A 57,671-nucleotide genomic window follows, 5' to 3' on the forward strand; every position below is an offset into this window, starting at 1 on the left:
ACAATCGTTGCAGATGCAATTGCAGACGTATGTGATAAGCTTGAAAAAGTTGAAGGTGGAGCAGATGCTGTTGCAATGGAAGCTCATGAATTAACAAAACAGATGCTGACAGATCATCAGAGAGTTATCTTCAATGGAAATGGTTATTCTGATGAATGGGTTGAAGAAGCTGAAAGAAGAGGTCTTCCAAACTTAAAATCCATGGTAGATGCAATTCCTACATTAGTAACAGATAAATCAGTTGAAATGTTCGAAAAATTTGGAGTATTTACAAAGGACGAACTGGAATCCCGTGCAGAAATCTTATTTGAACAGTACGCACAGACAATTAATATTGAAGCTTTAGCAACTTTAGATATTGCTAAGAAACAGATTGTTCCAGCAGTTATGAAATACCAGAAGAAACTGGCAGATTCTGTTTCAGTATTAAAAGAAACAGGTGTAGATACTTCTGTACAGGAAGATTTACTTGCTGATATTACAGAAAATCTGAAAGCTATGTTTGCAGCAATCGGAGTACTGGAAGCAGATACTGCAAAAGCACAGACAATAGATGAAGCACAGGCACAGGCAAGATTCTATCATGATACAATCTTTACAGAAATGAATGCCGTTCGTGAACCAGCTGATAAACTGGAGATGTTAGTTGCAAAAGAAGACTGGCCATTCCCAAGCTATGGAGATTTAATTTTTGAAGTATAAAAAATATATAAATTTTTGAAAAAGATACCGGATTTTACCGGTATCTTTTTTTTTATTTTTCACATGCTACTTTTAATACATTAACTATGATAAAGTGAGGGAAAAACATGAAGAGAAGAACAGCTGGATTTGTTATGGTTTTATTGTTTGCATTAGGATTTTTCAGTCAGATTTGTTCTTATGAAAAAGTGAATCCATTGGGAATTGCGGGACAGGAAGATGGAGAAAGCGGAATGCTGGCTAATAATTCTATCTATTCAAAGAAAGTATATCTTACCTTTGATGATGGACCATCTGATCACACCGATGAGATTCTGGATATATTAAAAAAAAATCAGGTTAAAGCAACATTTTTTGTTGTGGGAAAGAAAACAAAAAAGGCTCAGAAACAATATCAGAGAATTGTTCTAGAAGGGCATACGCTGGCAATGCATTCTTATAGCCATAATTATGATCAGATTTATTCTTCAGTTGAAGCATTTGGAAAAGATTTAAAAATGCTCCAGGACTATTTATATCATGTTACGGAAATTAAGCCGTTTATTTATAGATTTCCTGGAGGAAGCAGCAATACTTGTGCCAAGAATATTAAACCATTCATTCAGTATGTCAACAGCCACGGATTGTTATATTTTGACTGGAATGCATTAAGTGGAGATGCGTTGGATTTTAGTATTAGTTCTGAAAAGTTAAATGAGAATATCTTAAAAGATGTTCGAAAACAAAAAAACAGTATTGTTTTAATGCATGATCTCCATGAAACAAAAAATACTGTTGCAGGCCTTGATAATCTGATTAAAATTTTAAAGAAAGAGGGATATCAGATTTTGCCCATTACCCGGAATACAAAGCAGATACATCATGTATCCGTTGACAAATAAAGGCATGTAACGTAGAATATTTTTTATTAATATAAAAAAGAATAGAAATGGGGAATTATATGGAAATATTATTACAGCTAGTATTTTTGATTGTGGGATTTGTACTGCTGATGAAAGGTGCAGATTATTTTGTAGAAGGAGCATCGATGATAGCCAGTAAATTTGGAATTCCGCAGATTGTAATCGGACTGACGATTGTAGCATGTGGTACAAGTGCTCCAGAGGCTGCAGTTAGTATTTCAGCAGCTTTTAAGGGAACTGTTGGAATTACCATAGGAAATATTGTAGGAAGTAATATTATGAATATATTACTGATTCTTGGACTAACAGCTTTTCTTACAAAAGTACCAATAAAAGAAGGAACAGTAAAAGTTGAGATGCCTTTTGTTATTGTCATAACATGCTTATTGCTTGGATTGGGAATTATAGGTGGTGATTTGTCAAGAATCGATGGGGGAATCTTCTGGATCTTTTTTATTGGATTTTTCGGTTATCTGATCTATCTAACAAAAAAAGATAATGTTCCAGATGAAGAACCTCTTCATCAGATGGGTATTTTTCAAATGCTGCTATACACAGCCGGAGGCTTGGCGGCAATCGTATATGGAAGCAATCTTACAGTTGATGCGGCTACTGCTATTGCAAAAGTATTAAGTGTATCAGATCGTATTATTGGATTAACTGTAGTGGCTTTCGGAACTTCTCTTCCAGAACTGGTTACATCTGTAACAGCAGCATTAAAAGGAAAAGCAGATCTGGCAGTGGGAAATATTGTAGGAAGCAATATTTTTAATATTTTATTTGTTGTGGGCTCTGTTTCGGTAATTCACCCAATCCCATTTTCTGTCAATTTTATTCCGGATATTGTTGTGGCAATTGGTTCAGCAATTATCTTATGGCTTTGTTCCGTTAAAGACAGACAATTGGGAAGAGGTGCCGGAATTATCATGCTTGTATGCTATGGGGTATATCTGACACAGCTGATTTTTAGATAGGAGATTATTATGATAATAAAAAGTGTAAATTTGGAAACTGTTTGTGGTATTACCAGCAAGCTCCCTGAAAATACTCTTCCTGAAGTTGCTTTTGCTGGAAAATCCAATGTTGGAAAATCATCGCTGATCAATGCGCTGATGAATCGAAAAGCTTATGCAAGAATTTCTGCACAGCCTGGGAAAACTCAGACTATCAATTATTATAATATAAATGATGAGCTGTATTATGTGGATCTTCCAGGTTATGGTTATGCAAAAGTAACAGAAGCCGTAAAGGAAAAATGGGGAAACATGATTGAAAATTATCTCCAGACATCAAAACAGCTTCGATTGGTATTTTTATTAATAGATATTCGTCACAAACCTTCAAAAAATGATGTTATGATGTATGACTGGATTTTACATAATGGATACCATCCTGTGATCATTGCCACAAAATTGGATAAATTAAAGAGAAGCCAGGTGGCAAAACACGTAAAAGAAATCAGAGAAGAACTTCAAATGAATAAAGAAACACCGGTATTTCCTTTTTCTGCATTGACAAAACAAGGCAGAGAAGAAATCTGGAATTTTATAGAAGAAAAAATCCTAAACTCTGAAGAAGTTTAGGATTGAGGATCATCAAATAATAATTTTTGAATCAGAGTTGAATAGATTTCTGAATGCATCTGATTCCAGTGATCACAAATATGGACAGCTTGTTCTCTTGAGACAACATTCAAGTTTAGCTCAAGAAGCAGGCTGTCTTTTTCTTTAATACTTAAATGAACAGTATATTCGTCTCGTTTTGCAGGAAAAAAGTCTGCCTCAAGATCCGTTTCTTTTCTCAGTTCGTATTCTTTTTCGTCTAGAAATTGATCAATGTCTTCTTTAATGGAATTTGGAATCTGGTATTCAAACATATCAATAGCTTCTTTTCCTTCTTCTGTTAAAGAATAATGGCTCATATTCCGAATTGTTTTTATTCGAAGCATTTCCTCTTCCTCAAGTTCATGAAAGGCACGTTGAACATTGAAATAGTTTGTATAGCCTTTTTCAATAATAAATTCTGAGACTTGAGAATTACTTAATGGGAAATCAACTTTACCGATTAAATATAATATCATCAATTTATATAAAGTTAACTGATTTTGTTCCATATATAACTCCTTTTCTAATAGAAACAGGTGTTTCGTTTTCTGTTAAATATCTTTTAAATCATAACATTTACAGCCTTTTCTTGCAACTTATGAATGAAATAGAAAAAAATACAGATAATAATTCCGAGGTGATGATAATGAAACATAATATTCAATGGTTTATCTGTATTTTTTTGATTGTATTTGTAATTTTAGCACTATGGATATTGGATGGACAGAAAAAAGACCGGCTGGAAGATGGAACATTAGTATTGGAAAGGACATGGAAGGATGACGGTTTATATCAAGGCGGAAGACAGTGTCTGTTTGAATCAGCCCAGCGTACAGCTTAAGGATGTAATATCTTTGTATTGTTCAGACAATGATCTGACATATAAAATGAAACATGCAAAATTATATCGTTTTTCCAGCAAAGGGAATCAAAGAAAGATATTTTCTGTTCTGAAGATTGTAGAAGTAATAAAAGAAGTTGATAAAAATGCTGAAATAGTTAATATGGGGCCAGAAGACTTTATTGTTTACTTTAAACAAAAAAGAACAGAAAAAACGTGGATGAATAAATTGAAAATTGCGGCAGTTGCACTGACTGCCTTTCTTGGTGCAAGTTTTTCAATCATGTCCTATAACACAGACGTCGGTATTGATGACTTGTTTTTTAAGGTATATCAGCTTGTAATGGGAGAGCCGCCTCAGGGACCTAATCTTTTGCATTTATCTTATACTATTGGACTAGCCATAGGCATTATCGTATTTTTCAATCATGCAGGAAAGATTAAATTGTCAGATGACCCAACTCCGTTTGAGGTACAAATGCGTTTATATGAAAGAGATGTAAATGATACTTTAATGATGGATGCAGACCGGAAAAAGGAGGAAGAGGATGTTGATTCGTAGTGTGATTCTTATGGTTTATGGATTAGCAGCAGGTGCATTGATTGCAGCCAGTTTCTTAGCATTTCTAAGTATGATAGGTGTGATACCGCGATTGGCAGGTCTTACAAAAACTATAAAATATGCCAGAACTTATGAAAATTGTATTGCTTTAGGAGGAATTCTTGGAACTGCAGTTTATATTTATCGATGGCATATTCCTTTAGGATGGCCGATCCTGATAATTTATGGATTATTTGGAGGAATTTTTGTCGGGTGTCTCGTAGGCGCACTGGCAGAAATGTTAAAAAGTTTACCTATATTTTCAAGGAGACTGATTATTAGGGATGGGATTCCTTATATAGTTTATGCAATTGCATTAGGTAAAATATTTGGATGCTATATTCAATTTTATCTGGAAAGGAAATAATCATGAAAAATGAACCTAGCAAACAGGAATATTGTCAGATGGTAGAAGACATAACACCAAAACATAATTGCTTTTTAAATTGTGTGAAAGCTTTTTTGGTAGGTGGTGGATTTTGTCTTTTAGGAGAAATAATGAAAAAAACTATGATGAAATATTGGGGAATTGGGAAAAAGGATGCTTTACTGTATGTGACCATTGAACTGATTTTATTAAGTATTATTCTGACAGGATTCAATCTGTATGGTAAAATTACAAAGTTTGGTGGAGCAGGAGGTTTGGTTCCTATTACCGGATTTGCAAATTCTGTTGCATCACCAGCAATTGAATATCAAAAAGAAGGTCAGATTTTTGGAATCGGAGTTAAAATCTTTACCATTGCAGGTCCAGTTATCCTATTTGGTATTTTTTCATCTTTTGTCATTGGAGTTATATATTTTCTTGCAAAACAATGGGGGTGGATGTGATGAAAGTTATCAAGGGAAAGCAAAGTATTGAATTTGAACAGCCGCCATATCTTCTTTCCTGGGCATCTGTAACAGCTGAAAAAGAAGGAGAGGGACCATTGGGAGATTCTTTTGATCAGGTGATAGATGATCCTTTCTTTGGTGAAGATACGTGGGAAATGGCGGAAGGAAGATTTATGAAACAGGCCGCTTTACTTGCAATTCAGAAAGCAGGTTTAACCAAAAAGGATATTCGATATGCTTTTGCAGGAGATTTACTGGAGCAAAATACAGCTACATCCTATGGTTTAAAAGATCTGGAGCTTCCATTGTTTGGGCTGTTTGGAGCATGTTCTACAGCTGGAGAAGCTTTATCTCTGGCATCTATTACAGTGGCAGGAGGCTTTGCAGAACACGTTTTGGCAGTGGCATCCAGTCATATTGGAAGTGCGGAGAAACAATTCCGTTTTCCATTGGAATATGGAAATCAGAGACCTTTGTCAGCAACATGGACTGTTACCGGTTCCGGTGGGTTTATTGTATCAAAAAAGAAAAGTCCTATAAAGATTAGGGGGATTACCACAGGAAAGATTGTTGATTATGGAATGAAAGATCCAATGAATATGGGAGCATGTATGGCACCGGCAGCGGCACAGGTCATATATCAGCATTTTCAAGATTATTCATTGTTACCAAAAGATTACGATGCCATTTATACAGGCGATTTGGGCCAGGTTGGAAAAGACATTTTGATTAAATTGCTTAAGGATAATGGATACGATATTTCAAAGGTTCATGGAGACTGTGGACTGGAGGTTTATCATAATGAAGCTCAGGATACCCATTCAGGTGGCTCAGGATGTGCCTGCAGTGCTGTAGTGCTGGCGGCAAAGCTGGTTAGAAATTTTATAAATGGAAACTGGAAGAGATTGCTGTTTGTTCCAACAGGGGCATTGATGTCCAAAACCAGTTTTAATGAGGGAGAAAGCGTGACAGGAATTGCTCATGCAATTTTACTGGAGAAGGAGGAGCAGTGCTGATGGAATATTTAAGAGCATTTTTAGTAGGAGGTTTTATTTGTATTCTGGTACAGATTCTAATGGATAACACAAAACTCCAGCCGGGACGAATTATGGTAATTCTGGTAATTTCCGGAGTAGTCCTTGGGGCTTTGGGAGTATATGAGAAAATAGAACGATTTGCAGGATGTGGTGCAACAGTTCCTTTATCAGGTTTTGGATTCAGCTTGTGGAAAGGAATGAAGGAGGCAATCGATCAGCATGGATTTCTTGGATTATTTGAAGGTGGATTTACGGCAGCAGCAGTAGGAACATCAGCAGCATTAATTTTTTCTTATATCGCTTCATTGATTTTTCAGCCAAAGATGAAAAAGTAGCGGCAAAGAAATACTTTGTCATTGCTTTTCATATAGCAGAAGTCATGTGCATATTGCACATGACTTCTTTATAGTGAATATTTTATTTATGGGCCTTGCAAACCTGGTTACGATATTTTTCAGGGAGCAGATATGGTGTGTCTGCCGTTATTCCGGGACTGTTTTTCTGTCGTACAATATAAACCTTTTGTTTGCGATATTTTTCTGGACAGTGTTTATTGGCAAGGCTGTCGGATTTTTTACATATTTCTACAGCAACATGAGTGTCACAGGTCTGAGTCGGAACAGTACCTTTTTCAAAATATTCGGTTACGATCATGTTTCCACGAGGGTCGTGATCACAGACGCCGTCAATAGCAAGTTTACCTGATTTTTTACATACATTTGCTGTCACAATAGAAGAAGGTTTCTTAAAAGAGATTTTCTTCTCATTTTTGGTAGTGCTGATTTTATCCATAATCTTACTCCATATCTTTTTGTGGAGATCATTTGAGTCAAAATCTGTATTTCGATCATATCCCATCCAGACAGATGCAGTATGATAAGGAGTATATCCGCTGAACCAGTAATCATAATTATTGGTTGTAGTACCCGATTTTCCGGCAGCAGTCATACCAGAAGCAAGACTTGCTGATGTACCGGTTCCTTTAGTAATAACATCTTCCATTGCATCTGTCAGAAGAAAAGCGGTACTACGCTTCATTACTCGCTGGCTTTTAGAATCTGACTGTAGAAGTATATTACCATTTTGATCAACTACTTTTGTATAAAGAGATGGTTCGTGGTATGTTCCACCGTTGGCAATAGCTGCAAAAGCATTGGTAAGTTCCAGATTTGTAACACCATAAGTCAATCCTCCCAAAGAAAGAGATTGATTAATATCTGTATAGGTTTTTCCATTGGAAGTAATCTTGTTGGCAACGATAGTAGAAAAACCAAGGTCCTTTAAATATTTATAGGATATATTTGGTGTAACATCGGCCATTGTTTTGGCGGCAACAATATTCATGGAGTCTGTAATAGCATCACGAATAGTTGAAAAACCTCGATAACCACTGTAATAATTATTAACAGGCCGATTTGAATCCAGATAGTGATAAGGAGCATCGTCATAAACAGTAGCCAGAGTCATTTTACTATAATCCAATGCCGGTAAAAAGGTAGATAAAACCTTAAATGTAGAACCAGGCTGTCTGGTAGTGCGTGTAGCACGATTCAGACTTAAATTACTTGTTTTTGCACCTCGTCCTCCAACTAATGCTTCAACTTCTCCAGTTGACTGATTGATAATCGTTATGGAAATCTGAGGTTGTATAGGAGTTGAAATAAATTCATTTAAAATAGTAGCACCAGTTCGCTGGATGCTTTTCCGGAATTTTTTTGAAACTGCTTTCGCTTTTTTTGAACTGGAAAAAATCAGACTGTTTCCCAGGTTATGTTTTTTCATATAATTTAAAACATTATTCTCTGTGTATGTGACATCTGTACCATTTATATCCTTTACAGAAAGTGTATAAGTTAATGATACTTTAGTGCCAGCAGGGTAGTTTTCCGGATTGTTTGATATCTCATTGGCAATCTTTTGAATCTGACTGTCCTGTGTAGAATAGATCTTAAGACCACCGCTGTAAATGGCATTGTAAGCTTTAGTAGCGTCATATCCAAGCTGAGATTTTAAATCATTTACCACCTGGAGAATAAGAGCATCTTCAAAATAGGTATTAGGTTTATTCTCGTTTGATGGATTGCTTGCATTTTTTTTGATGCGCTGGTATACATCATCACTGACAGCTTTTCGATATTCTTCTTTTGTGATATAATGATGTTCAAGCATTTTTTTTAAAACAAGTAATCTTCGGGAAGCATTGTTTTCCGGATGGGTGATTGGGTTATAACGAGTAGGGTTTTTTGTTATGCTGGCAAGGACTGCACATTCTGATAATGTAAGATCAGATACATTCTTGTTGAAGTATTTCTGAGAGGCAGTCTGCACACCCAAGGTACCTTCCCCAAGATTGATTGCATTTAAATATTCTTCCAGGATATATTGTTTGGAAGCAATCTTTTCCAATTCAAGAGCCAGTGATTGTTCTTTGATCTTTCGCTCTATTCGTTCAATCGTCGTTTTTTCCGGCTGAATACCTAAAATATTATTTTTAATTAATTGTTGCGTTAAAGTACTTCCCCCTTGACTTAAAGATTGAGTTTTTATACCGAGGAAGGTTGCACGGATAATACCGTATAAATCAATTCCATTGTGTGTATAGAATCTTTCGTCTTCAATAGAAATAAAGGCATTCTGAAGATTCTGTGGAATCTTTGATAAAGGTATATAAATTCTGTTTGAATCATGATTTGATAAAGTCTTTATCTTAGTTCCTTTATTGTCATAAATTGTGGTGATATAACCTTTTGAATGAACCGATTCCTTGGATATCTGTGGAGTGGTTTTTAATATCCCACGAACGAAACCAGCTCCTAAACCGAGAACAGTCACGATTAACACAATAGAGATGATTAAAATATACTTAAATAGAAAAAGAGAAATCTTGGCGTGTCTGCGGACTTTGGCTGAAGATAACTCAGTTCTTTTTTTCTCAATATTATTTTTTGTATATTTCATAAGACACCTCCTAGCGCTATTTATTATATCAGATAACAATATTTAAGTAAACTAAAGGAAAATAACAAAAGAGGAAGGAGTATAAAAATGAAAAAGAAATTAAAAGGGAAAAACCAGATAACAGGTGACAGAATGCAGGAATTTATAGTATCCTATTATTTAATGGAAGATAACAATGAAGAAGTTTATGGAATATCTTTGGAAAAATCTCAAGAAGGAACAGATTATATTGAGGTGGAGGAAATACCAAAGATTTCATATTCTTTGCAGCTTGTGGAAAAAGTGGTTGTATTGCTGATGAAATATCAGGTTACTCCGATTTCACTGGCTGAAGCTGTAGATACTATATTGTTAATGGAGGAGATGGATGGAAAAACAGTCCTATAAAGCCGTATATGAAGGCGGTGAAGCAGAAATTGTAGAAAAAAAATCGCGATTTATCGCACATGTTGCGCCAGCAAAAACAGAAGAAGAGGCTCTGGAATTTATTGAAAAAATAAAAAAGCAGTACTGGGATGCCAGACATAATTGTACGGCATATTGCATAGGGGTTAAACAGCCTGTACTTCGATGCAGTGATGATGGAGAACCTAGCGGGACTGCCGGAAAGCCTATATTGGAAGTAATACAGGGAGAGGAACTTCACAATGTGGTAATCGTTGTTACAAGATATTTTGGGGGAACATTACTTGGAACAGGAGGACTGATTCGTGCATATACAAAAAGTACACAGGAGGGAATCAGGAACAGTAAGATTATCACAAAAAAACTGGGACAGAAAATGCAAATACAATGTGATTATACAATGTCTGGGAAGATTCAGTATCTGATATCCACTGAGCAGATACCTCTTCTTGGAACGGATTATACAGAAGTTGTTGATTTTGAATTGATGATTCCTGTGGAACAGATAGAAAGAATAAAAAAACAGTTTATTGAAGTATCCAGCGGGAAAATAACAATCATTGAAAAGGAAAAAGAATTTTTTGCAGAAATTGATGGGCAGGTAAAAATTTTAGAATAATAGTTTTTTGCGGGCTTTCGTTATTTCATTGGGAAAAACCTTTTTTTTAAGAAAAAGGGAAGAAAAAAACTACTAAAATTTCAATCAGATATTTGTTAAAAAATACTAGAAAATACAATCTGGAAAAAAATAGAAAAAGGAAGTGAAATCAGAATGAATTCACTTCCTTTTGTTTTACTGTAATAATTTTTATCAAATAATTGTATTAGTTGCTTAACCTGTTTACAGCACTGATCAAAGCGAGAACAGAGGCTGTGATGATATCTTCATGAATTCCTGCACCCCAGGTAATAGTTCCGTTTGGTTCCTGGATGGCAACATAAGCACATGCCTGGGAGTTGGATCCAACATTTAAAGCATGTTCCTGATATGTGACGATAGAATAATTCATATCACTATGGCGTTTTAATGCATTGCTGACAGCATCAAGGCGGCCATTACCCTTTCCATGGTAAAGTTTTGGAATTCCAGCTTTATCAAGTGAGATTTCTGTTTCAATACCTCCATCTTTTTGAACAAAATGAACTTCTTTCAGTTTGCATGGAGAATCGACATTTACATATACATTTTTAAAGACTTTTAAGATATCTCGAGGAACCAGTTCCTGATGACGTTTGTCTGATACATCTTTTACGGTGTAACCTACATCTTCCCGCATCTTTCCAGGAATATGGAAGCCAAAGTTTTCTTCCAGAACATAACTGATTCCACCTTTTCCAGACTGACTGTTAATGCGAATAACATCACTTTCGTATTCACGACCGATATCTTTTGGATCGATTGGAAGATATGGAATATCCCAGTGATCAGGATGCTGTTCATCTCTCCAGTGCATACCTTTGGCAATAGCATCCTGATGTGAACCGGAAAATGCTGCAAATACAAGCTGTCCTGAATATGGCTGACGTTCATATACATTCATTCGTGTTAAACGTTCATAAGCTTTTGTTAATTCTGGAAGATTAGAGAAATCCAGCTCTGGATCAACGCCATGTGTGTACATGTTTAATGCAACTGTGATAATATCTACATTTCCAGTACGTTCACCATTTCCAAATAATGTTCCTTCCACACGGTCTGCACCAGCAAGTAATGCCAGCTCGGTATCTGCTACACCACATCCGCGATCGTTATGTGGATGTAAGGATAATACAACATTCTCGCGGTATTTCATATGTTTGCTCATATATTCAATCTGGCTTGCGTATACGTGAGGCATAGATAACTGAACAGTAACAGGAAGGTTAATGATAACTTTCCAGTCTGGACGAGGTTGCCAGATATCCAAAACAGCATTACATACATCCAGTGCATAATCAATTTCTGTTCCTGTAAAGCTTTCTGGAGAATATTCAAATAAGAAGTTACCTTCTGTTTCATCAGCCAGACGTTTTAATAATTTTGCTCCATCGGTAGCAATCTTAAGGATTTCATCTTTGGATTTTTTAAAAACCTGTTCCCTCTGGGCAACAGAAGTTGAATTGTATACGTGAACAATAGCCTTTTTTGCACCTTCCAGTGCTTTGAAGGTCTTCTTGATAATGTGTTCTCGTGCCTGGGTTAAAACCTGGATAGTTACATCATCAGGAATCAGATCCTGTTCGATCAATGTTCTTAAAAATGTATATTCAGTTTCAGAAGCGGCAGGAAAACCAACTTCTATTTCTTTGAAACCGATTTTTACAAGATATTTAAAAAATTCGATTTTCTCATCCAGGCTCATTGGAATGATCAGTGCCTGGTTTCCATCTCGTAAATCAACACTGCACCAGGTAGGGGCTTTTGTAATATATTCTTTGGATGCCCACTCCATAGATGGTTCTGGTGGCATAAAATATTGTCTCTGATATTTCTTTGGGTTCATATGAATGAATCTCCTTTCTTATAATAAAATCTCATAAAAGATGGATAAAGGAATTACACAGATGATTTATGTAAAGTTATAAAATCCTGTGATGCAAAAAAAAACTTCGAATCTAATCCCCACAGGGATAGAGACGAAGAAAATTCCGTGGTACCACTCTATTTCACACAATCTTAGTGTGCACTCATTACCGATACGGGTTCTAAGACCGATATCTCTCCAATGTAACGGTTGGGACCGGCAATACCTACTGTCAGTTCAGCATGCTACTCAAAGGCGAGTTCAAATATCTTCTGCAACTGCTTTACACCAGCCAGCAGCTCTCTGTATACTTAGGATATTCTACTATTCCTTATCCATGTATTTAATATTATTTCGTTAATGACAATCTAACACAATTCAATGTATGTGTCAACATACAAAATTATACTTTCAAGGCTTTTTTTCTATGGGATATTTGTGATACAGTAAAAATACAAAAATTGATGAAAAGAAATAATGAAGGGGGATAATGATGCATTTCTGGGAATATCTGAAAAAACAAGAATCTTCAGAAGAATATGAAAAGGCAAAGAATAGAATATCAGAGATTCACAATGGAAGGGATAGTCTCTCCTATATAAATCAGATGTATCCAATAAAAGATGATACCGGAGAAATGCTGGTTGAATTTGTGAAAGGAAAACATTTAGTAAATCAAGAGGGAAAAATATATGATTGTAATGGAGAAATTTCTGGTAAAATCATAATAAAAGAAATATTGGTTGGAGAGAATGAGGATAGGGTAAAATGGTCAGAAACAGGGGAAAATGGAAAAATTATCTTCTGTTATGAGGAACCTGTAAACGCGAATTTCTGGAGAGCTCAATATCTTTTGACTAAAAAAATAAAAAAAATTGAAAAAAACTGTTGACATATATCATATTGTCATGGTAATATAAACGAGCTGTCAAGTTAATGGGGTATCGCCAAGTGGTAAGGCCCAGGATTCTGACTCCTGTACCGCTGGTTCGAATCCAGCTACCCCAGTTTCTCGGGTGTGTAGCTCAGGTGGTAGAGCACTTGACTTTTAATCAAGTTGTCCGGGGTTCGAATCCCCGCACGCTCACTTTTGACAGCATAATATAATGGGGTATCGCCAAGTGGTAAGGCCCAGGATTCTGACTCCTGTACCGCTGGTTCGAATCCAGCTACCCCAGTTTCTCGGGTGTGTAGCTCAGGTGGTAGAGCACTTGACTTTTAATCAAGTTGTCCGGGGTTCGAATCCCCGCACGCTCATTTTTTTATAAAGCTATAGTACTGATATGAATCGGTATTATAGCTTTTTTTGTTATATAGGAAGTTCAAAGGAATTTCCTATGTAACAAAAAAGTTCCGTGTGGATGTGCAATGAAATATAATTAAATTATCAGGTATTGAAAAAAACTATAGCCTGTTAAAGATTACATGTATTATACAAAAACCTAGTAGTCTGATATGATTTAGGAAGTCTAAAAACGGACTTCCTTTTTTCGTGAGGAATGATGGAATACAGATATTCCGGAATTATTTTGTGAAACAAGGAAAGTTTATTGTAAAAGATATGGGAAGGAAAGAGGAGGAAGTTATATGCAACAGCTTAGTAAATCACTGGATGGTTTTGGAGAATCTGTAATTCGGAAGATGACAAGAATATCAACAGAAGATACCATCAACCTGGCACAGGGATTTCCGGATTTTGACCCGCCAAAAGAACTTCTGGATGCTTTGAAAGAAACTGCAGACTATGGACCGCATCAGTATGAAATCACATGGGGATCTAAATTATTCCGAAATAATCTGGCAAAGAAACAGTCCAGACGGATGGGATTTGATATTAATCCGGAAGAAGAAATTGTAGTAACCTGTGGTTCTACAGAAGCAATGATGGTGGCCATGGAGACGGTCTGTGAACCTGGAGATGAAGTTATTATTTTTTCTCCGTTTTATGAAAACTATACAGCTGATACAATTTTATGTGGTGCAAAACCCATTTATGTACCTTTAAATCCACCGGATTTTTGCTTTGACAAGGATGTACTCAGAGAAGCATTTGAAAGAAGACCGAAGGCACTGATTCTTTGTCATCCATCAAATCCTACAGGAAAAGTGTTTAATAGAGAAGAACTTAATTATATGGCACAATTATCCGAAGAATTTGATACATATGTGATTACTGATGAAGTGTATGAGCATATTGTATATGAGCCAAATGAATATATTTATTTTGCCAGTCTTCCGCGAATGCGCCAGCGAACAATCTGTTGCAGTTCGCTTTCGAAAACTTATTCCATTACAGGATGGAGACTTGGTTATGTTATTGCACCAAAGGAGATTATTGATGTGTGTAAAAAGGTACATGACTTTCTGACGGTTGGAGCAGCAGCACCTCTTCAAAAGGCGGCAGCCGTAGGATTGGAATTTGATGATTCCTATTATACACGGTTTCGAGAAATGTACACACAAAAGAGAGATTTATTTTTAAATGGACTAAAGGAGATTGGTTTAAGATATTATGAACCGCAAGGTGCTTATTATGTTTTAGTTGATATTTCAAAATTTGGATTTGACAGCGATATGGAATTTTGTGAATGGATGATTAGAGAAATCGGCGTTGCCGCAGTTCCAGGATCCAGTTTCTTTAAAGAAAATGTAAATAACTATGTGCGGTTCCATTTTGCAAAAAAAGAGGAAACACTAAAAGAGGCAATCAGAAGATTGAAAAAATTGAAAGATTATGAGGTGAAATAAAATGAAAAAATTATGGAAAAAAGCGTTAGCGATTGTATTATCAGGAACATTTATTACTGGAGCATTGACAGGATGTGGAGTGAAAAAAGAAGACAGTTCAGAAAAAGAAACAAAAAGGATTGTAGTTGGAGCTAGTCCATCTCCCCATGCAGATATTTTAAAGGTTGCAAAAAAACAGCTGAAAAAAGAAGGATACGAACTGGTAATTAAAGAATATTCTGATTATGTTCAGCCAAATACTGCATTGGAAGCAGGGGATTTAGATGCAAACTATTTTCAGCATAAACCATATTTAGATGATTTCAATAAACAAAAGAAAACACACATTGTATCTGCAGGTGTTATCCACTATGAACCGTTTGGCATTTTTCCTGGAAAGATAAAATCATTAAAAGATTTAAAAGAAGGATCAGTTGTAGCGGTACCAAATGATACAACCAATGAGGCAAGGGCATTATTGCTTTTAGAGGCACAGGGACTGATTAAATTAAAGGATGGTGCTGCATTAACTGCAACGAAAAAAGATATTGTAGAAAATAAAAAAAATCTGGAAATCAAAGAACTGGAAGCAGCACAGATACCAAGATCCTTAAAAGATGTTGATATTGCTGTTGTAAATGGAAACTATGCATTAGAGGCTGATCTGGAAGTAAATAAAGATGCTTTGGCAGTGGAAGATGCGGATTCACTTGGAGCAAAAACTTATGGAAATATTGTTGCTGTTAAAAAGGGAAATGAGAAAAGTGATGCAACAAAAGCATTAGTAAAAGCTTTAAAAAGTGATGAAGTAAAAGATTACATTGAAAAAAATTATAATGGTGCAGTTGTTCCATTATTCTAAGGAAAAAGGAGGAAAATAAAATGAAATCATTGAAAAAAATATTGGGAGTTGTTATTATTGGGATATTGGCAATTAGTGCATTAACCGGGTGTGGAAATAAAAAAGAAACAAAGGATATCACTATTGGAGTTTGCGCCGGACCTTATGGAGAAATGGTAAAACAGGCAATATCACCAATTCTTGAGGAAAAAGGCTATAAAGTGAAAGTAACAGAATTTAGTGATTATGTTCTTCCGGATAAAGCATTGGCAAATGGAGAAATTGATGCTAACTTAATGCAGCATACAGTTTATCTGGAAAAATTTGCATCAGACAATAAACTTGATATCAAAAAAGTTATCAGTGTTCCTACAGCTGGAGCAGGAATTTTCTCAAATAGTATTAAATCTTTAAAAGATCTGAAAAATGGAGATACAGTAGGAATTCCTAATGATCCATCAAATCTGGCAAGAGCTTTAGGTATTCTTGCAAAAGAGAATGTGATAACATTAAAGAGTGGAATTGATGACACAAAGGCTACAGAAAATGATATAGCATCCAATCCAAAGAATTTGAAGTTTAAAACACTGGATGCAGCACAGATTTCAAGAAATCTGGATAGTCTTGCAATTGGAGTAATTCCTGGAAATTATGCATATGCAGCCAATCTTGATTTTGGAGATGCACTGGCAGTTGAGACACTGGCAGAAGGATATAAAAATGTAATTGCAGTAAAAGGTGATGATATTGACAGTCAGCTTGGAAAAGATTTGAAATCAGCAGTTGAGTCCAAAGAATTTTATGAGGCAATTACAAAAAAGGACAGTAAATTTAAAGACTTTCAGAAACCGGAATGGTGGATTGAAAAATATGGAAAATAGTTGACAAGAAAGGGTGGAAAGACGTGATTGAATTAAAGAATATTGATGTAACTTTTCAACAAAATAAACACGATTTTAAAGCGGTAAAGGATGTTAGCCTTACAATCGAAAAGGGAGAAATCTTTGGGATTGTTGGACCAAGTGGGGCTGGGAAAAGTACATTGGTGCGTGTGATCAATCTTTTGCAGCAGCCTTCAAAAGGACAGGTATTTATAGAAGGAAAAGAAATTACAAATTTAAATCGTAAAGAGCTAAGGAAAGTCAGATTAAATATAGGTATGATTTTTCAGCACTTTAATTTAATCAGTGGTTCTACCATTGCAGAAAATGTTGCTTTTTCACTTTATGCCAATAATTATCCAAAGGATAAAATTCCAGAAAGAGTGAAAGAACTTCTGGAGATGGTACATTTACCAGAAAAAGCAAATGCATATCCTGCAAATTTAAGTGGAGGACAAAAACAGAGAGTTGCAATTGCCAGAGCACTGGCAAATAATCCGGAGATTCTTCTCTGTGATGAAGCAACTTCTGCATTGGACCTTGAAAACACAGAAGAAATTGTAGATTTATTAAAAGAAATTAATGAAAAAACAAAAATTACCATTGTATTTATTACCCATGAAATGGAAGTTGCGAAAAAATTATTTGATCGTATTGCATTTATGGAACAGGGTGAGCTGAAAGAAGTAACAGATATATATTCAGCATTTACAGAGCCTAAATCATCAATTGCAAAAAGTCTTGTAGAAAGAGTTCTTAATGTAAATGTTCCAGAGGCATTATCAATAAGTGATAATGAAACTTTGATTCGTTTAAGCTATACAGGTGATGATTCTTATGATCCTGTCATAAGTATGGCATCAAAGAATTATGATATTACAGTGGATATTATCAATGGAAAAGTAGATTATATTCATGATAAGCCATTTGGTGTGTTAATCGTTATTTTAAGAGGATCTGGCAAAGAACGGAAAAAAGCGTTGGAATATATTCAGAAAAATGTTTACAGACTTGAAATTTTAGGAGGAAATTAAGATGAATGAGACAATTGAAATAATTGAATCTGAGTTTGCTCAGGCAGCACTGGAAACTTTTCAGATGGTGCTGATTTCTATGATCGCTGCTGCAATTGTTGGAACTATCATAGGGCTGGTACTTCATTTAACATCAAACCCATTGTTCTTTAAAAATAAAATCATAAATGGAATTGCAGGAACCATTATTAATATCATTCGTTCTATGCCATTTATTATTTTGATTATTGTGTTGATTCCTGTAACAAGGATTCTTGTTGGAACATCCATTGGAGCGCTTGCGGCATCAGTATCATTATCTATTGCGTCTATTGCATTTTTTGCAAGACTGGTTGAAGGTGCCTTTAGTGAAGTGGATAAAGGAGTTATTGAGGCAGCTGTTTCCACAGGTGCAAGTACATGGCTGATTATCCGTAAAGTTTTGTTTGTAGAGGCAAAACCAGCATTGATCCGTGCTCTGACAGTTACCTTTGTCAGCATTATAGGATATTCTGCTATGGCGGGTGCTGTCGGTGGAGGAGGAATCGGTAATCTGGCAATTATGTATGGATATAACCGTTACCAGACAGGTGTTTTACTATTTACGGTTATTGTATTAATAATTATCGTTCAGCTCGGACAGTGGATTGGGGATAAAATTGCATTGGCATTTACCAGAAAATAAAGGATGATGACAATGAACCGATTATATGACATTATAAAAGACCCTAAACGTGTTATTTTAGAAAATATTGAAGAAAAGTATTTGACAGATACTCTTGGAAGAGTCGCCGGAACTGCACAGGCATTGGTTTTTCCGAAGACTACAGATGAAGTAAGCAAAATTATGAAATATGCATATGAAAATGATATACCTGTTACACCAAGAGGAGCGGGAACAAATTTGGTTGGCTCTACAGTACCATTGGAAGGTGGAATTGTACTGGATGTATCTCAAATGGATCAGATTCTGGAAATTGATAAAGAAACATTTACGGCAACTGTTGAACCAGGAGTCGTCTTAAAAGATTTTCAGGCTGCTGTTGAAAAAGAAGGATTATTTTACCCTCCGGATCCAGGAGAAAAGACAGCAACTATTGGTGGAAATATCAGCACAAACGCAGGAGGAATGCGTGCGGTAAAATATGGAGTTACCAGAGATTATGTTCGAAGTCTTGAAATCGTACTGCCAGATGGACAGGTAATGACAGCAGGTACAAAAACAGTAAAGGATAGTTCCGGTCTGCCATTAAAGCATTTGATTATCGGATCAGAAGGAACTTTGGGGATTATCACAAAAGCAGTGGTAAAACTTATTGTAAAACCACAGATTTCTATAGGAGTTCTTTTGCCTTTTGCAGATCTGAAGACAGGAATCCATGCAGTATTAAATGTAATTCGTGGAAATGTAGATCCTACGGCAATAGAATTTGTAGAGAAAAAAGTAATTGCATTGGGGGAAGAATATACAGGATTGTCATTTCCTTATCCAAAGGCGAAAGCTTATATTATTTTAACATTGGATGGAGATGACAAAGGCGAGATTCTAAAAAGAATTGATAAAATAAGAGATATTGCAAAAAATAACGGGGCACTGGATACATTAGTTCTGGAGGATCCCCGAATTCAAGATACTGTATGGCAGATTCGTGGATGTCTGGTAAAAGCAGTAGAAGCAAAATCAGAGCAGATTCCTGTAGACATTGTAGTTCCTATTGATAAATCAGCAGAATTTATTGATTATGTAAATCATTTGGAAGAGCAAACCGGTGTTACAATGGTAAGTTTTGGACATGCCGGTGATGGAAATGTTCATTTATGTGTTGTCCGTGGTAATCGCAACGATGAGGAATGGGAACAGATAAGCAGCAAGGTTATGGAAAAAATTTATGATAAAAGTCATGAATTAGGTGGACTGACATCGGGAGAACATGGGATAGGTATCAGTAAAAAAACGTATTTTCTGAAGGCAACACCATCTGTAAATCTTCAAATAATGAAACAGATCAAATCAGCAATAGATCCTAAAAATTTATTAAATCCAAAAAAAGTTTTCCAATAGCTTATATTTTCTATTTCTTTGGAAACAATAGTTTTATAAATTATTGTTGAGAAGAAAAGGAGAATCTACATGAAAAAGAATATTTGGACTTTATGTATGGCGGCGGTCATGATTTTGGGAACTTCTATTTTGTTCACTGGATGTGGAAATAATAATAATAATACCACAACGGGAAATGTATCAGGAAATGCATCTGCAGATGCTACTGATAATGACAGTTTGGCAGATGACGTTGGAGATGCTGCAGATGATATTGCAGATGGAGCCCAGGATGCGGTTGATGACGTTGCAAATGGTTTTAGTGACTACGGTGATGCCAGAGACTATCTGTTAAATCGATTGGGAAGAGATAATACAGATGGACAGTATGAAGTCCGGAATGAATCACAGGATGTAACAGAGTATAAAAGCGGTGCAAAAGGATATCATTTTGAAATATATGATACTTCTGATGATTCTGGGAAAAAATATGGAGATTTCTATATAGATAAGGATACTGGGAAAATTTATAAGAAAAACACAGATACAAATAAGGTTGAAGAATACAAATAAGAAATTAATAAACAAGCGCAGGATTAGTTATTCCTGCGCTTGTTTTAATGCGTTTTTGATGGCCTGTTTTAATATGGTATTTGTATACTGGTTTTGTTTTTCAAATTTAATATTATCAATATTTTTTATTTTTGGAAGCTGTTTGTTAATTTCTTCCAGGGATGGTTCCACTAAAGGATACATGGTTTTAATGGATTTATTTAAATGTTTCAGAGTAACAGATTGTGGTTTTTGGTTTTTAACAGTAACTCGTAATTCCAGTTCATTTTCCCCTAGTTTTAGTGGCGAGGTATAGGTTCCATCTATGTAGCCGGAAGTTTGTTTGGTCTTTTTTTGTTCTTTTGATGGTATAAACATAAAAATCAGTAAAAGAATCAGCAGGATTCCCAGAACGACGAAAATCCCTGTATAAATCAGTTCTCTTGCCTTAAATACGACAATTTTCGTTTTTGATGACATAATTTCCTCCCAAAAAGATTCTTCTATAATATATGAGGTATTTTTTTTTCTTAGAACACATTGTTGAGGAAATGTAGTATAATTGTCAAAAGCAAAGAACCGGAGGAAAATATGTCATTACAATTTATTCTTGGATCTGCAAGATCTGGAAAAACAAATTATATATATGAAAAGATGATCAGAGAATCGATAGAACATCCGGAACAGGAATTCTTTTTTATTGTACCTGATCAGTCTACGTTAAATGCCCAAAAAGAACTGGTAACACGACATCCTGCTCATGGAACAATGAATATTGATGTGGTAGGTTTTTTTCGTCTTGCATATAGAATATTTGAGGAATTATCCTATGTGCCTGAGCAGTTGTTAGAAGACGAAGGAAAATCTATGGTCATCCGAAAGGTAATGGAGAAACATAAAAAGGAGTTGAAAGTATTTGGTTCCAGTATGGGAAAACAGGGATTTATTGATGAATTAAAATCTTTTTTCTCTGAAATGTACCAGTATGATATTGAAAAAAAAGAGCTGGAGCAGGCGATGGATATAATACAAAAGCCAGGACTTCAGGCAAAAATGGATGATATTCTTTTGATAATGGATTCTTTTGAAAATTATATAGGAGAGAGATATCTCATATCTGAACAGCTGTTAGATGTGCTTGCAAAAAAAATGAAGGAATCCAAAAAGCTCAGGAATGCAATTTTCTATCTTGATGGATTTACAGGGTTTACACCAATTCAGCGAAAAGTTATCAGACAGTTAATGGAGCTGGGTAAGCAGGTGAATATTTCATTTACAATAGACGCTAAAGATGTATCAACTCCATATAGGGAATATGAGCTATTTGCTATGTCTAAATATGAAAAGCAACAGCTGATTGAGATTGCGAGACAGACTCGGACAATTGTAAAACCAGATATACTGTGTTACCCAGACAAACAGGGTTCACCTGAATTACGTTTTATGGAACAGAATCTGTTTCGATATCCATATGGGGTATTTCCGGAGCAAACAAAAGATATTCAGATTCAAAGAGCTGTGAATCCAAGAGCAGAGAGCAGGATGGTTGCCCATCAGCTTGAACGGCTGATACGGGAAGAAAATTATCAATATAAAGATATCATAGTTTTGACAGCAGATCTGGAAAATTATCAAAGTGAACTGGAAAGAAGTTTTCAGGATTTGAAGATACCGTATTTTGTGGATGTGAATAGAAAGTTACAAAATAATCCATGTATTGAGACAATTTTATCTGCATTGAAAATGATACAGATGGATTTTTCTTATGAAATGGTATTTCGTTATTTAAAATCCGGCTTTTCATGTTTGTCCATGGAAGATGCAGATTTGCTTGAAAATTATGTAATTGCCACAGGGATCCGAGGATATACAAAATGGAACCGGCCATTTAAGTCAAAAGCTTTTGAAGAAGATGAGTTACAGAGGATTGAAGCCTGCCGGCAGGAATTTATAAAGGAAATTAAACCGTTAAAAGAAGGAGTTAAGAAAAGAGGGAGTACGGTACTTGATAAACTGACATGTCTGTATGAATTTTTTGAAAGACTTCAGCTGGAAGAGAAAATGAAAGAACAGAAGAAAATTTTTGAAGAAAGGGGAGAAATTGCCCAGGCAAAAACCAGCGAGAAGATTTTTGGTCAGATACTGGATCTTATGGATCAGATGGCAGACATTTTGGGAGAAGAAAAACTTTCTTATGATGATTTCTTAAGTGTGCTGGAAAGTGGAATGGAAGAAATGACGGTTGGGGTTATTCCGCCAAGCCTGGATCAGGTTTTAATTGGAGATATGGAACGAACAAGGGCAGAGGGAGTTAAAGTTCTGTTTTTCCTTGGAATCAATGATGGAATCATTCCTAAGCAGTCTCAAGGCGGAGGAGTTGTCAGCGATGATCAGAGAGAAATTCTTAGAAATCAAGGCATTATGCTGGCCCCTACTGCGAAAATGTCAGCATATACGGAACAGTTCTATTTATATCTGGCATTGTCTAAACCATCAGAAAAATTGTATTTATCTTATTGTATGATGAATGCTTCAGGAGAGAATCGACAGCCTTCTTATGTACTGGAACGTGTTCGCAAAATTTTCCCTGAAATTTCACTCTATGAGGATGAGAGTGTTCCAGAAGAAAGTTTTTCAGTGGAAGAAGCAACGGATCATTTGGTTTGGCTGTTACAGCAGGATACCGATGATGAAACATTTCAGGAGTTACAGACACTTTACTTTGCATTGGATGATTTTGCCCCTGCAGTTTCTTATATTGACGCAAAGTTCTACCAGAATGAGGCATTACCGATCAGCCAGGAACTTGTAAAGAAACTTTATGGAGATACACTTTCTGGAAGTGTTACCCGAATGGAAAAATTTGCTGGATGTGCCTTTTCTCATTTTATGCAGTATGGGTTGAGATTAAAAGAACGGTTAAAGCATGAAATATTACCGGTGGATATGGGTCAGGTATTTCACAAAACCATGGAACTGGTTGGGAAACGGACGGATTGGAAATTTGCAGATGATGCATCAAGAGATTCATTTGTAGATAAGATAGTAGAAGAAGCCGTATCAGATGTTCAAGGGGAAATTCTTCACAGTACCAGTCGAAATGAATATTTGCTGGATCGAATGAAAAGAATATCAAGAAGAGCAGTCTGGGTTATGGAAACCTATATCCAAAGAGGGGAATTTACACCAGAGGAATATGAGATAGCATTTTCTGAGCAAAATCATCTCGAATCTATGCGGTTTACACTGGATGATGGAGGAAAAATGACCTTCTCTGGAGTGGTAGACCGGATGGACAGCATTGAGGACAGTGAAAATAAATATATAAAGATTATTGATTATAAGTCTGGAAAAATGAAATTTGACTTTGCAAAAATATTTCATGGACTTCAAATGCAGCTGATTATTTATATGAATGCCATGCTAGAGCTGGAAGAGAAGAAAAATAATAAAAGGATTTTACCGGCAGGAATGTTTTATTTTCATCTGGATGATCCTATTGTGGAAGAAAAAGATCCTGAAGAAGCAAAAGTGCAGTTATTAAAATCAATGAAGATGAGCGGAATTGTCAATGAAGATTATAATCTGATTCCTCAGATGGAAAATCCAGGAGAGGAAGGATTTCTTTCATTACCTGTAACTGCCACAAAAAATGGATATAGTAAAAATTCTTCTGTTTTAAATACTAATCAGATGATAACCCTGGGAGGTATTGTTGAAAATAAAATGAAAGAACTTGGGAATTCTCTGATGAAAGGAGAAGTATCCATCCGACCTTATGAATATAATGGAACTATGCCGTGTACCTATTGCAGTTTTCGAAATATTTGCGCATATGAATCAGGTGTAGATCCTGTAAATAAAATTGATAAAATGTCACTGGAGGAGGGAAAGTATGCCTTGGACAAAGGAACAACAAAAGGTTATTGATCAGAGGGATGCCGATATTTTAGTGTCCGCGGCAGCAGGATCAGGAAAAACAGCGGTTCTTGTTGAGAGAATCATACAAAAAATTACAGATGAGGCTCATCCGTTGGATGTGGATAAGCTTCTTGTAGTGACATTTACGAAAGCTGCAGCAGGTGAAATGAGGGAAAGAATTGCCAGAGCATTGGAGTTAAAGGTGCAGGAACATCCTGAAAATGCTCATTATATCAGACAGCTTTCTTTAATACATAAAGCACAGATAACCACGATTCACAGCTTTTGCATGGAATTGATCCGTGATTATTTTTATGTGATTGGAATGGATCCGGGAATGTCTCCTGGGGACGAAGGCCAGTTATCTCTTTTGCGGGAGCAGGTATTGGATGAAATACTGGAAGAAGCTTATGGAAAACGTGAAGATGGATTTATCAAGCTGATAGAGTCTTATTCTCCAGGAAAAAAAGATGATGTGATCAGTCAGTATATCTGGAAATTATATTTAAATGCAAGGAGTCATGTACAGCCTGAAAAATGGCTGGATGAAGCAAGACGCAATATTTCGGTGAAAACATTGGAGGAATTTAGGGAAGCCCCTTTTGTGAAGATTATTTTGACAGATGCAAAGAATATTATAGAAAGTGCAGGAAGAATGATCAGGGAAGCAAAAGAGCTTGCATTACAGGAAGGAGGACCATACTTTTATTTAAAAACACTGGATCAGGATTCAGAAATTATAGAAAATATGACAGAGGCAGAAGGGATTTCTGATTTATGCAATCAGTTTATGAATATGAAAAAACCTCGTTTAAGTGGCAGAAAGAAAAAAACAGATCAGATTATTCCAGAGCTTCAGGAACAATGTAAAGAACTTAGAAATAGGGCATATAAATTAATTGTAGATATACAGGCTTCTTACTTTTATCAGGAAGAAAAAGAACTTTTTAGAGAACTGCGTGTTTTAAGAGAACCTTTAGAAGCATTAATTGATTTAACGGAGCGGTTTTTGGAAAGATATTCTCAGCGAAAGTCCGATGAGAATTTAATGGATTTTGATGATATGGAACATTTTGCTCTGCAACTATTAATTGATCATTTTGACGAAGATGGACAACCTGTACCAAGTCAGATAGCAAGGGAGAAAGCCGAATCATATGAAGAAATATATATAGATGAATATCAGGACAGTAATTTTATTCAGGATGCCATTCTTCGAAGTGTTTCAAAGGAATTCTCCGGTGGACACAATATGTTTATGGTTGGAGATGTAAAGCAGAGTATTTACAGTTTTCGTCTGGCCAGACCAGATTTATTTTTGGGGAAATATTATAATTATCAGAGATGGGATGAACAGTATCAGCTGATTGAGTTGCAAAATAATTTTCGAAGCCGCAAGGAAGTTCTTAATTTTGTAAATAGTATTTTTTATCAGATTATGCATGAAAGTCTTGGGAATATTGAATATACCAAAGAGGTATCACTGGTACCTACCATGTCTTTCCCGGAAACAGAAAATATTTTGCCGGAAATTCTTTTGGTGGATTCAAAAGAGGTAAAAGAAGCGGAAGATGATGCTGTAACCATTGAAGCTAAGATGATCGGAGCCAAAATTAAAGAGATGGTAGATGGAGAGCATCCTTATATGGTGACTTGTGAAGATGAAGAAGGAAATCGTGTACTCCGTAAAGCTGAATATGGTGATATAGTAATTCTTCTTCGATCCATGAAAGGAAATGCAGAAATTATTCAGAAAGAATTAATGAATGCAGGAGTTCCGGCGTTTTGTAATAGTGAAAAAGGTTATTTTGACACAGTTGAAATTCGAACTTTACTGAGTTTGCTGTCTGTTGTAGATAATATTTATTTGGATATTGATCTGGCAGCAGTACTTCGTTCACCAATGATCGGCATGTCGGAAGAAGAACTGGGATTGGTCAAGGCAGATGGAGGAGAAAAGTATTTATATGATTCTCTGGTAAATGTACGAACATCCATGAAGAAGGCTGAGAAAACATTGGAACTGCTGGATAAACTAAGAGATGCAAAAACATATTTAAGATTAACAGAACTGATATGGATGGCACTGGATGAGACAGGATATTATCATTATGCCGGGGCTATGCCTCAAGGAAAAAAACGTCAGGGAAATATTTTAATGTTAATTGAGCAGGCAAAAGGATTTGAAACCAATCAGATGAAAGGATTGTTTCATTTTATACGATTTATGGAACAATGCCAGGAATATGATATGGATTTTGGAGAAGCCAATACTCTGGGAGAAGAACAAAATCTAGTGCATATTTCCAGTATTCATAAAAGTAAAGGATTGGAGTATCCTATTGTTTTTGTATCAAAAATTCATCAGAAATTTAATCTAAGAGACAGCAGTGGAAGTTTGATTTTTCATCCTGATTATTATATTGGTGCAGATATAATAGATCCAGTGTTAAGAACAAAAGGAACTACCGTTTTAAAAAGCATGATTCGACGGCAAATGTTAAAAGACTCACTGGGAGAAGAGTTAAGGGTACTTTATGTAGCTATGACCAGAGCAAAGGAAAAACTCATTTTAACCGGAATAAAAAAGAGAGATATTGACTGGTCAAAAAATGGGATGGTTTCTTATGTTGATTTGTTCACAGGCAGTTCATACATGGATTGGATTTTCTGCGCTCTTCCATATATTTCTGAAGATGATTTTGAGATTAAGATATATTCAATGGAAGCACTGACCTGGATGCATGAAATGAAGGAAATTGATAAAAAAATAGAAAAACAAAAGTTTATGGAAAACCTTTTATCTGATAAACCTGAACAAGCTATCCGGAAAATGAAACAGAATTTTTTATATGAATATGAGAATAATCCGGAAACAACAGGACAGTTGAAATATTCTGTGTCTGAAATAAAAAGGATGAGCCAGCAGGCAGACCAGGAAGAACGGATATTTAAAAGAATCTGTGAAGATGAAAAAAAGGTTCCTAAATTTATAAAAAAAGACCAAAAGGTTTCTTCGGCATCCAGAGGGACAGTGATTCATAAAGTCTTTGAATTGCTAGACTTTGCTAAAAAATATACAAAAGAAGAATTGGATGTGCAGATTAGTCAATGGATTCATAAAAAGATAATAGATCAAAATTATGACTCTGTGATTGATCGTAATGAAATTATGGCATTTTTAGACTCGGATTTGGGAAGAAGAGTCAGAGAAGCGGCAAAAAGAAATCATGTATTTAAAGAGAAACAATTTGTTATGGGAATTCCTTTTTCTAAAATGAATCCTGAAAGTACGGGTGATTCCTATGTAGTAGTTCAGGGAATAATAGACCTTTATTTTGAAGAAGACGATGAACTGGTTTTGGTAGACTATAAAACCGATAGGATTCCAAAAGGACAGGAAAAGATTTTGGTTGACAGATATCAAAGCCAATTGGATTACTATAAAAGGGCACTGGAGCAGACTACAGGCAAAACGGTGAAAGAATGTTGTATTTATGCAGTAGGGCTGAAAAAAATCATTAATTTATAATTTTAGGGTCATCAGAGGATTGTGATTAGGCAGATGAATGGATAGGTCTGTTTTGGAGATGCTATGGATGTTACATGTTTTTATCTCGTCGGAGAAGACTCCCACTTCTATAAGTGGTGAGTAAAGGATAAATTTCATCAAGTGGGATTATCAATCTCCGACTTCAATAAAAGCCTCCGGCGGATTGCAGAGATGCGCATTAGAATTATGTCATGCTAACGCATGATGCGCATCTCGCAGCAAGAACGCCGAGGCATTCTTGAATTACAGCATACAGAAAGGATGGTTTTATGTCAAAAGAAAAAGATTTTACCCAAAAGTCATTTGAAGAGATGACAGAAAATGAAAGATTAAAGTTTGAGACAGCTAAAGAGCTTGGATTGGCAGACCGGTTAATGGAAAAAGGATGGAAGTCCTTATCTGCCAGTGAAACTGGTAAAATCGGCGGAATTATGAATCGAAAAATGAAAGAACATGAAAAATAGCAGAAAAGAGAATCGGATAATTGTGTCCGATTCTTTTTTCATTTATAATAAATTGGATAAAGGAGGGTTTTAATGATAACAAAAGACGAATTTGAAAAGAGCCTGGAAGAACGCCAGACAAAGGCTATAAGGGATCGTTTAAAAAAAGGGAAGGTGGCAATAGCGGGACTGGGGGGATTAGGTTCTAATATTGCTTTAATGCTTGCAAGAACAGGTATTCAGAAGATGATGCTGGCAGATTTTGACACAGTAGATATATCTAATCTTAATCGTCAGGCATATACAATAGAACATATTGGAATGAAGAAGACAGAAGCCATGGAACGTCTGATCAGACAAGTGAATCCGTGGATAGAACTGGAATTTTATCAAGGGAAAATTACAGGAGAAAATGCAGCCGGATTATTTCAAAATTATCCTATTGTCTGTGAAGCATTTGATGATCCTCAGGCAAAGGCTGAACTTGTTACAGCTGTTTTGGAAAAGCTTCCTAAGACATATATTTTGTCTGGAAATGGGATGGCGGGGACATATAGTTCTAATCTGATTCAGACGAAGAAGATGATGAAACGTTTATATATATGCGGAGATGAAAAACATGGAATCTCTAAAGAAGAATCATTGACATCCGCCAGAGTATCAATTTGCGCAGGGCATGAGGCGAATATGGCAGTTAGACTGATTCTTGGAGAAACAGAGGTGTAGGAGGATTTATATGGAAAATAGAAATTTGATTGCAGTGACAAGCAGGGTGTTATGCAAGAGACCGTTTCTGGAAGTAATGGAGGATTTGGCTAAAAAAGATGTGAAAACCATTGTCTTAAGAGAAAAAGATCTGACAGAAGAAGAATATGAGCAGCTGGCAAGGAAATGTCTGGAAATTTGTCAGGAAGAAGGTGCTGTTCTCACATTGCATAATTTTATTAATGTTGCAAGGAATCTGGGGGTAAAAAGGATTCATCTTCCTTATCCTGTATTTCAAAAAGAGGCAGAAAATTTAACAGATTTTGAATCAGTCAGCACATCCATACATAAGCCGGAGGAAGCCAAAACTGCGGAAAGATTAGGAGCAGATTTTGTATTTGCCGGACATATTTTCCAGACAGATTGCAAAAAAGGCTTGGAACCAAGGGGCCTGGACTTTCTTAAAAGTGTAGTTGAAGCAGTGGATATTCCGGTTTATGGAATTGGAGGAATAAATAAAGATAATATTGATATGATCATGGAAACAGGGGCAGCTGGAGGATGTATCATGTCTGGTTTTATGAAATAGGAGGGTTTGAATAAGATTAAACTTTATGCTATGATACTAAGATACCTTAACATGTATAAGAAATGATAGTTGGAAATTAGGGAGAGGGTTATGAAACTTACCAAAAATATGGCGAAATTGATTTCTAAGATTTTAAAATTTTTATTAAGGCGTCTTGTAATTGTTGTGGTTTTGATTGTACTTCAGCTTATATGGATGACATATGTTTTTATTGTTCTTGGAGAATATTCTAAGGTTATCCAGGTGGTTTTCCAGATTTTCAGTCTGGTGGTGGCAATCTATATCGTAAACAAAGAAGAAAATCCGGCATATAAACTGGCATGGATTATACCGATTCTTTTATTTCCGGTATTTGGAGGGTTATTGTATCTGATTCTTGGAGATAAGCAGCCGGCAAAAAAATTGAGGATTTGTCTGGAAGAATCAATTTCAGAGACTCAGTTTCTTCTGGGACAGGATTACGGAGTCATGGAGCATTTGGAAAAGGCAAATTATCAGGTTGCCACCCAGGCAAAGTATATTACTCATTATGGAGGATATCCTATTTATGAGAATTCCAATGCCAAATATTATCCATCTGGTGAGGCAATGTTTGATGATCTTTTGGATGCTTTAAAATCTGCAAAACATTATATTTTCATGGAGTTTTTCATAGTTTCCCAAGGATATATGTGGGATACCATATTGGAAATTTTAAAAGAACGGGTCAATCAGGGTGTTGAAGTTCGTTTTATGTATGATGATGTGGGATGCGTTGATCTGCTTCCGTATAAATATTATAAAGAACTTGAACGTTATGGTATTAATGCAGTAGCATTTAATCCAATCAAACCGCTGGTTTCTACAGCATGGAATAATCGTGATCATCGCAAGGTTGTAGTTATAGATGGACATATCGCATTTACTGGCGGATTGAATCTGGCAGATGAATATATTAATCGTATTGAACGATTTGGTTATTGGAAAGATGCCGGTTTGAAAGTAACCGGAGATGCTGTATGGAATTTTACAGTAATGTTTCTTCAGGTGTGGAATGCGATAGGTAAAACAGATGAAGGATATGGTGCATTTGTTCCTCATAAACATCATATGGAACAGTTTACTGGGAAAGGATTTATTCAACCTTATGCAGATAATCCCCTTGACAGAGAAACTGTTGGTGAAAATGTATATCTGAATATCATTAATGCATCAAATCATTATGTTTATATGTATACGCCATATCTGATCGTTGATAATGAGATGATAACAGCTCTCTGTCTTGCAGCAAAACGGGGTGTTGATGTTCGAATCGTTACACCGGCTATTCCTGATAAAAAAGCAGTATTTCTGCTGACACAGTCTTATTACAGCCAGCTGGTTGATGCAGGAATTAAGATATATCAGTACTCACCAGGCTTTATTCATGCAAAGTGCTTTTTGAGTGATGACAAAGTGGCAACAGTGGGAACCATCAACATGGATTTTAGAAGTTTATATCTTCATTTTGAAAATGGTGTTTTTATGTATGACAGCGAAGTAATTGGGGAGATGAAGTATGATATGATCAGAACATTTTCTGAAAGTCAGTTGATTTCAAAAGAAATGTGTGCAGGAAGCCTTCCGAAGAGACTGGCACAAAGTATGTTAAGGCTTTTGGCACCATTGGTATAGGAGTTGTTATGGAAAGTTATACAAGTTTTGCACAGGTTTATGATGAATTTATGGATCAGACTCCTTATGATCAGTGGCTTTGTAATATTTTAGGGACATTTAAAAAGTATGGAATTGAAGAAGGAAGTCATGTTCTGGAACTTGGTTGTGGTACAGGAAAAATGACAAGAAGACTCCGGGAGTCAGGATATCGGTTAACGGCTGTAGATAATGCGATAGAAATGCTGGAGATCGCAAAAAATACCCATTTGGATGATATTCTTTATATATTACAGGATATGACACAATTAAATCTCCCTGAAAAAGCTGATGCTGTAGTCAGTATTTGTGATTGCATGAATTATATTTTGGAATCAGAGGATATGCTGGAAATTTTTTTAAAGGTTAGAAAATATCTAAATGTGGCGGGTGTATTTATGTTTGATATGAACAGCCGTTATAAATATGAAAAGATTTTAGCTCAAAATACATTTGCTGAAGACAGAGAAGAAGCCAGTTTCATCTGGGATAATTTTTATGATCCCGGCGATAGGATTAATGAATATCAGCTGAGTCTGTTTATCAAAAATAAAATGGGAACATATGATAAATTTGAAGAAATTCATTATCAGAAAGCTTATGAGGCAGATGAAATATATGATCTGCTAAAAGAAGCAGGTTTTGAAGAAATACAGGTTTTAGATACTGAGACAATGGAAAAACCAAAGAAGGATACAGAAAGATTGTATTTCATTGCCCGGTAAAAATAAAAAAACAGAAAGGTTATGAGAATGAAAGATTATATTGTTAGAGGAACTGCTGCAGATGATCAGATTCGTTTTTTTGCAGCATATACAAAAGAGGTTGTGGAGACAGCCAGACAAAAACATGATACCAGTCCGGTTGCAACAGCAGCTTTAGGACGTTTGCTGACAGCAGGAGCCATGATGGGAAGCATGTGTAAAAATGACAGTGATGTATTAACATTACAGATCCAGTGCAGTGGACCAATTGGCGGACTTACTGTAACAGCTGATTCAAAAGCCAATGTAAAAGGATATGCTATTCATCCTGATGTTATGCTGCCTCCAAGTAAAGAAGGAAAACTTGATGTTGGGAAGGCTCTGGATCTTGGAGTATTGACTGTAATAAAGGATATTGGATTAAAAGAACCATATTCAGGACAGACACATCTGGTTTCTGGAGAAATTGCAGAAGATTTGACATATTATTTTGCAACAAGTGAACAGATTCCAACATCTGTTGCATTGGGAGTATTGATGAATAAAGATAATACAGTTCGTCATGCTGGAGGATTTATTATTCAGCTGATGCCATTTGCAACAGAAGAAACCATCAGTGCACTTGAAAAGAAAATTGTTGAATTTAAATCTGTTACGGCATGTCTGGATGAAGGTCATACACCAGAAGAAATGATGGAATTACTGCTGGGTGATCTTGGAATGAAGGTTTATGGAACCATGCCAACCAGATTTTATTGTAATTGTTCAAAAGAACGGGTAGAGCAGGCTGTTATAAGTATTGGAAAAGATGAGATTCAGTCAATGATTGATGACGGAAAAGATATAGAGGTAAATTGTCATTTCTGCAATACACATTATAATTATTCGGTGGATGAATTAAAAGAAATGTTAAAAGAAGCAACAAGATAACCCGGATCTTTAAAATAAGGGAGGGCTTATGAAAAAAATCCTTATTATGATGATGACCGTGATTTTAATGTTATCTATTGCTGTTCCGGTAACTGCATCTGAGGATACTGCTACAGATGATATTGAAATTACAGACTATACAGGTGATCCGCCTTTTGAGAGAAATGGAGAAAAAGTATATTCTATTACAGCAAAAGAAAGAGCTGTTGATGGAAGTTTTGAGAGAATCGAAGATAAGACTTTTTTATTACAGTCAAGCGAGACGGATTTGCATGGCATTTTTGCTGAGATGGAATCGGAAACAGGGAAAAAAGATATCAGTGTAAAGGTGGATTCAGATAAAATATCAGAAGATGGTAAGAAGGCAGAAGTATCTGTTAATTTCACCAGCCGGTATGTTGCAACTTCAATCAATATGAATGAGGCAATTTTAATAAAGAAAAAAGTGGTGTCAGGCAATGAAGAAAGAACGATACTGTTAAAAAGAATCCCTTTTGCATATAGTACGCCATATTATCAGGATGAACATTATGAAGGATTTAATTCTCTCGAAGCGTGGTCTGGAACATGGGAATATGATTATGAATCTGGAGTAACCTGTAAGACTTCAGGAACTGTAGATGTATATCAGAAAAATCCGATTTTAGTCTATAAATATACTGCACAGGGAAAACAGGGAGTAAAAGCTTTTCATCTGAATCCGGATGGAAAATTTACATTTGCAGATGGAACGACAACTCTTACAAAAATTAATCATCAGCCTAAAGCGGTAAATCAAATATCACTAAAGTGTAAGGATGAGTATCTGAAGACATTAAAATCCGATTTGCTAAAGCAGATGGCATATGATGAGGATGGCTGGCAGATGAAGGTAGTCTTTGATGATCTTGTTGTGGAATATGAAGATGGATGCTATATTGGAGGAAGTATAGACCCGATATATCTGGGGCATACTGCGTCTTTTAAACCTTATGGGAAAACTTCAGTGACAACATCTAAAAGAAGTACTTCATCTATCAAAATACAATGGAAAAAAATATCTGACATTAGCGGATATTGTATATATAGATCTTCAAAGAAAACGACAGGATATAAAAAAATAAAGACAGTGTCTGCAAGAACTTGTAGCTGGATAGATAAAAAAAGAAAGTCAGGAACAATTTATTATTATCGTGTGCGTCCATACCGTACGGTAACATATAAGAACTATAACGGATCCACAAGGACTAAAAATATATATGGAACCTACTCTGATCCCCACAAATCCGGAACAAGGCCTGGAAAAGCGTATGCTTCTGTAAAAGAGACTGGACGGAGGGTTAAAATTACAAATAAAGTGGTTCCAAGAGCAACAGGTTATTGTTTCTATATAAAGCAGGGAAAGAAAGGGAAATATCAAAAAGTTAAAGAATATATTGGAAGCAGAAGTCGTACTTATACGTCAAAAAAGTTGAAAAAGGGAAAAACCTATTATATTAGAATCAGAGCCTATCAGCAGATTAGTGGAAAAAAATATTTTGGTGAGGCATCAAAAACTAAAAAGATAAAGATATAAAAAAGTTGTACTATTAAAGTACAACTTTTTTATATCTTTAAAAATTTCAACAAGATTCCGTAAATTGATGGGGAAAGAGTTGAAGCAGACTTATTGAACTGTATCAGATGCCTCTTCTTCAGATGCCTCAGACTCATCATCTGTATCAGATGTTTCTTCCTCAGATTCGTCATTAGTAATATTGATGGAAACATAGTCGCGGTCATCTTCAGATGGCTCAGGGAAAATATCATCATCATCAAAAGGTTCATCAAAATCATCATTTTCTGGTTCACTGGAAGCAGTGACTTCTTTAATTTTATCAATGATATCTTTGATCTGATCCCGAGCGATATAGAGGATTCCGCCTATAGTAGCGATTGCTGTTACAAGTTTGCATAAAGTCTTGAATTGTTTTTTCATAATGGACTCCTTTCGCTTTTTCTAGTAATATTTTAATATGAAATAAATGAAAAAGCAATGTAGGATTGACAAAATAAAATTTCGTGATAAAATAATTAAAAGAAACTAAGTTTTACAACATAAAGGAGGAATCAAGTGAAACGTTTATGTGCCAAAGAAGCACTCCAACTGGTGCCGGATCACGGAATGATTGGTCTTGGAGGGGGAGAAACCATTCGTTATCTTGCAGAATATGTAAAGGAGGCAGGAAAAGAAGTTACTGTTGTAACTCCATCAGAGGCAACTAAAAAAGTCTGTGAGGAACTGGGAATTATGGTTGTTCCAACAGAGGAAGTATCATCTGTGGAGATTGCTTTTGACGGTTGTGACCAGGTGGATTCGGATTTAAATGCTTATAAAAGTGGAGGAGGCATTCATACTCTGGAGAAAATCATTGCCCGCATGTCAAAAGAATATGTATTACTGGTGGATGAATCTAAAGTGGTAGATAAATTAGGTTTTGATATACCGATTGTATTAGAAATTGTTCCAGAAGCTATTCACTATGTGACACAGCAGGTAGAGAAATTGGGCGGAAGTGTAAAAATCAGAGATTTACATTTGCTGGAAACTTATTTTAGAGAAGGCAGAAATTTGGAAACATTGGATAATGAATTAAAAGAAATTACCGGAGTTATTGAAACATCACTGTTTTATCAGGTAGCTACAAAAGCTGTTGTTGCAGGAAGTAATGGAATCAGAATAATATAAAAAGGAGAAACGAAGAAATGAGTACATGGGGAATCTTAGGTTGTGGAACAATTGCAAATGAAATGGCAGAGACATTTCAGAAAATGGGACATGAAATCTATGGAGTAAGTAATCGTACTGTTGAGAAAGCAGAAAAATTTGCAGAAAAATATGGAGTAAAACATGTGTTTACAACATATGAAGAAATGCTTGCAGATGAAAATATTGATATTGTTTATATTGCAACTCCACATAGTATGCATTATGAAAATATGAAGGCAGCGGTTGCAGCAGGAAAACATATTCTGTGTGAAAAGGCGATTACAGTAAATGCAGGTCAGTTAAAAGAAGTCCTGGAAATGGCAGAAAAAAAAGGAGTCGTTGTGAGAGAAGCAATGACAATTTCACATATGCCTTTATATAAAAAATTGAAAGAACGAATTGCAGAAGGTGCTATTGGAAGGACCAAGATGGTTCAGGTAAACTTCGGAAGTAACAAAGGATATGATTCTACCAATCGTTTCTTTGCATTGGAAGCAGCAGGAGGAGCCTTACTGGATATTGGGGTATATGCTACAACTTTTGCAAGAACATTTTTGGACGAGGCGCCAAATACCATTTTAACAACAGTAGAATATCTTGAAACCGGTGCAGATGAACAGTCTGGTGTTATTATGAAGAATACAAAAGGACAAATGGTTGTTATGTGTCTGACTCTGCGTGCAAAACAGCCAAAACGAGGAGTTGTAACTGGTGATGAGGGCTATATAGAAGTTTATGAATATCCAAGAGCATGTAAGGCAACCATTACAAACACAGCAACAGGTGAAGTAGAAACAGTGGAAGCAGGAAAAACAGAAGAAGCACTTCAATATGAGGTGGAAGCTATGGAAGCAGCTGTGGCAGGAGAATGTGATGATGATTGTCAGGAAATCACCAATGATGTAATGAATATTCTTACAAGTATTAAAACCCAGTGGGGAATGAATTATCCATTTGAATAAGTGATAAAAAATTTTAAATGTCTATATATCCTTCAGACTGGACGAAAAACCTGTGATAAGGTATACTAGGGAGCAGGAGGAAGTAGATATGATTCGGATTTTTAAAAATTATGAAGGACAAAAAGAGTTACAGGAATTAAATTCCATTGAATTGGAGTCCTGGGTGGCATTAACGAATCCGACACCAGAAGAATTGAGAAATATTTCAGATAGTTATCAAATAGATTTGGATGATTTAAAGGCAGCACTGGATACGGAAGAAAGATCACGTTTGGAAAATGAAGATAATTATACTATGATTCTGGTGAATATTCCGGTAGTACGTGAAGAAGATGAAAAAAAGTGGTATGAAACAATACCTTTAGGAATTTTTATTACCAGAAAAGTAGTTTTTACTGTATGTCTGGAAGAAACCAATATTCTAAAGCAGTTTATCGATGGTCTGGTTCCTAATTTTTATACATATATGAAAACCAGATTTGTTTATCAGATTTTATATAACAATGCAACATTATTCCTGTATTATCTGAGAGTTATTGATCAGCGGGCAAATCAGGTTGAAGAAATACTTCATGAAACATCCAGAAACAGTGATCTGATACAGTTGTATGATCTTGAAAAATGTCTGGTATATTTTACCACTTCTCTTAAATCCAATGAAGTAGTTCTTGAGAAGCTGCGAAAGCATATAGGTTTAAAACATTATGAGGAAGATCAGGAACTGTTGGAAGATGTTATTATAGAAAATAAGCAGGCAATGGAGATGACTTATATTTATCATAATATTTTGAGGAGTACCATGTCCCTGTTTGGATCGATTATTGATAATAACCTGAATCAGGTGATGAAATTTCTGGCAGCCATAACCATTGTTGTAGAACTTCCTACCATGATTTCCGGATTCTATGGTATGAATGTAAATGGAGCAGGAATGCCTTTTTCACAGAGTCCTTTTGGATTTGCAATTATATCTGTTTTTTCTTTGATTGTATGTCTGATTGCAGTATATATTCTTAAGAAGAAGAATTTGTTATAAATAACAAAAGCCGTTTGTACCAGGTAATAAATCTGTACAACGGCTTTTTCTATTTCATGAGAAAAGTATTTTTTTCTATTTAATTTAGATAATTTCTCATATGCTTTAATGCATTTTTTTCCAGGCGGCTGACCTGTGCCTGTGAAATACTGATTTCATCAGCAACTTCAGTCTGGGTTTTTCCATCGAAAAAGCGTAGTTTTATAATGTTATATTCTCTGTCAGACAAGTGATCCATGGCTTCTCGCAATGCGATAGATTCAATCCATAAATCTTCTCGATTTTTTTTATCTTTTACCTGATCCATTAAGTACAATGTATCGCCGCCATCCTGGTATACAGGTTCATACAGGGAAAGAGGGGTTGCGATTGCATCCAGTGCAAAAAGAATATCTTCCTTTTTTATATGGATTTCTTCTGCAATGGCTTCAATGGAAGGCTCCTTGTTCATTTTTTTTGTAAGAGCCTCTCTTGCGTTTATGGCTTTGTATGCAGTGTCCCGGAGTGAACGACTGACCCGCATGGTGTTATTATCCCGGAGATAGCGTTTAACTTCTCCAATGATCATTGGGACGGCATAAGTTGAAAATTTAACGTTGAGACTTCGATCAAAATTGTCAATTGCTTTCATTAATCCGATGCATCCGACCTGAAAAAGATCATCTGCATTTTCACTGCTATTGGAAAAACGTTGAATGACACTTAATACCAGGCGTAAATTGCCTTTGATATATTGTTCCCGTGCAGACTCATCACCTTGTTCAATTCGTTCAAACAGGATTTCTTTTTCCTCATTAGTTAATAGTGGTAGTGCGGAAGTATTTACACCGCATATTTCAACTTTATTCAGTGCCATAATGATTCCTCCATTTGTAAATTGTTCTAGTAAAATCATTTACAAATGACCAAAGGTTTATACAATGAAAAAATTGCCAGGGAAATTGACTTATATTTTTTGTGGTGATATGATAAATGAATCAAAGAATGTAAAAAGGAGATTTCTATGAAAAAAATAATAGCATCCTTAATGATGATAACTCTTGTATTAAGTTTAAGTGGATGTAATATGCCATGGAAGAAACAGGAGACACAAAAAGAAGAAAAAAAACAGGTAATTGAAGCTTCAAAGGTTGAAGGAACTATGAAAGGAATGAAATTAAAGATTGCTGTATCCGATGAGATGCCACCGTTTTCATTTTATAATACCGAAAAAAAAGAAATTACAGGGTTTGATATTGATTTGATTGAAAAAGTCAGTGAATATCTTGGGTTTGAATATGAACTTTATCCAATGCATATTGGAGAGATGATGCAGAAAATACAAGATGGAGATGTTGAACTGGCAATCGGAGCTGTTTCTATAACAGATGACCGGCAAAAAGATTTTTCATTTACAGATGCATATTATGAAAATTCATTAAAGATTATGGTAAATAGAAATACCGGAATTAAAGACCGAAAGGAAATCGAAGGAAAAGTCATAGGTGTGGAAAAGGGAATGACTAATGCACAATATGTACAGGATTATATGTCTGAGAATAATAAAATCAAGTATTATGATTCTATGGAACAGGTTTTTAAAGACTTGGAAAAAGGCAAGATCGATGTTACACTTTATGACTCAACCGGTGTAGATTATTATCTTGTGAATAATGAAAAAACCAATCTGGAAGCTTTGGATGAGAAATTAAATTCTGAGGAAAGCAATTATGGTATTATGTTTAAGAAAGGGTATGAATACCTGGATCAGTTCAATGTAGCGCTTCAGGTGCTTAATACCAATGGAGAATATCAGAAGCTTAAAGAAAACTGGTTAAAAGATGAATAGGAGTTTGCTTTGAATATTGTACTAATTGTATTTCGTCAGATTCTGATGATGTTTATTATGATGAGTATCGGAGCCTTTTGTTATAAAATAAAATTTATTTCAAGAGATGGCAGTAAAACATTATCAGATGTGGCATTATTTATTGTTTTACCTTGTGTGGTTTTTACATCCTTTCAGATACAATATGATCGGAAAATTTTATATGATATTTTAATTTCTTTTTCTTTAGCATTTGCGGCTCACCTGATTGCAATGGGAGTCGCTTATCTTTTGGTAAAAAACAGAAATGAAGAACATAAGATTATTGAAAGGTTTCATGTTATTTATCCTAATTGTGGATTTATGGGTGTTCCTATTGCGCAGGCTATGTTTGGCGATAAAGGAGTTATATACATTACAGCATTTATGTGTGCACAAAATTTTCTCATCTGGTCACATGGAGTATCTTCTATGCAAGGCGGTTTTAAAAAAGAATCTCTGCTAAGTATTTTAAAAGCACCAGTTATTATTGCACTTATTATTGGAATTCTATGCTTTGTTTTTGGGATAACTTTGCCGCCTGTTGTTGTAGATTCATTAAAAGCGGTGGGAAATATGAATACACCACTGGCCATGATCGTCTCAGGAACAGCCATTGCTCAGACAAATATAATAAAGGCACTTGCCAAAAGGAGAATATACTGGATGTTATTTCTGCGGCTTCTGGCAGTGCCTGTAATTACTGTATATTTTCTTTCGATTGTATCCGTATCTGAAACAATACGTCTGATTACAGTTTTAGGAATTTCTGCTCCAACAGCTGCAATTTCAACGATGTTTGCGGTAAAATATCAGAAAGATGTAGGTTATGCGGCAGAACTGTTTGCGATTTCAACACTTTGTGCGATTATAACAATGCCCTTGATGATATCTTTAGCAAAGCTGCTTTTTTAACCAGGCAGATTCATCTTCGTTAAGGTAAGGAGAGATTGTGTCGAATACCAATTGCTGGTATTGAGATAACAATCTCTTTTCTTTTTCATTAAATAAAGAGAAATCTATTCCATCCAAATCAATAGGAACCAGAGTCAAATGCTCAAACTCAAGAAATGCCCCATATTCATTTTGAAGTTTCTTTTTGCACAAGAGCATATTTTCTGTTCGAATACCGTATTTTCCAGGAATATAAACTCCAGGTTCATCTGTTGTTACCATGCCAGGTTGCAAAACCGCATCCAAGCGATCTGGGCTGGTTCTCCATCGAAAAGCGTTTGGACCTTCATGTACACCTAGAAAATATCCTACTCCGTGGCCGGTTCCGCAGCGATAATCCAGACCGCATTCCCAAAGAGGCTCCCGGGCAATGACATCAAGGTTACTTCCACGGCATCCAGAAAGAAATTTTGCATCTGCCAAAAGAAGCATGGATTTACATACAAGAGTAAAATTTTGACGCTCTTCATCAGAAATCGGTCCCAGGATGAATGTTCTGGTAACATCAGTTGTACCACCAGAATATTGTCCACCGGAATCAATCAGAAGCATACCTTCAGGATGGAGAGTCACATCTGACTCTTCTGTGGACTGATAATGCATCATTGCTGCATGTTCCTTATAGGCACATATAGTCTCAAAGCTTGGTCCGTTGTAATCTGGCAGTTTTTTTCTTTCAGATTCCAGATAATCACTTACAGATCTTTCAGTCATTGGGATCTGTCCAATATTTGTTTTTAGCCAGTACATAAATTTTGTCATGGCAACTCCATCGTGGAGGTGACATTTTTTTAAATGTTCAATTTGTACAGTGTTCTTCACTGCTTTTAATAATTCTGTCGGATTATCTCTGCAAATGATTTTACATTTAAAAAGCAGCTGATAATGAAAGTAATTAACATAGTCAGGGTCCAGCATAACCGGAAGATGCTGAAGTCTTAAAAAAGAGACAATTTCAGAATATTCCATCAGTTTAATATGCTGTTTTTGCAGATTCTGAAATACTGTAGCAGAAAGATAACCTTTTCGTATAAACAGATAACATTCATCTAACGTAATCCATGCATAGCTATAAAAGAGAGGGGTGCATTTGATATCATCTCCGCGCAGATTAAAAAGCCATGCGATGTCTGGAAGAGAAGATAAAAACAAAGCCTGAGCACCCTCTTTTATAAGAATTTCTCGAATAGTTTTCAGTTTGGAAGATGTATCTTCTCCGGAATAAATAAGTTCGTGTTCATAAATCGGGTTTTTAGTAAGGGAAGGACGGTCTTCCCAGATTTCTTCTACATAATTTAAATCTGTGTGGAGTTTGGTTTTGTGCTTTTTTGTAAGCTGACTGAGCTTTTTTCCGTAAGCAGCGGAAATCATCAGGCCATTCAAACCAAGAGTGTCTTCATCGGTCAGGTGCTGGTCTAAAAACTCGAGAATTGTTGGTGTACCTGAAACACCTTGTTTCATTAGATGAATTTTTAAGGGAGCAATCTGTTCTTCTGCCTGTGTAAAGTATCTTCCGTCAGTCCAAAGCCAGCATTCTCTTTGTCCAACAAGAAGCGTTCCTGCTGATCCGGTAAAGCCGGAAATAAATTCTCTGCATTTGAAATAGTCGTCAACGTATTCGGATTGATGAGGGTCTTCACTGGGAATCAGATAGTAGGTAATTTTTCTTTCGCGCATTAAAGATTGCAATTTTTTCAAATTTGTTTTCATAGGGAACCCTCCGTTTTAAAAATTCGATGGGATATCCCATCATTCATTATTTGATATAATTCATTATAACTTGTATATGAAAAAAAAACGAGTCCTTTTATGGTAAAAGTCATTGAGCAATATTAGACTAAATTATTTAAAAAAAAGAATAAAATAGTGTATAATAAAACACAAACAATATTGAAAAGTAATTTTTGAAGGAGGAAATACATGAAAAATATTTTGGTTGCACAGTCCGGAGGCCCTTCTGCGGCAATTAATGCTACGATTACCGGGGTTATTGATGCAGGTATTGAAAGTGATCAAATTGAACATGTTTATGGAGCACTGAATGGAATAAAGGGAGTATTAAATGAAAATCTTGTAATGCTGGATAAAGTGTGTGCCAGTAAGGAAAAGAGGGATCTTCTTGCTATCACACCAGCTGCTGCACTTGGTTCCTGCCGCTGGAAATTAGAAGATCCAAAGAAAAATGTAAAAGAATTTGAAGAGATTATTCGAATTTTAAGAAAAAATAATATCGGGTATTTTGTTTATACCGGTGGAAATGATTCCATGGATACAGTTTATAAACTTTCAGTTTATTGTAAAGAGCACGGGATTGAAGACATTAAAATTATGGGAGCACCAAAAACCATAGATAACGATCTTGGGGAAACAGATCATTCTCCGGGATTTGGATCCGCTGCTAAATTTATTGCAACTGCATTTACAGAGATTGCCTGTGATTGTTTTGTATATGATGTTCCTTCAGTTACCATTGTGGAGGTCATGGGAAGAAATGCAGGATGGCTTACTGCCAGTGCTGCATTGGCAAGAAATGGAAAAAGACGGGTTCCTCAGCTGATATACCTTTGTGAAAAGGTTTTTGATGAAGAAAGATTTATTGATGATGTAAATAAAGCCTTGGAAGTGGATCAAAATGTTATTGTTGCAGTCAGTGAAGGAGTCAAAGATGCTTCTGGAAATTATGTAGGAGAAGAAACCAAATCAGGAAAAGAGGATGCATTTGGTCATAAATATCTTTCAGGAATCGGAAAGTACCTGGAAGGTCTGGTGGGAGAAAAAATCGGATGTAAGGTTCGTTCAGTGGAACTGAATATTCTTCAGAGATGTGCAGGATATATGCTAAGTGAAACAGATATTATTGAATCAAGAAATCTGGGAGCTTATGCAGCAATCAGTGCAATTCGTGGTGAAAGCGGAAAAATGTCAGCTATTGAAAGAGTATCCAATGATCCATATCAGGTAAAAATAAAATTAGCTGATCTGTCTAAAATAGCCAATTTTGAAAAGACTGTTCCAGAGGAATGGATTACAGAAGATGGAAAAGATATTAAAGAGGAGCTGATAGAGTATCTGAAACCATTGATTCATGGAGAAGTAAATATTCCATATGAAAACGGTGTACCGAAACATTTTATTTTATAATCTGTGATAATTTAAAAGGTCTGAAGAATTAATCCTTCAGACCTTTTTTTGCACGTTGCTGCATGAAATAGAAGTTTATTTCTGCACCGATAAAAAGAATCATCATACACAAGTATAACCACATTAATGTCATTAAGATACTGGTTAGTCCTCCATACATAATGTTAAACATTGTAAAATTATCAAAATAAATTGAAAAAAAGAATGATAATATGATCCAGCCAAGGGAAGTAAGGAAAGCTCCTGGAAATATGTGTTTTATCCTAAAAGTATCACTTGGCAGAAATTTAAACATAACGATAAATACGATTAAAAAGGTAAAAAATGCCAAGAAAAATCGAATCAGAGCAAATATTACATGCTGGTTTTCCAAAATCGGCTGAAATTTATATAACTGAATCAGCAGTGAATTTCCAAATAAAAGAAAAACCATGCCAATGACCACAGCAATAGCTACTAAACCAATGTAGATACTGGATATAAATCGAAGCACAAAATAGTTTCTTTTTTCTTCGATTTCATGGATGGTATTTAATCCTGTCATCATAGATAAGATTCCTTTGGATGCGGACCACAGTAATGTCAGGATAGTAAAAGACATATATGTGGTTGTCAGTTTCCCGTTAAGTGATCTGATGATCGGAATTAAAGCTCCGCTATATTGTACAGGCAGATACGTTTTTGCCAGTTGAATCATATCCTGCGGGGTAATTGGAAAAAATCGCATCAAACTCAAAAGAACAATAATAAATGGAAAAAATGAAAGGACTGTGAAAAAGGCCGCCTGTGCAGAGAAAGCTGTAATATGATCTTTCTGGGCTTTTTCAATAATAGATCCAATCATTGAAATCAATTTTAACATGATATATACCTCATAAATGGAGATTTTATTAATTATCAACTTATAGTATCATAGTTATGAGAAATATACAAGTTGTGTGAAATGTAGAAAAAAGTATTCTAAAATATTAAAAAATTATAAATTGTTTCTAAAAAAAGAGTTGACACACAGGGATAAACTTGTTAAAATAAAAACAAGTTAAAAGAGTAAACGAGATGGATTGTTACTGGTGATGCAGGCTAAACCAACTTATTAGATTTCACAAAGGAAGAATTCTATAGGGGTGGTTTATTTTTTTGCCCTGTATTAGAACAATCCTTTGGAATAATGATAAGAGGTAGAACTGTGCAAATTACAAAAATTATAAACAATAATATTGTAATTTCCAAAGATAACAGTCATCGAGAAGTTGTATTGATGGGAAGAGGTTTGGGATTCAATGCCCATAAAGGTGATATAATTGATTCAAAGAAGATTGAAAAAACTTATATCATGAAGGATCATGAAATGACCCATCGTTTTCAGCAGATGGTTGCAGATATTCCTATTGAGAGATTGGAAATATGTAATGAGATTATTCAATATGCAAAAGATACTTTGCAGAAGAATATCAATGATAATATATATATTTCTCTGACAGATCATATTAATTTTGCTATTGAGAGAGTTGAGATGGGGGTTCCGTTTCAGAATCCGTTTATGTGGGAAATTAAGAAGTTTTATTATCAGGAGTATCTGATAGGAAAAGTTGCAATTGCTATGATTGAAAGAAAGCTTAAAGTTACTCTTCCACAAGATGAAGCAGCATTTATTGCTCTTCATATTGTAAATGCAGAGCTTGATCTGGATATGACAAGGATGGTTTCCATGACCAAACTTGTAAATCATATATTGAAAATCGTAGAAGATTGTTTCCCTGATCAGCTTGATAAAGAATCTGTCTTTTATGAAAGATTCATTACTCATTTGAAGTTTTTCGCACAGCGTGTTTTTGCTGGAAAAGAAGTGGAAAGCAATGATACGGAATTTCAGGAGATTATCCGGAACAAATACCGGGAATGTCTGGATTGTGTAGAAAAAATCAGAGTATATATAAAGGAAACATGTAATCATGATATAACAGATGAAGAAATGATGTATCTTACTGTTCATATAAAAAGGGTTACTACAAAATAAAAGTTCATATAAAGTAATGATCAAGATTGTTACTGGTAATGCAGGCTAAACTTGGTTCAAATAAGAGGTCGCTTAAAGGGATTCTGGATTTTTGCGGAATTATTGCAGATTCTGGAAACTTTGAGGAGGACTGGTTTATTTGAAGCAGGTTTTTTTGCTGTTATAAGATATTTTTTCTTATAAAGAATATAAATTCAAATAAAAGAAAGGGAGGAATGTAAAAATGGTAGGAATTGTTCTTGCTACCCATGGTGATTTCGCTGCTGGAATTATGCAGTCAGGATCCATGCTTTTCGGAGATCAGCCAAATGTTGCAGCTGTTACATTACAGCCAAGTGAAGGCCCAGACGATCTTCGTAAGAAAATGGAAGATGCAATCGCTTCTTTTGATAGTCAAGATGAAATCTTGATTATGGTTGATCTTTGGGGAGGAACTCCATTCAACCAGTCAAATGGATTGATTGCAGGGCATGAAGATAAGTGGGCAATTGTTGCCGGCTTGAACTTGCCGATGCTGGTTGACGCATATGCATCACGAATGACTATGGAGTCAGCTCATGAAATCGCTACACAGATTGCTGGAAGCGGAAGAGAAGGTGTTAGAATCTATCCTAAGGAATTGGAACCTGCTGCACCAGAAGCTGCAACAGAAGCATCAGCACAGCCAACAGGTGCTATTCCAGAAGGAACAGTATTAGGAGATGGACATATTAAATATGTTCTTGCTCGTATCGATTCTCGTCTGTTACATGGACAGGTAGCCACAAACTGGACAAAAACAACACAGCCAGATCGTATCATTGCAGTTTCTGATTCAGTTGCACATGATGATCTTCGTAAGAGTCTGATTATAGAGGCAGCGCCTCCGGGTGTTAAGGCTCATGTAGTTCCGGTTAAGAAAATGTGTGAAGTTGCAAAAGACCCACGTTTTGGTGCAACAAAAGCATTGTTGCTTTTTGAAACACCTCAGGATGCTCTTAGAGCAATTGAAGGTGGAGTTGATATTAAAGAGATCAACGTTGGATCTATGGCTCATACAACTGGAAAAGTTGCAGTTAATAAGGTATTGTCCCTTGGAAAAGAAGATGTGGAAACTTTTGAAAAACTGAAAAAACTTGGTGTTACATTTGATGTTCGTAAAGTTCCAGCTGATTCTAAAGAGAATATGGATGAACTTTTGAAAAAAGCAAAAGCTGAATTAGGTTAATAATGAAAATATAAATAGGAGGTATTCACAATGTCAGTTGTTTCAATGATATTAGTAATTATTGTTGCTTTTCTGGCTGGTATGGAAGGTATCCTGGATGAATTCCAGTTCCATCAGCCACTGGTAGCATGTACATTAATTGGATTAGTAACTGGTCAGTTAGAAGCTGGTATTATTCTGGGTGGCACACTTCAGATGATGGCATTAGGATGGGCAAATATCGGTGCAGCCGTTGCACCTGATGCTGCATTAGCTTCAGTTGCATCAGCAATTATTCTTGTTCTTGGTGGACAGGGAGTAAAAGGTGTAGGTACAGCTATTGCTGTAGCAATTCCTTTGGCAGTAGCAGGTTTATTCTTAACAATGATTTGTCGTACTCTTGCAGTACCTATGGTTCATTTCATGGACGCTGCTGCAGAAAAAGGTAATTTTAAAGCAGTTGAGTTATGGCAGATCGCAGCTATCTGCATGCAGGGACTTCGTATTGCAATTCCTGCAGCATGCTTATTGGTTATCCCATCTAATGCAGTAGCAGGATTCTTAAATTCCATGCCTGCATGGTTGACAGAAGGTATGGCTATTGGTGGTGGAATGGTTGTAGCTGTTGGTTATGCAATGGTTATTAACATGATGGCTACAAAAGAAGTATGGCCATTCTTCGCAATTGGTTTCTGTATAGCAGCAATTTCAGATTTAACTCTGATTGCTCTTGGAGTTATCGGTGTATCTTTTGCCCTGATTTACCTGACACTTTCTGAAAAGGGTGGATCTTCAAATGGCGGAGGAAGCAATACAGGCGATCCATTAGGCGATATTCTGAATGATTATTAAAATTGAAGGAGGTAAGAAAAATGGCAGAAAAAGTTACATTAAGTAAAAAAGATCGTTTATCCGTAGCAATACGTTCTACTTTCCTTCAGGGTTCATGGAACTATGAACGTATGCAGAATGGTGGCTGGTGTTTCGCAATGATTCCGGCTATTAAGAAATTATACAATACAAAAGAAGAACAATCCGCAGCATTAAAGCGTCATCTGGAATTCTTTAATACACATCCATATGTGGCTTCTCCGGTTATTGGTGTAACATTAGCTTTGGAAGAAGATCGTGCAAATGGTGCTCCGGTTGATGATGCAGCTATTCAGGGTGTTAAGGTTGGTATGATGGGACCTTTAGCTGGTGTTGGTGATCCAGTATTCTGGTTTACTGTAAGACCTATTTTAGGTGCTCTTGGTGCATCTCTTGCAATGGGTGGAAGTATTCTTGGACCAATCCTGTTCTTCGTATTATGGAATGTCATTCGTTGGGCATTTATGTGGTATACACAGGAATTTGGTTACAAAGTTGGAACAAAGATTACAGAAGACCTTTCTGGAGGATTGTTACAGAAGATTACAAAAGGTGCATCTATCCTTGGTATGTTTGTATTAGGTGGACTGGTTGATCGATGGGTAAGTATTTCATTTACTCCGGTTGTATCAAAAGTAACATTAAGCGAAGGTGCATATATTGACTGGAAAGCTCTCCCAGATGGAGCAGCAGGTATTCAGCAGGCACTTTCACAGTATGCATCAGGTTTATCTTTAACACCTGAAAAAGTTACAACTTTGCAGGATAACCTGAATTCTCTGATTCCAGGATTTGCAGGACTGTTATTAACATTATTATGCTGCTGGTTATTGAAGAAAAATGTTTCTCCAATCGTTATCATTGTTGCCTTATTTATTGTAGGTATTGTTGCACATTTGATTGGATTAATGTAATCATATTGAAAATCAAAGCCCGGAGTATTCCGGGCTTTTTGTATCATAGAAAATCTGATATAATCTTCTATGATACAAGAAGCCCGACAGGTAAAAAAAGAATTGGAAAGGGGAATATTATGCCGCAATCATTAAATTCAAAAGTTGATCTAGTTGCAAAAGCGACATCATATCACGGTCTTACCACATATGGAAAAATCATGGTAGGAGATAAAGGATTTGAATTCTATAATGACAGGAATGTAAATGATTATATACAGATTCCATGGGAAGAAGTGGACATCGTTGTTGCATCTGTCATGTTCAAAGGAAAGAAAATTCCGAGGTTTGGAATTCAGACAAAACGTAATGGAACGTTTTCGTTCTCAGCAAAAGAGCCAAAAAAGGTATTAAGAGCTGTAAATCAGTATATTCCATCAGAACGTATGCTTCGTTCTTTAAGTTTCTTTCAGGTATTAAGGAGAAATATTAAAATGAAAACAGATCGTTTGCTGAAAAGAGGATAGGAGAGTAAATCATTATGGGACATGTATTAAAAATGAAACCGGTATTTAAAGAAATGATCTGGGGAGGACATAAGCTAAAAGATGTTTATGGATATGATATTCCAAGTGATCATACAGGAGAATGCTGGGCAATTTCAGCACATAAGAACGGAGACTGTGTAATTGGAGATGGCGAATTTGAAGGAAAGACATTATCCTGGTTATTTGAAAATCACAGAGAGTTATTTGGAAATATTGAAGGGGATCAATTTCCGCTTCTGGTAAAGATTATTGATGCAAAAAATGATTTATCTGTTCAGGTGCATCCAGATGATGTCTATGCCAAAGAGCATGAAGATTCTCTTGGAAAAACAGAATGCTGGTATGTATTGCAGGCAGATGAAGGTACCAAAATGGTTATGGGACATCATGCAAAAACAAAGGATGAATTTGTAAAAGCAATCGAAAAAGATGATTATGAAAATCTTTTGAATTCTTTTGCAATTAAAGAGGGAGATTTCTTTTACATTCCTTCAGGAACATTACATGCAATCTGTAGTGGTTCTTTGATTTATGAAGCACAGCAATCCTCTGATATTACATATCGTGTATATGATTATCATAGGAAAGATGCAGAAGGAAATGAAAGACAGTTGCATGTCAAACAGTCTATTGATGTAACAAATGTGCCGGCAGATATTAATCAGAACAAAAATTTTGCAGAAACCCAGCTGGAACATGGAACAAAAACCAGATATGTAGAAAGCGAATTTTTTAAAGTTGATTCTTATAAAATGAATGGGAAAAATGTAATTGTCAATGATGTACCTTTTCAGATGGTGAGCATCATTAATGGAGAGGGAACACTGAACGAAGTGAAAGTCAAGAAAGGAGATCATTTTGTGATTTGTTCTGATCAGAAAGAAACAGTTTTTGATGGTACAATGGATATTATGATTGCAACACTTTAAGGAAGTGCTTATGAAAGATAAGGTTTTTGGTATTTTTCAAAGGGTAGGACGTTCTTTTATGCTACCCATAGCTATTTTGCCGGTGGCAGGTATTTTGCTTGGGATTGGTCAATCGTTTACAAATGAAACAATGCTCCGGACTTATGGTCTGATGAAGATTATGGGACCAGGGACAGCTCTTTATGCTGTTTTGAGAGTCTGTGGTGACTGTGGAAATGTAGTATTTAATAATTTACCGCTTATTTTTGCTATCGGTGTTGCAATAGGAATGGCAAGAGCAGAAAAAGAGGTGGCAGCATTATCTGGAGCTATTGCTTTTTTTACCATGCATACAGCTGTTTCTACTATGATAGCAATTCATGGAGGTGCGGAAGCCTTGCCTCAAGGTGCAACAGATTCTGTGCTGGGAATTACATCTCTTCAAATGGGAGTATTTGGAGGAATTATTGTTGGACTTGGAGTTGCGGCATTACATAACAGGTTTTATAAGATTAAATTGCCGGATGTTTTGTCTTTTTTTGGAGGGACCAGATTTGTTCCTATCATATGCACGGTGGTATATGTATTTATTGGAATTATCATGTTTTATATATGGCCGCCTATACAAAATTCTATGTATACAATGGGAAATGTGGTTAAAGCGTCGGGATATTTTGGGACATTTATATATGGAATTATGGAACGGGCATTAATTCCTTTTGGATTACATCATGTGTTTTATCTGCCCTTCTGGCAGACTTCTCTGGGAGGAACTATGGAAATTGCAGGAAGGACTGTAGAAGGTGCTCAGAATATTTTCTTTGCCCAGCTTGCAGATTCATCAACAAAACATTTTGCAGTTGAGGCAACAAGGTTTATGACAGGTAAGTTTCCGTTGATGATTTTTGGTCTTCCTGGAGCGGCTTTTGCAATGTACCGATGTGCAAGACCTGAAAAGAAAAAAATAGTTGGCGGTTTGATGGTTTCTGCAGCATTAACTTCTATGCTGACAGGGATTACAGAACCACTGGAGTTTACCTTTTTATTTGTGGCTCCGGGGCTTTATGTTATTCATTGTATTTTTGCAGGTGCTGCGTATATGCTTATGCATATTTTAAAAGTCTGTGTAGGAATGACATTTTCCGGTGGAATCATTGACATGTTTTTGTTCGGAATTCTCCAGGGACAGGAAAAAACCAACTGGTTTATGTTTGTTCCTGTAGGTGTTGTATATTTTATTGTGTATTATTTTGTATTTGGATTTTTAATTAAAAAATTTGATTGGAAGACTCCGGGACGTGATGTGGAGGAAAAAGAAATCAAATTATTTACCAGATCTGATATGAAAGAGCGAAATGCTGGAATTAGTGATACAGATGGAAGTGAAATTTCTGCACTGATTGCAGAAGGACTTGGCGGAAAGAATAATATTAAAGATATCGACTGTTGTGTTACAAGGCTGCGATGTACGGTAAAAGATGCCAGTCTTGTACAGGATAGTCTTTTAAAGCAGAGTGGTTCCCAGGGAGTTCTTAAAAAAGGCGATGGAGTTCAGATAATATATGGACCTCTTGTTACGGTTATAAAATCAAATCTGGAAGCCTATCTTTCCTGTGATTTTTCACATACAGAGGAAGTTTGTGTTCCAGAAGATGATTCCTTACACATAGCGGAACCGAAAGTCGAGACGGAACAGGTATATATGCCGGTAAATGGTCAGGTTATTGAACTTGAGCAGGTAGAAGACATGGTGTTTTCAGGTAGGATGCTGGGAGAAGGATTTGCTGTTATTCCTCACGATGGGAAAGTTTTTTCACCGGTAAACGGTACTGTGAGTGCAGTTTTTAACACAAAGCATGCCATTGGATTTGTTTCAGAAGGCGGAGCGGAAGTCCTAGTTCACATAGGACTTGATACTGTAAAACTTGGTGGAAAATATTTTCATGTTATGGTTGAGCCTGGAATGAAAGTAAAAGTGGGAGACTTGGTTTCTGAATTTGATTTGAATGCTATTCATGAAGCTGGTTATTTATTAACAACACCGGTGGTAGTAAGCAATAGTAATGATTATACAAGTGTAACGATTAATAATACAGGCTTGCAGAAGTCAGGACAACAGATTCTGACCTTGAATAAATAACAGTTAAAGTGTTGATATAGAAAGCTTGCAGTCTTATATATACTATAGTAAAATTAGAAAATATAAAAAAGAGGCAGGTTATTTTATATGAAAAAACAACAGATTAGAAATTCTTTTTTGCTATTACTGACAGCTGTTATATGGGGGAATGCCTTTGTGGCACAAAGTGTTGGAATGAATTATGTAGGTCCATTTACATTTAACAGTATACGATGCTTTATTGGAGGCCTTGTGCTGATACCGTGTATCGGATTTCTGGAAAAGCAGGAAAGAGATACGGCAGGTATATCAAAACCGGAAAACAGAAAAATGCTGATTTTGGGAGGTGTTTCCTGTGGAATTGCTCTGGCAGCAGGAAGTTCTTTTCAGCAGTTTGGAATTTTACATACAACCGTTGGGAAAGCAGGGTTTATCACGGCATTTTATATTATCATTGTGCCAATCCTGGGGCTGTTTCTAAAGAAAAAATGCGGTCCATTTGTATGGCTGGGTGTTGTTATAGCACTGGCGGGACTTTACTTTTTATGTATAACAGAATCGTTTTCCATTGGACAGGGAGATATTTATGTGTTTATTTGTGCCATAATGTTTTCTTTGCACATTCTGGTTATTGATTATTTTATCCAGTTTGTCGATGGAGTAAAAATGTCCTGTATCCAGTTTATTGTCTGCGGAATTGTTTGTGCAGTTCCGATGATGATATTTGAACATCCTTCCATAGGGGCGTTGGTGGCGGCATGGAAGCCTCTTTTATATGCAGGAGTTTTATCCTGTGGGGTAGGATATACTTTGCAGATTGTTGGACAAAAAGGAATGAATCCGACGGTGGCATCTTTAATTTTGAGCCTGGAATCTGTAACATCGGTTATTGCAGGATTTCTCATTCTTCATCAGAAGCTGAGCGGCAGGGAAATGTTTGGGTGTTTGCTGATGTTTGTTGCTATTATTCTGGCACAGATACCGGCAGGAAGTGTAAGAAAAAAGGATAATATAGCTATTAAAAATGATATTTTATGTTGACTTTTTATTAGCTTGTGTATAGAATAAGGAATGTTAAAGGCATTGATGGTGCACAGTAAGAAGAGAAATCTTCCGAATTTCACACCGTAGCTGTATCTTTGAACGTGATAAGTTTCATCAGTAGGAGATAACGGAAGCTGCCCGTTATGCAGAAACTAAGTGCTTATGGTAAAAATGGTTTATCATAGGAATTAGGGTGGTACCGCGAGTAAATACAAGGACTCGTCCCTTTGTGGACGGGTTCTTTTTCATTACATAGGAAATTCTTTTGAATTTCCTATGTAATAAAAAACGCTCCGCGTGGATGTGCACGATGTGCAAAGGAAAGCAGTTAAAACTGCTGCACATCGGCACGCAAAGCGGAGCAAGTCCCTCATGATTGAGGGATACAGGGAGTTGATAGCGGACTTGTCCGCGTTGTTCTTTTTTCAATAGGAGAGACCTTGTTATGCTAAAGCGGATTTAGCCGCTTTGTTTTTACTCAAAAAAGGAATTCGTCCGAATATAAATACAATAATATAAAGGAGAAAAGCAATGAAAGAGAGATTAGAGGCAATTAAGAAAGCAGCCTTGGAAAAAATCGAACAGGCAGATGCTATGGATGCATTAAACGATATCCGTGTTTCTGTGCTTGGTAAAAAAGGTGAACTGACTCAGGTATTAAAAGGAATGAAAGATGTTGCCAAAGAAGAGCGTCCAATTATTGGACAGATGGTCAATGATACCAGAACTGTCATCGAAGAAGCACTGGAAAAAGAAATGACTTTATTGAAGAAAAAAATTCGTGAAGAAAAGATGAAAAAAGAGGTCATTGATGTAACACTTCCAGGAAAGACACATGAAAAAGGACATCGTCATCCAAACCAGATTGCATTGGAAGATCTTGAACGTGTATTTATTGGTATGGGTTATGAAGTAGTAGAAGGACCTGAAGTAGAATATGATAAATACAATTTTGAGATGCTGAATATTCCTGAAAATCATCCTGCGAAAGATGAACAGGATACCTTCTATATTAATAAAGATATTCTTTTGAGAACACAGACATCACCTGTTCAGGCTCGTATTATGGAAACTGGGCAGATGCCAATTCGTATGATTGCACCTGGAAGAGTATTCCGTTCTGATGAAGTTGATGCAACTCATTCTCCATCATTCCATCAGGTAGAAGGATTGGTCGTAGATAAAGGCATTACATTTGCTGATTTAAAAGGAACTTTAGAGCAGTTTGCAAAAGAGTTCTTTGGTCCGGATACAAAAGTTAAATTCAGACCGCATCATTTTCCATTTACAGAGCCAAGTGCTGAGGTAGATGTAACATGCTTTAAATGTGGCGGAAAAGGATGCCGTATGTGTAAGGGAAGCGGATGGATTGAAATCCTTGGATGTGGAATGGTACATCCAAATGTATTAAAAATGTGTGGAATCGATCCAGAAGTATACTCAGGATTTGCATTTGGAATCGGATTAGAACGAGTTGCACTGTTAAAATACGAAATCGATGATATGCGTTTATTATATGAAAATGATAAGAGATTTTTAAGTCAGTTCTAGAAAAGGAGATTAAGAAAAATGGATACACCTATTTCATGGATTAAGGCATATGTGCCTGATTTGGAATGTACTCCACAGGAATATGCAGATAAAATGACATTATCTGGTTCTAATATGGAGAGCATCACATATTTAGATAAAAATTTAGAGAAAATTGTTGTTGGTAAAATATTGAAAATTGAAAAGCATCCGGATGCGGATAAACTGATTATCTGTCAGGTGGATGTTGGAACAGAAACAGTTCAGATCGTTACAGGAGCCCCAAATGTATCAGAAGGTGACCTGGTTCCTGTTGTCTTAGACGGAGGAAGAGTTGCCGGTGGTCATGACGGTGGGAAAAATCCTGAAAATGGGATTAAGATTAAAAAGGGAAAACTTCGTGGAATTGAATCCTGTGGTATGATGTGTTCCATCGAAGAACTTGGAAGCAATAGAGATATGTATCCGGAAGCTCCTGAATATGGAATTTATATTTTCCAGAAAGATGTGAAACCAGGAGATGATGCGGTAGAAGCACTGGGACTTCGTGACGCGGTAGTAGAATTTGAGATTACTTCCAATCGTGTAGACTGCTTTAGTATGATTGGAATGGCAAGAGAAGCAGCTGCAACATTCCGTAAGGATTTTTATCCTCCTGTAGTAACCAAAACCGGAAATGATGAAGATGTAAATGATTATATTAAAGTAACTGTAGAAGATCAGGATCTTTGTCCAAGATATACAGCAAGGGTTGTGAAAAACATTAAGCTGGCTCCTTCACCAGAATGGATGCAGAGACGTTTATCAGCAATGGGAATTCGACCAATTAATAATCTGGTGGATATTACAAATTACGTTATGGAAGAATATGGACAGCCAATGCATGCGTACGATCTGGAAACCATCGCTAATAAGGAAATCATTGTTCGTCGTGCAAAAAAAGGTGATAAGTTTGTTACATTAGATGGGGAAGAACGTACAATGGATGATTCTGTTCTGATGATCTGTGATGGGGAAAAGGAAATCGGTATTGCAGGTATCATGGGTGGAGAAAATTCTATGGTAACAGATAACATCCAGACTTTATTATTTGAAGCGGCATGTTTTGATGGAACAAATATCCGTCTTTCTTCCAAGAAGATTGGATTAAGAACAGATGCTTCTGGTAAATTTGAAAAGGGATTGGATCCGGAAAATGCAATGGCAGCCATGGATCGTGCATGTCAGCTGATTGAAGAACTTGGAGCTGGAGAAGTTGTAGGTGGAGCAGTGGACGTATATCCAAACCCAAAAGAACAGGTTCGTCTGCCTCTTGAAGTTGATAAGATGAATGCACTTCTTGGAACGAATGTTTCAAAAGAAGAAGTTTTAGAATATTTTAACCGTCTGGAACTAAAATATGATGAAGCTGCCAATGAACTTCTGATTCCATCATTCCGTCAGGATCTTGGATGTATGGCTGATCTTGCAGAAGAAGTTGCAAGATTCTTTGGATATGATAATATTCCGGTAACGCTTCCAAGAGGTGAGGCAACTGCAGGTAAGAAGCCATTTAAAATCCGTGTGGAAGATGTATGTCGTGATGTGGCAGAGCGTAATGGTTTCAGTGGAGGAATGACATATTCATTTGAAAGTCCGAAAGTATTTGATAAACTGTTATTGGCAGAAGATGCAAAAGAACGTCAGGCAATTGAAATCTCCAATCCGCTTGGTGAAGATTTCAGTATTATGAGGACCATTTCTTTAAATGGAATGCTGACATCTCTTGCAACAAACCTTGCACATAGAAATACTAATGTAAGATTATATGAATTTGGAAATATTTATATTCCAAAAGAACTTCCGCTGACAGAACTTCCAGATGAAAGAATGCAAATGACTCTCGGAATGTATGGCGACTGTGATTTCTTTACATTAAAAGGTGTTTTAGAAGATATGATGGAAGCTCTTGGATTGAAAGGAGCAACAGAATATCTCCCAACAACAGAACATCCATTTCTCCATCCTGGAAGACAGGCAGATGTAATGCTGGGAGGGGAAAAACTTGCCTATATTGGACAGATTCATCCGGAAGTTATGGACAATTACAGTATGAAAGGTGAAGTTTATGTAGCAGTGATCGATATGCCTGTGCTTGTAGAAAAAGCAACATTTGATCGTAAGTATGAAGGTGTTGCAAAATTCCCTGCAATGAAACGTGACTTAAGTATGGTAATGAGAAAAGACATCTTTGTAGGACAGATTGAAAAAATCTTCAAAGAAAAAGGCGGAAAACTTCTGGAATCCTTTGAATTATTCGATGTATATGAAGGAAATCAGATTGAAGAAGGATATAAATCTGTTGCATATTCTCTGACATTCCGTGCTAAAGACAGAACATTGGAAGAGGCAGAAGTCAGCAAGATTGTAGATAAGATTCTTGGGGAACTGAAAAATTTAGGAATTGAATTGAGAGCATAATCTGCTAATTAAAAATGATAAAAGGGTCAATACTTTAATAAAGGTATTGGCCTTTTTTATTACATAGGAAATACTTTTGAATTTTCTATGTAATAAAAAACGCTCCGTGCGAATGTACACAATGTTAAATATAGGTTGCGAATGTTAAGAAAATATGACATAATATTACAAAAATATTTTTTGGAGGGAATTATGACACACATAAAAGATATAGTAGAACGGGAGAATCATAAGAAAAAGATTATGGTTTCTATTATTTTGATTGCAGGTTTGATTTTGGGATTTGTAGTAAAAAATATCTATCATAACTATAAAGAAGAACAGTTTTTTAAAAGTGTCAAGCAGAAGGAGATTAAGGTAACACCTAAAACTGTAAAACATGAAGTTTCTGATATTTTTACGGAAGAGTATCAAAAGGAATCAGATAATCAGCTGGAAAAATGGAAGAAGGATAAGAATTACAATTTTTC

Annotated in this window: 54 protein-coding genes, 4 tRNA genes and 2 other annotated features (2 of these 60 only partly in view); of the genes, 50 read left to right on the plus strand and 8 right to left on the minus strand. The window is 36.0% G+C overall.

The window, feature by feature from the left end; genetic code table 11:
- The 4 genes from BHF70_RS11745 to yihA form a co-directional block, all read left to right on the plus strand.
- Nucleotides 1-702: the 3' portion of a glutamine synthetase III family protein gene (locus tag BHF70_RS11745; protein WP_075760395.1), read on the plus strand. The gene continues 1,419 nt to the left of window position 1, outside the view; the window shows 702 of its 2,121 coding nt (coding positions 1,420-2,121); its start codon lies off the left edge, out of view; its stop codon occupies nt 700-702.
- A 107-nt stretch (nt 703-809) separates the two neighbouring features.
- Nucleotides 810-1,583 carry a polysaccharide deacetylase family protein gene (locus tag BHF70_RS11750; RefSeq protein ID WP_075760396.1) on the plus strand — a complete coding sequence of 258 codons (774 nt, stop codon included), beginning with the start codon at nt 810-812 and terminating at the stop codon, nt 1,581-1,583.
- A 59-nt stretch (nt 1,584-1,642) separates the two neighbouring features.
- Nucleotides 1,643-2,578: a calcium/sodium antiporter gene (locus tag BHF70_RS11755; RefSeq protein WP_075760397.1), complete on the plus strand. Its 936-nt coding sequence runs from the start codon at nt 1,643-1,645 to the stop codon at nt 2,576-2,578.
- Between the two features lie 9 nt (nt 2,579-2,587).
- A complete protein-coding gene (yihA, locus tag BHF70_RS11760) occupies nt 2,588-3,187 on the plus strand; it encodes a ribosome biogenesis GTP-binding protein YihA/YsxC (RefSeq protein WP_075760398.1) in 600 nt (199 codons plus the stop codon).
- On the opposite strand, the gene BHF70_RS11765 is transcribed toward yihA, so the two are convergent.
- The gene (locus BHF70_RS11765; protein ID WP_075760399.1) at nt 3,184-3,717 is read right to left on the minus strand and encodes a DUF4364 family protein; all 534 of its coding nucleotides are present in this window, start codon (nt 3,715-3,717) and stop codon (nt 3,184-3,186) included. The two genes, yihA and BHF70_RS11765, sit on opposite strands and share 4 nt — an antisense overlap.
- A 137-nt stretch (nt 3,718-3,854) precedes the next feature.
- On the opposite strand from BHF70_RS11765, the gene BHF70_RS12385 reads away from it, so the two are divergent.
- The 6 genes from BHF70_RS12385 to spoVAE are packed head-to-tail and all read left to right on the plus strand — an operon-like array spanning nt 3,855 to nt 6,856.
- On the plus strand, nt 3,855-4,049 hold the full coding sequence (locus BHF70_RS12385) for a hypothetical protein (RefSeq protein WP_143249388.1): 195 nt from the start codon (nt 3,855-3,857) through the stop codon (nt 4,047-4,049).
- Nucleotides 3,988-4,611, plus strand: coding sequence for a stage V sporulation protein AA (locus BHF70_RS11775; RefSeq protein WP_075760400.1), 624 nt, complete (start codon nt 3,988-3,990; stop codon nt 4,609-4,611). The genes BHF70_RS12385 and BHF70_RS11775 overlap by 62 nt, the downstream gene beginning before the upstream one ends.
- Nucleotides 4,598-5,017, plus strand: coding sequence for a stage V sporulation protein AB (locus BHF70_RS11780; RefSeq protein WP_075760401.1), 420 nt, complete (start codon nt 4,598-4,600; stop codon nt 5,015-5,017). The genes BHF70_RS11775 and BHF70_RS11780 overlap by 14 nt, the downstream gene beginning before the upstream one ends.
- Before the next feature lie 2 nt (nt 5,018-5,019).
- The gene (locus BHF70_RS11785; protein WP_075760402.1) at nt 5,020-5,481 is read left to right on the plus strand and encodes a SpoVA/SpoVAEb family sporulation membrane protein; all 462 of its coding nucleotides are present in this window, start codon (nt 5,020-5,022) and stop codon (nt 5,479-5,481) included.
- On the plus strand, nt 5,481-6,500 hold the full coding sequence (gene spoVAD, locus BHF70_RS11790; RefSeq protein ID WP_075760403.1) for a stage V sporulation protein AD: 1,020 nt from the start codon (nt 5,481-5,483) through the stop codon (nt 6,498-6,500). Before BHF70_RS11785 ends, spoVAD begins: the two co-directional genes overlap by 1 nt.
- Complete coding sequence (gene spoVAE / locus BHF70_RS11795) at nt 6,500-6,856, plus strand: stage V sporulation protein AE (RefSeq protein WP_075760404.1); 357 nt, start codon at nt 6,500-6,502, stop codon at nt 6,854-6,856. The genes spoVAD and spoVAE overlap by 1 nt, the downstream gene beginning before the upstream one ends.
- An 82-nt stretch (nt 6,857-6,938) precedes the next feature.
- Here spoVAE and BHF70_RS11800 read toward each other — a convergent pair whose 3' ends face one another.
- Entirely contained in the window at nt 6,939-9,479 is a 2,541-nt protein-coding gene (locus BHF70_RS11800) for a transglycosylase domain-containing protein (protein ID WP_075760405.1), read from the minus strand.
- 87 nt (nt 9,480-9,566) lie between these two features.
- Here BHF70_RS11800 and BHF70_RS11805 point away from each other — a divergent pair, with 87 nt between their 5' ends.
- Together BHF70_RS11805 and BHF70_RS11810 are read left to right on the plus strand one after the other, a co-directional pair.
- Nucleotides 9,567-9,866 carry a DUF6514 family protein gene (locus tag BHF70_RS11805; protein ID WP_075760406.1) on the plus strand — a complete coding sequence of 100 codons (300 nt, stop codon included), beginning with the start codon at nt 9,567-9,569 and terminating at the stop codon, nt 9,864-9,866.
- Entirely contained in the window at nt 9,847-10,503 is a 657-nt protein-coding gene (locus tag BHF70_RS11810; RefSeq protein ID WP_075760407.1) for a YigZ family protein, read from the plus strand. Before BHF70_RS11805 ends, BHF70_RS11810 begins: the two co-directional genes overlap by 20 nt.
- A 205-nt stretch (nt 10,504-10,708) precedes the next feature.
- Here BHF70_RS11810 and BHF70_RS11815 read toward each other — a convergent pair whose 3' ends face one another.
- Entirely contained in the window at nt 10,709-12,367 is a 1,659-nt protein-coding gene (locus BHF70_RS11815) for a 2-isopropylmalate synthase (RefSeq protein ID WP_143249389.1), read from the minus strand.
- Nucleotides 12,368-12,493: 126 nt separating this feature from the next.
- Nucleotides 12,494-12,735 (minus strand) — a binding site (T-box leader).
- 290 nt (nt 12,736-13,025) lie between these two features.
- Between BHF70_RS11815 and BHF70_RS12390 the strand changes: the two genes are divergently transcribed.
- The 12 genes from BHF70_RS12390 to BHF70_RS11875 all read left to right on the plus strand — a co-directional run bounded on the left by BHF70_RS12390 (nt 13,026) and on the right by BHF70_RS11875 (nt 20,464).
- Complete coding sequence (locus BHF70_RS12390; protein WP_143249390.1) at nt 13,026-13,280, plus strand: hypothetical protein; 255 nt, start codon at nt 13,026-13,028, stop codon at nt 13,278-13,280.
- Nucleotides 13,281-13,325: 45 nt separating this feature from the next.
- Nucleotides 13,326-13,396 (plus strand) — tRNA-Gln (locus tag BHF70_RS11825).
- Nucleotides 13,397-13,402: 6 nt separating this feature from the next.
- Nucleotides 13,403-13,475, plus strand: a tRNA-Lys gene (locus BHF70_RS11830).
- A 20-nt stretch (nt 13,476-13,495) separates the two neighbouring features.
- Nucleotides 13,496-13,566, plus strand: a tRNA-Gln gene (locus tag BHF70_RS11835).
- Between the two features lie 6 nt (nt 13,567-13,572).
- Nucleotides 13,573-13,645, plus strand: a tRNA-Lys gene (locus tag BHF70_RS11840).
- Between the two features lie 330 nt (nt 13,646-13,975).
- Complete coding sequence (locus BHF70_RS11845) at nt 13,976-15,136, plus strand: pyridoxal phosphate-dependent aminotransferase (RefSeq protein WP_075760410.1); 1,161 nt, start codon at nt 13,976-13,978, stop codon at nt 15,134-15,136.
- A 1-nt stretch (nt 15,137) separates the two neighbouring features.
- Nucleotides 15,138-15,977 carry a MetQ/NlpA family ABC transporter substrate-binding protein gene (locus BHF70_RS11850; protein ID WP_075760411.1) on the plus strand — a complete coding sequence of 280 codons (840 nt, stop codon included), beginning with the start codon at nt 15,138-15,140 and terminating at the stop codon, nt 15,975-15,977.
- 20 nt (nt 15,978-15,997) lie between these two features.
- Nucleotides 15,998-16,837: a MetQ/NlpA family ABC transporter substrate-binding protein gene (locus tag BHF70_RS11855; protein WP_075760412.1), complete on the plus strand. Its 840-nt coding sequence runs from the start codon at nt 15,998-16,000 to the stop codon at nt 16,835-16,837.
- 23 nt (nt 16,838-16,860) lie between these two features.
- Entirely contained in the window at nt 16,861-17,871 is a 1,011-nt protein-coding gene (locus BHF70_RS11860) for a methionine ABC transporter ATP-binding protein (protein ID WP_075760413.1), read from the plus strand.
- A gap of 1 nt (nt 17,872) precedes the next feature.
- Nucleotides 17,873-18,535 carry a methionine ABC transporter permease gene (locus BHF70_RS11865; protein WP_075760414.1) on the plus strand — a complete coding sequence of 221 codons (663 nt, stop codon included), beginning with the start codon at nt 17,873-17,875 and terminating at the stop codon, nt 18,533-18,535.
- Between the two features lie 12 nt (nt 18,536-18,547).
- The gene (locus BHF70_RS11870) at nt 18,548-19,912 is read left to right on the plus strand and encodes an FAD-binding oxidoreductase (protein ID WP_330390957.1); all 1,365 of its coding nucleotides are present in this window, start codon (nt 18,548-18,550) and stop codon (nt 19,910-19,912) included.
- 69 nt (nt 19,913-19,981) lie between these two features.
- Nucleotides 19,982-20,464: a ubiquinone biosynthesis protein gene (locus BHF70_RS11875; RefSeq protein WP_075760415.1), complete on the plus strand. Its 483-nt coding sequence runs from the start codon at nt 19,982-19,984 to the stop codon at nt 20,462-20,464.
- A 27-nt stretch (nt 20,465-20,491) separates the two neighbouring features.
- On the opposite strand, the gene BHF70_RS11880 is transcribed toward BHF70_RS11875, so the two are convergent.
- The gene (locus tag BHF70_RS11880) at nt 20,492-20,923 is read right to left on the minus strand and encodes a hypothetical protein (RefSeq protein ID WP_075760416.1); all 432 of its coding nucleotides are present in this window, start codon (nt 20,921-20,923) and stop codon (nt 20,492-20,494) included.
- Between the two features lie 111 nt (nt 20,924-21,034).
- On the opposite strand from BHF70_RS11880, the gene BHF70_RS11885 reads away from it, so the two are divergent.
- The 9 genes from BHF70_RS11885 to BHF70_RS11925 all read left to right on the plus strand — a co-directional run bounded on the left by BHF70_RS11885 (nt 21,035) and on the right by BHF70_RS11925 (nt 34,514).
- Nucleotides 21,035-24,373, plus strand: coding sequence for a PD-(D/E)XK nuclease family protein (locus BHF70_RS11885; RefSeq protein WP_075760417.1), 3,339 nt, complete (start codon nt 21,035-21,037; stop codon nt 24,371-24,373).
- On the plus strand, nt 24,339-27,896 hold the full coding sequence (gene addA, locus BHF70_RS11890; protein WP_075760418.1) for a helicase-exonuclease AddAB subunit AddA: 3,558 nt from the start codon (nt 24,339-24,341) through the stop codon (nt 27,894-27,896). The genes BHF70_RS11885 and addA overlap by 35 nt, the downstream gene beginning before the upstream one ends.
- 290 nt (nt 27,897-28,186) lie before the next feature.
- Nucleotides 28,187-28,381, plus strand: coding sequence for a small, acid-soluble spore protein, alpha/beta type (locus BHF70_RS11895; RefSeq protein ID WP_075760419.1), 195 nt, complete (start codon nt 28,187-28,189; stop codon nt 28,379-28,381).
- A gap of 72 nt (nt 28,382-28,453) precedes the next feature.
- Nucleotides 28,454-29,086: a sulfur carrier protein ThiS adenylyltransferase ThiF gene (gene thiF / locus BHF70_RS11900; protein ID WP_075760420.1), complete on the plus strand. Its 633-nt coding sequence runs from the start codon at nt 28,454-28,456 to the stop codon at nt 29,084-29,086.
- Nucleotides 29,087-29,096: 10 nt separating this feature from the next.
- Complete coding sequence (locus BHF70_RS11905; protein ID WP_075760421.1) at nt 29,097-29,654, plus strand: thiamine phosphate synthase; 558 nt, start codon at nt 29,097-29,099, stop codon at nt 29,652-29,654.
- Nucleotides 29,655-29,744: 90 nt separating this feature from the next.
- The gene (gene cls, locus BHF70_RS11910) at nt 29,745-31,307 is read left to right on the plus strand and encodes a cardiolipin synthase (protein ID WP_075760422.1); all 1,563 of its coding nucleotides are present in this window, start codon (nt 29,745-29,747) and stop codon (nt 31,305-31,307) included.
- 8 nt (nt 31,308-31,315) lie between these two features.
- Nucleotides 31,316-32,050 carry a class I SAM-dependent DNA methyltransferase gene (locus BHF70_RS11915; protein ID WP_075760423.1) on the plus strand — a complete coding sequence of 245 codons (735 nt, stop codon included), beginning with the start codon at nt 31,316-31,318 and terminating at the stop codon, nt 32,048-32,050.
- Between the two features lie 27 nt (nt 32,051-32,077).
- A complete protein-coding gene (gene hslO, locus BHF70_RS11920; protein ID WP_075760424.1) occupies nt 32,078-32,959 on the plus strand; it encodes an Hsp33 family molecular chaperone HslO in 882 nt (293 codons plus the stop codon).
- 28 nt (nt 32,960-32,987) lie between these two features.
- On the plus strand, nt 32,988-34,514 hold the full coding sequence (locus BHF70_RS11925; RefSeq protein ID WP_075760425.1) for a hypothetical protein: 1,527 nt from the start codon (nt 32,988-32,990) through the stop codon (nt 34,512-34,514).
- 90 nt (nt 34,515-34,604) lie between these two features.
- On the opposite strand, the gene BHF70_RS11930 is transcribed toward BHF70_RS11925, so the two are convergent.
- Nucleotides 34,605-34,916: a DNA-directed RNA polymerase subunit delta gene (locus BHF70_RS11930; protein WP_075760426.1), complete on the minus strand. Its 312-nt coding sequence runs from the start codon at nt 34,914-34,916 to the stop codon at nt 34,605-34,607.
- 135 nt (nt 34,917-35,051) lie between these two features.
- Between BHF70_RS11930 and rpiA the strand changes: the two genes are divergently transcribed.
- The 3 genes from rpiA to BHF70_RS11945 all read left to right on the plus strand — a co-directional run bounded on the left by rpiA (nt 35,052) and on the right by BHF70_RS11945 (nt 37,685).
- Entirely contained in the window at nt 35,052-35,666 is a 615-nt protein-coding gene (gene rpiA / locus BHF70_RS11935) for a ribose 5-phosphate isomerase A (RefSeq protein ID WP_075760427.1), read from the plus strand.
- A gap of 17 nt (nt 35,667-35,683) precedes the next feature.
- Nucleotides 35,684-36,649, plus strand: a complete 966-nt coding sequence (locus tag BHF70_RS11940) for a Gfo/Idh/MocA family protein (RefSeq protein WP_075760428.1) — start codon at nt 35,684-35,686, stop codon at nt 36,647-36,649.
- Nucleotides 36,650-36,737: 88 nt separating this feature from the next.
- The gene (locus BHF70_RS11945; RefSeq protein WP_075760429.1) at nt 36,738-37,685 is read left to right on the plus strand and encodes a magnesium transporter CorA family protein; all 948 of its coding nucleotides are present in this window, start codon (nt 36,738-36,740) and stop codon (nt 37,683-37,685) included.
- Nucleotides 37,686-37,764: 79 nt separating this feature from the next.
- Here BHF70_RS11945 and sigG read toward each other — a convergent pair whose 3' ends face one another.
- On the minus strand, nt 37,765-38,541 hold the full coding sequence (gene sigG / locus BHF70_RS11950; protein ID WP_143249392.1) for an RNA polymerase sporulation sigma factor SigG: 777 nt from the start codon (nt 38,539-38,541) through the stop codon (nt 37,765-37,767).
- Between the two features lie 147 nt (nt 38,542-38,688).
- Here sigG and BHF70_RS11955 point away from each other — a divergent pair, with 147 nt between their 5' ends.
- Together BHF70_RS11955 and BHF70_RS11960 are read left to right on the plus strand one after the other, a co-directional pair.
- Complete coding sequence (locus BHF70_RS11955; protein WP_075760431.1) at nt 38,689-39,513, plus strand: ABC transporter substrate-binding protein; 825 nt, start codon at nt 38,689-38,691, stop codon at nt 39,511-39,513.
- A gap of 9 nt (nt 39,514-39,522) precedes the next feature.
- Nucleotides 39,523-40,446 (plus strand): AEC family transporter, encoded by a 924-nt coding sequence (locus BHF70_RS11960; RefSeq protein WP_075760432.1) that lies wholly within the window; start codon nt 39,523-39,525, stop codon nt 40,444-40,446.
- Here the strand turns inward: BHF70_RS11960 and BHF70_RS11965 are convergent.
- Nucleotides 40,426-42,195: an aminopeptidase P family protein gene (locus BHF70_RS11965; RefSeq protein WP_075760433.1), complete on the minus strand. Its 1,770-nt coding sequence runs from the start codon at nt 42,193-42,195 to the stop codon at nt 40,426-40,428. The genes BHF70_RS11960 and BHF70_RS11965 overlap by 21 nt on opposite strands.
- A gap of 210 nt (nt 42,196-42,405) precedes the next feature.
- Here BHF70_RS11965 and BHF70_RS11970 point away from each other — a divergent pair, with 210 nt between their 5' ends.
- Nucleotides 42,406-43,626 carry a 6-phosphofructokinase gene (locus BHF70_RS11970; RefSeq protein ID WP_075760434.1) on the plus strand — a complete coding sequence of 407 codons (1,221 nt, stop codon included), beginning with the start codon at nt 42,406-42,408 and terminating at the stop codon, nt 43,624-43,626.
- Between the two features lie 28 nt (nt 43,627-43,654).
- On the opposite strand, the gene BHF70_RS11975 is transcribed toward BHF70_RS11970, so the two are convergent.
- Complete coding sequence (locus BHF70_RS11975) at nt 43,655-44,488, minus strand: YihY/virulence factor BrkB family protein (protein ID WP_075760435.1); 834 nt, start codon at nt 44,486-44,488, stop codon at nt 43,655-43,657.
- Nucleotides 44,489-44,812: 324 nt separating this feature from the next.
- On the opposite strand from BHF70_RS11975, the gene licT reads away from it, so the two are divergent.
- The 11 genes from licT to BHF70_RS12030 all read left to right on the plus strand — a co-directional run.
- On the plus strand, nt 44,813-45,643 hold the full coding sequence (gene licT, locus BHF70_RS11980; protein ID WP_075760436.1) for a BglG family transcription antiterminator LicT: 831 nt from the start codon (nt 44,813-44,815) through the stop codon (nt 45,641-45,643).
- Nucleotides 45,644-45,866: 223 nt separating this feature from the next.
- Nucleotides 45,867-46,850, plus strand: a complete 984-nt coding sequence (locus tag BHF70_RS11985; RefSeq protein ID WP_075760437.1) for a PTS sugar transporter subunit IIB — start codon at nt 45,867-45,869, stop codon at nt 46,848-46,850.
- A gap of 30 nt (nt 46,851-46,880) precedes the next feature.
- Entirely contained in the window at nt 46,881-47,681 is an 801-nt protein-coding gene (locus BHF70_RS11990; RefSeq protein ID WP_075760438.1) for a PTS mannose/fructose/sorbose transporter subunit IIC, read from the plus strand.
- A gap of 20 nt (nt 47,682-47,701) precedes the next feature.
- Nucleotides 47,702-48,613 carry a PTS system mannose/fructose/sorbose family transporter subunit IID gene (locus BHF70_RS11995; protein ID WP_075760439.1) on the plus strand — a complete coding sequence of 304 codons (912 nt, stop codon included), beginning with the start codon at nt 47,702-47,704 and terminating at the stop codon, nt 48,611-48,613.
- 119 nt (nt 48,614-48,732) lie between these two features.
- Complete coding sequence (locus BHF70_RS12000) at nt 48,733-49,119, plus strand: DUF956 family protein (protein WP_075760611.1); 387 nt, start codon at nt 48,733-48,735, stop codon at nt 49,117-49,119.
- Between the two features lie 14 nt (nt 49,120-49,133).
- Nucleotides 49,134-50,069, plus strand: coding sequence for a type I phosphomannose isomerase catalytic subunit (locus BHF70_RS12005; RefSeq protein WP_075760440.1), 936 nt, complete (start codon nt 49,134-49,136; stop codon nt 50,067-50,069).
- 10 nt (nt 50,070-50,079) lie between these two features.
- Nucleotides 50,080-52,188 (plus strand): PTS transporter subunit IIABC, encoded by a 2,109-nt coding sequence (locus BHF70_RS12010; protein WP_075760441.1) that lies wholly within the window; start codon nt 50,080-50,082, stop codon nt 52,186-52,188.
- A gap of 87 nt (nt 52,189-52,275) precedes the next feature.
- The gene (locus tag BHF70_RS12015; RefSeq protein ID WP_075760442.1) at nt 52,276-53,208 is read left to right on the plus strand and encodes a DMT family transporter; all 933 of its coding nucleotides are present in this window, start codon (nt 52,276-52,278) and stop codon (nt 53,206-53,208) included.
- A gap of 33 nt (nt 53,209-53,241) precedes the next feature.
- Nucleotides 53,242-53,441 (plus strand) — a binding site (T-box leader).
- A 301-nt stretch (nt 53,442-53,742) separates the two neighbouring features.
- Nucleotides 53,743-54,762, plus strand: a complete 1,020-nt coding sequence (gene pheS, locus BHF70_RS12020) for a phenylalanine--tRNA ligase subunit alpha (protein WP_075760443.1) — start codon at nt 53,743-53,745, stop codon at nt 54,760-54,762.
- An 18-nt stretch (nt 54,763-54,780) separates the two neighbouring features.
- A complete protein-coding gene (gene pheT, locus BHF70_RS12025; RefSeq protein WP_075760444.1) occupies nt 54,781-57,201 on the plus strand; it encodes a phenylalanine--tRNA ligase subunit beta in 2,421 nt (806 codons plus the stop codon).
- Nucleotides 57,202-57,393: 192 nt separating this feature from the next.
- Nucleotides 57,394-57,671 carry the 5' end (the start) of an aryl-sulfate sulfotransferase gene (locus BHF70_RS12030; protein WP_083638445.1) on the plus strand. The gene runs 1,396 nt beyond the window's last position, so only the first 278 of its 1,674 coding nucleotides appear in the window; the start codon lies at nt 57,394-57,396; its stop codon lies beyond the right edge, outside the window.

This window comes from Anaerostipes sp. 494a (assembly GCF_001940315.1).
Lineage (GTDB): Bacteria > Bacillota > Clostridia > Lachnospirales > Lachnospiraceae > Anaerostipes > Anaerostipes faecalis.

Coding starts and splice junctions, on each gene's coding strand:
- BHF70_RS11750 (WP_075760396.1), top strand. CDS start 810: ATGAAGAGAAGAACAGCTGGATTTGTTATGGTTTTATTGTTTGCATTA.
- BHF70_RS11755 (WP_075760397.1), top strand. CDS start 1,643: ATGGAAATATTATTACAGCTAGTATTTTTGATTGTGGGATTTGTACTG.
- yihA (WP_075760398.1), top strand. CDS start 2,588: ATGATAATAAAAAGTGTAAATTTGGAAACTGTTTGTGGTATTACCAGC.
- BHF70_RS11765 (WP_075760399.1), bottom strand. CDS start 3,717: ATGGAACAAAATCAGTTAACTTTATATAAATTGATGATATTATATTTA.
- BHF70_RS12385 (WP_143249388.1), top strand. CDS start 3,855: ATGAAACATAATATTCAATGGTTTATCTGTATTTTTTTGATTGTATTT.
- BHF70_RS11775 (WP_075760400.1), top strand. CDS start 3,988: ATGACGGTTTATATCAAGGCGGAAGACAGTGTCTGTTTGAATCAGCCC.
- BHF70_RS11780 (WP_075760401.1), top strand. CDS start 4,598: ATGTTGATTCGTAGTGTGATTCTTATGGTTTATGGATTAGCAGCAGGT.
- BHF70_RS11785 (WP_075760402.1), top strand. CDS start 5,020: ATGAAAAATGAACCTAGCAAACAGGAATATTGTCAGATGGTAGAAGAC.
- spoVAD (WP_075760403.1), top strand. CDS start 5,481: ATGAAAGTTATCAAGGGAAAGCAAAGTATTGAATTTGAACAGCCGCCA.
- spoVAE (WP_075760404.1), top strand. CDS start 6,500: ATGGAATATTTAAGAGCATTTTTAGTAGGAGGTTTTATTTGTATTCTG.
- BHF70_RS11800 (WP_075760405.1), bottom strand. CDS start 9,479: ATGAAATATACAAAAAATAATATTGAGAAAAAAAGAACTGAGTTATCT.
- BHF70_RS11805 (WP_075760406.1), top strand. CDS start 9,567: ATGAAAAAGAAATTAAAAGGGAAAAACCAGATAACAGGTGACAGAATG.
- BHF70_RS11810 (WP_075760407.1), top strand. CDS start 9,847: ATGGAAAAACAGTCCTATAAAGCCGTATATGAAGGCGGTGAAGCAGAA.
- BHF70_RS11815 (WP_143249389.1), bottom strand. CDS start 12,367: ATGAACCCAAAGAAATATCAGAGACAATATTTTATGCCACCAGAACCA.
- BHF70_RS12390 (WP_143249390.1), top strand. CDS start 13,026: ATGCTGGTTGAATTTGTGAAAGGAAAACATTTAGTAAATCAAGAGGGA.
- BHF70_RS11845 (WP_075760410.1), top strand. CDS start 13,976: ATGCAACAGCTTAGTAAATCACTGGATGGTTTTGGAGAATCTGTAATT.
- BHF70_RS11850 (WP_075760411.1), top strand. CDS start 15,138: ATGAAAAAATTATGGAAAAAAGCGTTAGCGATTGTATTATCAGGAACA.
- BHF70_RS11855 (WP_075760412.1), top strand. CDS start 15,998: ATGAAATCATTGAAAAAAATATTGGGAGTTGTTATTATTGGGATATTG.
- BHF70_RS11865 (WP_075760414.1), top strand. CDS start 17,873: ATGAATGAGACAATTGAAATAATTGAATCTGAGTTTGCTCAGGCAGCA.
- BHF70_RS11870 (WP_330390957.1), top strand. CDS start 18,548: ATGAACCGATTATATGACATTATAAAAGACCCTAAACGTGTTATTTTA.
- BHF70_RS11875 (WP_075760415.1), top strand. CDS start 19,982: ATGAAAAAGAATATTTGGACTTTATGTATGGCGGCGGTCATGATTTTG.
- BHF70_RS11880 (WP_075760416.1), bottom strand. CDS start 20,923: ATGTCATCAAAAACGAAAATTGTCGTATTTAAGGCAAGAGAACTGATT.
- BHF70_RS11885 (WP_075760417.1), top strand. CDS start 21,035: ATGTCATTACAATTTATTCTTGGATCTGCAAGATCTGGAAAAACAAAT.
- addA (WP_075760418.1), top strand. CDS start 24,339: ATGCCTTGGACAAAGGAACAACAAAAGGTTATTGATCAGAGGGATGCC.
- BHF70_RS11895 (WP_075760419.1), top strand. CDS start 28,187: ATGTCAAAAGAAAAAGATTTTACCCAAAAGTCATTTGAAGAGATGACA.
- thiF (WP_075760420.1), top strand. CDS start 28,454: ATGATAACAAAAGACGAATTTGAAAAGAGCCTGGAAGAACGCCAGACA.
- BHF70_RS11905 (WP_075760421.1), top strand. CDS start 29,097: ATGGAAAATAGAAATTTGATTGCAGTGACAAGCAGGGTGTTATGCAAG.
- cls (WP_075760422.1), top strand. CDS start 29,745: ATGAAACTTACCAAAAATATGGCGAAATTGATTTCTAAGATTTTAAAA.
- BHF70_RS11915 (WP_075760423.1), top strand. CDS start 31,316: ATGGAAAGTTATACAAGTTTTGCACAGGTTTATGATGAATTTATGGAT.
- hslO (WP_075760424.1), top strand. CDS start 32,078: ATGAAAGATTATATTGTTAGAGGAACTGCTGCAGATGATCAGATTCGT.
- BHF70_RS11925 (WP_075760425.1), top strand. CDS start 32,988: ATGAAAAAAATCCTTATTATGATGATGACCGTGATTTTAATGTTATCT.
- BHF70_RS11930 (WP_075760426.1), bottom strand. CDS start 34,916: ATGAAAAAACAATTCAAGACTTTATGCAAACTTGTAACAGCAATCGCT.
- BHF70_RS11940 (WP_075760428.1), top strand. CDS start 35,684: ATGAGTACATGGGGAATCTTAGGTTGTGGAACAATTGCAAATGAAATG.
- BHF70_RS11945 (WP_075760429.1), top strand. CDS start 36,738: ATGATTCGGATTTTTAAAAATTATGAAGGACAAAAAGAGTTACAGGAA.
- sigG (WP_143249392.1), bottom strand. CDS start 38,541: ATGGCACTGAATAAAGTTGAAATATGCGGTGTAAATACTTCCGCACTA.
- BHF70_RS11955 (WP_075760431.1), top strand. CDS start 38,689: ATGAAAAAAATAATAGCATCCTTAATGATGATAACTCTTGTATTAAGT.
- BHF70_RS11965 (WP_075760433.1), bottom strand. CDS start 42,195: ATGAAAACAAATTTGAAAAAATTGCAATCTTTAATGCGCGAAAGAAAA.
- BHF70_RS11970 (WP_075760434.1), top strand. CDS start 42,406: ATGAAAAATATTTTGGTTGCACAGTCCGGAGGCCCTTCTGCGGCAATT.
- BHF70_RS11975 (WP_075760435.1), bottom strand. CDS start 44,488: ATGTTAAAATTGATTTCAATGATTGGATCTATTATTGAAAAAGCCCAG.
- BHF70_RS11985 (WP_075760437.1), top strand. CDS start 45,867: ATGGTAGGAATTGTTCTTGCTACCCATGGTGATTTCGCTGCTGGAATT.
- BHF70_RS11990 (WP_075760438.1), top strand. CDS start 46,881: ATGTCAGTTGTTTCAATGATATTAGTAATTATTGTTGCTTTTCTGGCT.
- BHF70_RS11995 (WP_075760439.1), top strand. CDS start 47,702: ATGGCAGAAAAAGTTACATTAAGTAAAAAAGATCGTTTATCCGTAGCA.
- BHF70_RS12000 (WP_075760611.1), top strand. CDS start 48,733: ATGCCGCAATCATTAAATTCAAAAGTTGATCTAGTTGCAAAAGCGACA.
- BHF70_RS12005 (WP_075760440.1), top strand. CDS start 49,134: ATGGGACATGTATTAAAAATGAAACCGGTATTTAAAGAAATGATCTGG.
- BHF70_RS12010 (WP_075760441.1), top strand. CDS start 50,080: ATGAAAGATAAGGTTTTTGGTATTTTTCAAAGGGTAGGACGTTCTTTT.
- BHF70_RS12015 (WP_075760442.1), top strand. CDS start 52,276: ATGAAAAAACAACAGATTAGAAATTCTTTTTTGCTATTACTGACAGCT.
- pheS (WP_075760443.1), top strand. CDS start 53,743: ATGAAAGAGAGATTAGAGGCAATTAAGAAAGCAGCCTTGGAAAAAATC.
- pheT (WP_075760444.1), top strand. CDS start 54,781: ATGGATACACCTATTTCATGGATTAAGGCATATGTGCCTGATTTGGAA.